This window comes from Anaerocolumna sp. AGMB13020 (assembly GCF_033100115.1).
Lineage (GTDB): Bacteria > Bacillota > Clostridia > Lachnospirales > Lachnospiraceae > Anaerocolumna.
In genome coordinates, this window is the sequence record NZ_CP136910.1 from 3785001 (window position 1) to 3842671 (window position 57671).

Sequence of the window (57671 nt, forward strand, 5' to 3'; positions counted from 1 at the left end):
TGGACCGCAACAAGTGAGATGAAAGGTAGCAGAATGGTTTTGGGAAAGCCAGCCAAAGAGAGTGAAAGCCTCGTATGCGAAACCGGAAGTCAGCGAGCGGGATCCGAAGTACCACGAGACACGAGAAACCTTGTGGGAATTAGGGGGGACCACCCCCCAAGGCTAAATACTACTTAGTGACCGATAGTGCATAGTACTGTGAAGGAAAGGTGAAAAGAACCCCGGGAGGGGAGTGAAAGAGAACCTGAAACCCTGTGTTTACAAGCTGTGGAACACCTATTTACAGGTGAACCGCGTACTTTTTGTAGAACGGTCCGGCGAGTTACGTCGATTGGCAAGGTTAAGAACTAAAGGTTCGGAGCCGAAGGGAAACCAAGTCTGAATAGGGCGAATATAGTCAATCGGAGTAGACCCGAAACCGGGTGATCTACCCATGTCCAGGTTGAAGCTGCCGTAAAAGGCGGTGGAGGACCGAACACACATCCGTTGAAAAGGGTGGTGATGAGGTGTGGGTAGGGGAGAAATTCCAATCGAACCCGGAGATAGCTGGTTCTCCTCGAAATAGCTTTAGGGCTAGCCTTGGTTTAGTCTAATGGAGGTAGAGCACTGAATATCCTAGGGGGCGTCAAAGCTTACCGAAGATTATCAAACTCCGAATGCCATATAGATGATGACCAGGAGTCAGACTACACGAGATAAGTTGGGTAGTCAAAAGGGAAAAAGCCCAGACCACCAGCTAAGGTCCCAAAGTGCGTGTTAAGTGGAAAAGGATGTGGGATTTCGAAAACAACTAGGATGTTGGCTTAGAAGCAGCCACACATTAAAAGAGTGCGTAATAGCTCACTAGTCGAGAGGTCCTGCGCCGAAAATGTCCGGGGCTAAAACACGACACCGAAGCTGTGGATAGTAGTGAATACTACTGTGGTAGAGGAGCATTCTTAATACCGACGAAGCGATACCGTAAGGAGTCGTGGAGGGATAAGAAGAGAGAATGCCGGAATGAGTAGCGAGATGAAAGTGAGAATCTTTCAGGCCGAATATCTAAGGTTTCCAGAGTAAAGCTGATCTGCTCTGGGTAAGTCGGGACCTAAGGCGAGGTCGAAAGACGTAGTCGATGGACAACAGGTTGAAATTCCTGTACCTTATAAAAACAGAACTGTGGGGACGCAGAGACAAAGTCAGAGCCGGGTGAGGAATACCCGGTACAAGCGAGGTACCAGTGGAGCAGGAAAATCCGTTTCACAATGGGAAGACGTGATGTGGACCGAAATATAAGTAGGGAAGCTGATGGAGGCACTGCCAAGAAAAGCCGCTATTGTTTTTTATAAGCCCGTACCGTAAACCGACACAGGTGGATGAGGAGAGAATCCTAAGGCCGACGGGAGAAGCATTGTTAAGGAACTCGGCAAAATGACCCCGTAACTTCGGGAGAAGGGGTGCCTGTAGAAATACAGGCCGCAGAGAATTGGCCCAAGCAACTGTTTAGCAAAAACACAGGTCTATGCAAAACCGTAAGGTGAAGTATATGGGCTGACGCCTGCCCGGTGCTGGAAGGTTAAGGGGAGATGTTAGGAGCAATCCGAAGCGTTGAACTTAAGCCCCAGTAAACGGCGGCCGTAACTATAACGGTCCTAAGGTAGCGAAATTCCTTGTCGGGTAAGTTCCGACCCGCACGAAAGGCGTAATGATTTGGGCACTGTCTCGACAATGCACCCGGTGAAATTGAAATACCAGTGAAGATGCTGGTTACCTGCGCCAGGACGGAAAGACCCCATGGAGCTTTACTCTAGCTTGATACTGGGATTCGGTATTGCATGCACAGGATAGGTGGGAGGCTATGAAGCGGTGACTCCGGTTGCCGCAGAGCCGTTGTTGGGATACCACCCTTGCAGTACTGGGTTTCTAACATGTGCCCGTGATCCGGGCAGTGGACAATGTCAGGTGGGGAGTTTGACTGGGGCGGTCGCCTCCGAAAGGGTATCGGAGGCGCTCAAAGGTCCTCTCAGGATGGACGGAAACCATCCGCAGAGTGCAAAGGCATAAGAGGGCTTGACTGCGACACCGACGGGTGGAGCAGGTACGAAAGTAGGACTTAGTGATCCGGTGGTATAAAGTGGGATTGCCATCGCTCAACGGATAAAAGCTACCCTGGGGATAACAGGCTTATCACTCCCAAGAGTTCACATCGACGGAGTGGTTTGGCACCTCGATGTCGGCTCATCGCATCCTGGGGCTGTATTAGGTCCCAAGGGTTGGGCTGTTCGCCCATTAAAGCGGTACGCGAGCTGGGTTCAGAACGTCGTGAGACAGTTCGGTCCCTATCCGGCGCGGGCGTAGGATATTTGAGAGGAGCTGACCTTAGTACGAGAGGACCGGGTTGGACTGACCTCTGGTGTATCGGTTGCACTGCCAAGTGCATGGCCGAGTAGCCAAGTCGGGACGGGATAAACGCTGAAGGCATCTAAGCGTGAAGCCCCCCTTAAGATAAGATATCCCATGCGAATGCAGTAAGACCCCTGAAAGACGATCAGGTGGATAGGTTAGAGGTGGAAGTGCAGTAATGCATGCAGCTGACTAATACTAATAGGTCGAGGGCTTGACCTAAAGATTAGATGAAATCAAAAAAGTGTGTAGTTTTGAAGATACAAATCGAATGAAAGACTGTGAAGGCCTTATAAATAGAAGAACGACTTGTGGTTTAATGTTTTATAAACACACAAGTCGTTTTTATTTGCTCAGGATTATGTTTCTGTTATAAATATTTCTTAAAGTAAAAATTAAAAAATGATTAGTTTAAATATAAGATATATAAAATGTATGGAAAAAACAGTTGATTAACGTTCTTATAAATAAAGTAAAGATAAGAATTGAGTTAGCCACTTATGTAATAAAAAGTTGAGGATTTTTATTTATTTATCCACAAAAATATTGAAATAAAATACATTGATCCACAATCTGAGATGTTATATAAACAAGTATAATCGGCAGGACTGTAAAAATAAATAATAAGTACGTACATTTAACAAGAATATCGATGACTCTTAAAAATTTATTCATAGTAATTCATTGAGGTAGATTTATTCGTAAAATTCATTAAATTGATTTCATTAACTTGAACTCAATAAAGTGAATTCAATAAAGTAAATTCAATAAAGTAAATTCAATAAAGTAAATTCATTAACGTGAAGTCATGAAAGTAAATTTATTAAAGTGAACACATGAAAGTGAATTCATTATAATAAATTTATGAAGCAATATAGTATCAGTTGAATATATGAAAATTAGTGATAATAATCCAAGCCAGATTTAAAATTACAAAGTATGTGACGTTTCATCTGCTCTTATGAATAAGCTTTTTAATATGAATAAGATCCTCTTTATCGCATTCAGCTTTAGCATACCTTGCTTTCTCATAATAGTAAGCGATGGTTTCAGCATTACTTTTTTTGCTATCCTCCTCTAAATTCTTTTGTTTAAGAATATATTCTGCTAATTCCAAAGGAGTTGCTGAAACAACAGGCATAGAGGATTCTTTATTATTTGATACAACAGCTCTGCAAAAAGCTTTTCTTATTTTATCACTATAAGTCTGATTCCCAAGAAGGAAAAAACTCTTTTTACGGGCATGAAAACCATTTCCTTTAAGCTTTTCTTTTTTATCAAAAGGGGATATGAATTCCGTATTATCCCGTAAGAGATCCCTTTTACCCCGATAGAAAGCCTGATATAGCCTGTATACAGCATAAGACAGAAGCGCTAGTAAAGCGGCTATGGTTACGAAAGCGAGAAGTACTGTGAGTATTTTTTGTATATATTCCATCAGTGGTGACACCGCTGCAGGAGGTTCCTTAAACTCGTAATTCTCTAACGCAAAGTCTGGTTTCTCCTCATTTTGTGGTAACATATTATTATCAGAATTGCCAATAAAGGAAAATATCCATCGAAGGAAGGAGAGAACCCCATTTTTAAGAAGAGAAATGACATTTCCCAGAGGCAGGCTGGTAAAGCTTATCATAGAGATTATCACAACACCTAGAAAGAATAGGATAAAGGTATGATTGGCTGCTTTAATCTGGCGAAAAGGTACATTACTTGTTTCCTGCTGCAGGTTGAAGTATTGCTCAAAATTAATCAGATAACTGTTTATAAAATAAAGAACAATAAAGAACAATGTCATTTGAAATAAAAAAGTATTTAAATAGATAAGCTCTAACTGTGTGTTTATGATGATTAATGAAAGAAATACAAGTAGTAGTGAGGGACTACTATTTTTTCTGCGCAAATTTTCTTCTTTTAATCTTTGAACCAATCCAAATATAGTTACAAATAGTATATAAACTGAAAATAATATTTTGGTAAGCAGTGATGGGCTAACCCAAAACACTGTCGCTATAAGAGTAAGATGTATAAGGAGGAAGGACCAAATATGCTTTAGTCTATTTCTTATGATATAGGACAATAATAGCCCGGTAAATGGGATTAAGGCTAATATCCAAAGGTTTGACATTTGGAAAAAAAGTAATATCGTACCCATAATGGCATAAACAGCCATAAAAGACATCATATGGTTAAAAATGTCAATTACAACGTGATATATTCGATTATTCATCTGCTGCTCCATTCTACAGTATGTCTATGGTTCTATAAATATAGTATACAAAACAATAGCTATGTAAATTAATAGACGGTAAAGAAATAAAAGTATTGCAGTAGCGTGTATAGTTTAAAAGTATGAGTAGCTTATGAGCAAAATTAAAATAAAAATTAACATAGTTTTAAAGGTAATTACAATCTACACAGTTTAAATTTGGGACCAGATGATGGTATTGGCTTTTAGTTCATCAAAGATTATAGCAGTAATATCATTATTTTTAGGAAAAATCCAATGAAAATCAATTTTTGCGGCGGCCATTCTACATAATAAGGATTGGTAATCTTCTTTCTGATATGTTGAAATAAAGATAGCGTAATCATTTGTTCCGGTAAGACATTCGTTTTCCATATAATCTACAAAAGGAAAGGATTTTTTATTTGTATCCAGCAGGCTCAGCACCTTATTAATCGCATCCATGTGATGTATTCCTGAGCCCGGTTTTATGATTTCACAAGCTTCACCTCTTATAGTAAGACAATTGGTATGAAAGGAAACAGGGATACCCTGAGCCAGAAATCTCATGGAAAGACTCGCGGCCAGAGAGATGCTTTCTTCTTCCAGGCCTTCTTGTCTTAAGGTGGTTCCCTGTTCCAGATTCAACAATATCTTTACCTGAAAGGAAGAGGTGTAGTTATATGCATTTACCTGTAAATCACCAGTCTTTGAGGAAGCCTTCCAGTTGATGGATTTTAGTGCATCATAAGGCTGATATTCTCGGATACCTCTGAATTCAAAAGGGTCCTCATTGGTAAAACGTTTTGTTAATACCATTCCAAGCAGATTCTTAAACAAAGCATCCAGGTCTGGTACATCAAGAAGTTTTGGATATACATACAGGGAGATATTCTGGGACCAGTTCTTTACCATTTCAGTGGATATGAATAAATTAGAGCAAATAACATCCGCGCGATCAACAATGAAGTAACCGCGGTGCTTAACCTGAAAGGGTAGCTGCCTGGTCAGTCTTTGATACATCATAAGGGAGAGGATATCACTTCGGTAATAGTTATCAGTAATATTAGCATTTTCCAAATCTGGAAAGGCAAAGTACCTGGAGGTCCTAAATTTGACCTTTAGCAAAGGAAGAGGCAAAAGCTTGCGATTCGTTATAGTTTCTACCAGTGTAAGCTCTTCGCCGACTACAACCGTGTCCTTTGATAAGTGAAGCTCTACAGAAAGATTTTTATCCCAGAATTTACGGTAAAGGTATTTCTGGAGTATATAGATGAGATAAGCAGCTATAGCGGCGGCAACCAGCTCCATAACATTACCTCCCTTTAAAATCTTCCGTAGGAACAGGAACAGTATCTATAATACCTGTCAGCAGTTCTCTGGCGGCCTCAATTCTTTGGAAGGAAGTCTTTAATACCAGACGATGTGAGAGGACAAAAGGAGCAAGATACTGTATATATTCAGGAATGGCATAATCGAATCCCTTTAGAGCACTATAAGCCTGTATGGCTCTTAAGAAGGAAAGACTGCCTCTGGGGCTTACCCCTAGTGCAATGTCTTTATGATTTCTGGTTCGTTGAACCAGGTCAATTATATATTCCATTAAAGACGGGTGAACGTAAACCTTTTTGATTTCTTCCTGTAAGGAAAGCAGTTCTTCTTTTGTACATACGGGTAAGAGATTCTCGAGAGGAGAAGCATTCATAAAGCGGTTCAGTAATGCTATTTCCTCGGTCAGGGTTGGAAAACCCATGGAAAGTTGCATAAGAAAACGATCTAACTGAGCTTCCGGTAACGGAAAGGTACCTGCAGTTTCAACTGGATTCTGAGTGGCAATTACCAGGAAGGGTTTCTGCAAGAGATGGGTAACACCATCAAGGGTAATCTGCCTTTCCTCCATACACTCTAATAAGCTGGACTGTGTTCTGGGGGTGGCTCTGTTGATTTCATCTGCCAGCAGGATATTCGTTAATACTGGTCCTTCTCTGAACACAAAATCACCTTGCTTTTGATTGTAATAGTTGATACCTGTAATGTCTGATGGAAGAAGATCCGGTGTAAACTGAATTCTTTTGAAATCTGCTTTAAGAGATTTTGCCAGAGATTTGGCTAATACTGTCTTACCTGTACCGGGAACGTCCTCCAGCAATACATGTCCGTTGGCCAGGAGAGCCGTTAGAATCAGATCAATAACATTACTTTTACCGACAATCACTTTCTCAATATTTACTTTTATAGAATTAACTTTCTGTTGTAATTCTGACATTTTATAACCCCTTTTACATAAAATAATCATTGGTCTGGTTAGATTTAATTTATATATTACGTTCGTTTTATTGAGTTCAGATATAAAAAAGCCAATACAGAAAAATGGATATAGAAAGCTTTATATATGTAAACAACGAAAGACGATTTATTTAATAGTAACATAATGGAAATAAAATTCCAATCCTAATAATGAGCTTTTGTTTTCGATCTTCCTATGATATAATTGCAGTCAAGCTCACATATATAAAAATCGAGGAATTTTTATAACTGGTGAGAGAAAGGGTGATATTATGATATGTAAATCCTGTGGCAGAACGATAGATAATGAGAATTCAAATTTTTGCTTTTACTGCGGAACTTCTCTAAAAGAAGGGAGAGCAGATGATTTTGTATCAGGTCCTGTAACAGGGAGCCAGGAATATGATAAGAGCATAATGAACAGCACAGCTAAAGCGGAAGCAAAAGATGGAGAGAAGCCTTTGTCTATGCCCAATTGGCTTGGATCAATGTTGCTTCCATTTATTCCGATTATCGGAATAGTAGCATACATAATTATGCTGGTATATTGGGGGTTTGGCGGTAAAGCTCCTGAAAGTAAAAAGAACTGGGCACGGGCGAGTTTAATTGTATTTGCTGTTTCTCTTATATTGTTAGTATTTTATTTTAGCGCAGGGCTGCAGCAGTTAGAGGCATCAGGATTTGATGTCAACAGCTATATGCAGCAGTTTTTAGTAAATCCCTAAGTATGGCTCTGTCTGCCTTGTTTTTTTGCCTAGGTAATAAAAGATAAAGGAATATTAGAGGTTAAATTTAAAGGTATAGTTCTAGTGGGATATCGAAGGGTTTTAAATAATAAATTCTTTTGGGAAGCTCCATTGTAAAGTATTTTAAATAATTTATATCCCCTGTTTCTGTTTGTAAATCTGGTAATAATAAAACCGCTCAACGGCTATCTCTTCACTGACTGATACCCCAGGTATTTCAGGATATTTTACAGAAGTCCATTGAGCGGTTCTTGGAGTTATAGTTCTGTGTTCTTGTATTAATTTCCTAAGATATCATCAATCTTCTTCAATTCTTCATCTGTAAAAGAAAGATTCTTTAATGTACCTACATTTTCTACAATCTGAGATGCTTTGCTGGCTCCGATTAAAGCAGTAGTAATCTTACCTCTTCTGAGTACCCAGGCAAGAGCCATCTGGGCCATACTCTGTCCGCGCTCTTTTGCTATAAGATCCAGTTGCCTTACCTTATTAATCTTATCTTCTGTCACAGAATCTTCCTTTAGGAAAGGACTATTGGGGTCAGCTGCTCTGGAATCCTTTGGGATACTGCCAAGATATTTGTTGGTAAGAAGACCTTGTGCTAAGGGACAGAAAGCAATGCTTCCTACACCGTGCTCATCAAGTACCGGTGATAAATCCTCTTCAACCCAGCGATTGAACATACTGTAATTGGGCTGATGAATCAGAAGAGGGGTTCCAAGCTCTTTTAAGATCCTGACAGCTTTGTCTGTCTGCTCACCATTATAATTGGATACACCCACATAGAGGGCTTTGCCGGAACGTACAATATGGTCAAGTGCCATCATTGTCTCCTCAAGTGGAGTGTTGGGATCCGGTCTATGGTGGTAGAATATATCTACATAGTCCACTCCCAGTCTTTTAAGGCTCTGGTCAAGGCTGGAGATGAGATATTTTCTGCTGCCCCAGTCACCATAAGGACCCGGCCACATATAATAACCGGCTTTGGAGGAGATTAAGATTTCATCACGATAAGGCTTTAATTCATTTTTTAGAATCTTTCCGAAGTTTTCTTCCGCAGAACCTGGAACCGGACCATAATTATTTGCAAGGTCAAAATGAGTAATACCATTATCAAAAGCAGTTGTTACCAGGCTGACCATATTATCGTATACGTTAACGGAACCAAAATTATGCCATAATCCAAGGGAAAAGGCAGGAAGTTTAAGACCGCTGTTACCGCAGCGATTGTATACCATGGTCTCATAACGTTTTTCATTTGCTTGATACATATTCTATACACCTCGATTCTTAAGTTTAAAGGAGTTTAATCTAAATAAAAGGACACTCTCTTTTATAGAATCATATAACGGAAGCTTATGTATTTCAAGGTATTATATTATACTTAATTTATCAGTAGTATGATATTTTACATTGTTTATGGCTTGGAACTCCTGGCATATGTGAAGCAGCGTTACAGGATTGAGTAACAGGCAGATGAAAACACTAGCGTTATAAGCCTCTCGGATAAGAACCTATTCTTAGAAAGACATGGAAGAATTGTAATAAACAGTACGAAAAAGCCAGGAATCGTATTGACAGGGGCAGAATCATGTTTTATATTTAACATTACAATGTGCCTTTTATGGGCGGATATTGTCAGGTATCGATTATCAGACGAAGAATAAGTCAAAATACGTATAAACGGACAACCGTTTAAAAGGTAAGGAAAAGGAAGGAAACTATATGAATAAAGTAAGAACCAGATTTGCACCCAGCCCCACCGGAAGAATGCACGTGGGAAATTTAAGAACGGCCCTTTACGAGTATCTTATTGCCAAACATGAAGGAGGCGATTTTCTTCTTCGTATTGAAGATACAGATCAGGAGCGTTTTGTAGAAGGTGCAACGGAGATTATATATAATACTTTAAATAAAACAGGCCTCATACATGATGAAGGACCGGATAAGGATGGCGGCTGCGGTCCTTATGTACAGAGTGAGAGACAAGCCAGCGGAATCTATTTAAAATATGCAAAAGAGTTAATTGATAAAGGGGAGGCTTATTACTGCTTTTGTACCAAAGAGCGCTTAAGTACCTTGAAAAGTGTGGTTTCCGAGACAGAGGATAAAGAAATCATCAAATATGACAAACATTGCTTACACCTAAGCAAAGAAGAGATAGAAGCCAACCTGTCAGCAGGTATACCTTATGTTATTCGTCAGAACACGCCTGTGGAGGGAACAACTTCATTTACTGATGCAATTTACGGTGAGATTACTGTTGAGAATGCAGAGCTGGATGATATGATCCTTATGAAATCAGATGGTTACCCTACTTATAACTTTGCTAATGTAATCGATGATCACCTGATGAACATTACACATGTAGTAAGAGGAAATGAATATCTGTCTTCAACACCGAAATACACAAGACTCTACAATGCATTTGGCTGGGAAGAGCCGGTATATGTTCATTGCCCTCTGATTACAAATGAGGAGCATAAAAAGCTCTCCAAGAGAAGCGGACATTCTTCATTTGAAGATTTATTAGAGCAGGGTTTTGTAACGGAAGCAATTGTTAACTTTATAGCACTTCTTGGATGGAGCTCTGGTACCAATGAGGAGCTATTTACTTTAGATGAACTGATCAAGGAATTTGATTATACGCATATCAACAAGTCACCCGCTGTATTTGACATGGGCAAATTAAGATGGATGAATGGTGAGTATATTAAAAAGATGGAGATTGAGAAATATTACGAGCTTATTCTTCCGCATATCAGGGAAGTCGTGAAAAAGGATTATGACCTGAAGAAGATTGCCGAATTGGTTAAGACACGTATCGAGACACTTCTGGATGCAAAGGATATGATTGATTTCTTTGATGAGCTTCCGGATTATGACGTAGCTATGTATACCCATAAGAAGATGAAGACGGATACAGAAATCGCGCTGAATGTTTTAACAGAGCAGCTGCCGCTTTTAGAGGCGCTGGAGGAGTTCAAGATCGAAACCATTGAGAAGACGATTATGGCTTATATTGCAGAAAAAGGCATTAAGAACGGAACGGGTCTATGGCCTCTTCGTACTGCAGTATCCGGCAAGCAGTCTACGCCGGGAGGTGCCTACGAGATTGCTGAAATCCTTGGTAAAGAGGAGAGCTTAAGAAGAATCCGTATCGGTATTGAGAAATTAAGACAGGGTTAAGCCTATGGAAATAAATCAGTCGCAGCTTGCGGCAATCAGACACTATACCGGGCCCATGATGGTACTTGCAGGGCCCGGTTCCGGTAAAACACTGGTAATAACCAGAAGGGTACAGGAGCTAATTGAGCATTATGGAGTGAATCCGGCCAATATTCTGGTTATTACCTTTACAAAAGCAGCAGCAGAGGAAATGAAGGAAAGGTTCTTTAAACTCACCGGGCATAAGACGCCGGGTATATCTTTTGGAACCTTCCACTCTGTATTCTTTACCATACTTAAGTATGCCTACGGCTATAATGCCTCTAATATTATCAGAGAGGAACAGCGCTATGGCTTTATAAAGGAAATCATACATAACATGTCTCTTGAGGCACCGGATGAGAAGGAATTCTCAGAAGAGATCCTCTCAGAAATCAGCCTGGTGAAAGGTGAGAGGCTGAATCTGGAACATTATTATTCTGTAAACTGTTCTGAAGATAATTTTAAGAAGATCTACCAGGCATATGAGAGTAAACTGGCAGCTTCCAATCTCATAGATTTCGATGATATGCTGGTGTTATGTTTAGAGCTATTAACGCAGAGACCGGACATTCTAACATTGTGGCAGAATAAATACCAATATATCTTAATTGATGAATTCCAGGACATTAATAAAGTTCAATACGATGTAATCAGACTTCTGGCGGGGCAATTAAGCAATTTATTTATCGTTGGGGATGATGACCAGGCTATCTATCGTTTCCGTGGTGCAAAACCCGAGATAATGCTTAACTTTGAAAAAGATTACCCTGCTTGCCGGAGAATAGAGTTAAGATATAATTACCGCTGCGGCAGTAAGATTGTTCAATGTGCCTCGGCACTGATAAAGAATAATAACAAAAGGTATGAGAAGGAAATCAAATCCGCTACGGGAAAAGGCGGAGAGGTGGCTATCCGCTCCTTTGAGAACTTAAAAACGCAGAATCTTTCAGTGGTAGGGGAAATCTTGAAATACAATCAAGAGGGTATTCCCTATTCTCAGATTGCCGTATTGTTCCGAACGAATATTCAACCAAGGGCCCTGGTTGAGAAAATGATGGAATACAATATCCCTTTTCACATGAGGGACAGAATACCAAATCTTTATGAACACTGGATAGCTCAGGATATTATCGCTTATATCAAGTTGGCAGCAGGAGAACTGGAGCGAAGGCATTTTTTGCAGATTGCAAACAGGCCGAACCGTTATATAAGCAGAGAATGTATGAAGGAGCAGCAGATAGATTTCCTGATGCTTCGTAAGTTCTACGGGGATAAAGACTGGATGTTAGACCGTATCGATAAGCTTGAGTATGATTTGAATCTGATCCGGAATATGAATCCTTATGGAGCAGTTACTTATATCAGACGGGGTGTGGGGTATGAGGAATTCACTGCTGATTATGCCAGGCTAAGAAATCTTAAGTCCGAAGAATTAATTGAAATATTAGATGAATTGGCAGAGAGTGCAAAGAATTATGATACCTTTGACAGCTGGTTTCATCATATGGAAGAGTATAAAGAAGAACTTAAGGTAAAAGCCAGGGAAGCCAGAGAAAATAATACCGATATGGTAACACTTGCAACCATGCATAGTTCCAAGGGGCTTGAATATAAAGTAGTATTTATCATAGATGCCAATGAAAGCATTACACCCTACCGTAAAGCAGTATTAGAAGCAGACATGGAAGAGGAGAGAAGACTTTTTTATGTGGCGGCTACCAGAGCAATGGATTATCTTCATATATATTCCTCTAAAGAAAGATATAACAAGGAACTCACGATATCCAGATTTGTAGGTGAAATGCTCCTTGACCGTGATACGCTTACGCCAGGAACCCTCGTTGAGCATAAAACCTATGGTAAAGGTCAGATTACAGCCAGAGATGCCGGAAAGATCAGCATACACTTTGAAGAAAAAGCGGTTACCAAAACCATGAATTTGGATTACTGTATACAAAACAGATTATTATCCATACGTTCAGATTTGGAGAAAGCTTAAGTAAGAAATATGAAATGCAGCTTTATAAAGAATGCCTTACTGTCTCTGGTTAAGGGGAAACCTCAATTTGGGTTAATGCGGTAGTGTTCAGGTAACTAAAGCATATTTGCTGCTGAAGCAGCTCTTTCTCACGCTGTCTTACATCAATGTAAATTGCAGGTATTGGTATTAATTGTATTTGCTCAAGTAGTATCAGAACTAAAAAAGCCGCTGCAGGATTGCTTATTCCTGTAGCGGCTGTAATTTACTCTTCTTCGTCCTCTTCATCATCGAACATTTCGTCGAATTCTTCGCTGTCCATTAACTCATCAAAGGCTTCTGAAACAGCTTCGAACTCTTCATCATTTTCAATGTTGATAAGTTCTATCTCATCGTTATCATGCTCAATGAACTGATACAGGAAGATCTCGCCTTCTTCTTCATCATCATTGTCAGCAGGTACAAGTGCGATATAATCCTTTTCTCCAACAGGGAATATACAAAGAACTTCACATTCTAATTCACTGCCGTCATCAAGTGTTAAAGTTACATTCATATGCTCATGCTCATGGTCATGATCATGTCCGCAGCCGCAATCATGGCCGTGTACGTGTTCGCTCATTTAAAATACCTCTCTTTCGATATGCCAGTTCTATTATGGCATAAAATATTAATACAAGATCTTAGCCTTAATTCAGGGTGTGGAAAATGCTCCGCGTTTATTCACATCTGGCTCCTTTGCATTACACTTTGACTTTAACAGATAACCTGTTAAATTGCAAGGTAAAGTTCAGTAAAAATATAGATATATTTTTCTTAAAAGATATTGACAATATATTAAAATAGAATAAAATAGACAATAGATTTGGCTGGAGTAAACTACCCGCAAACAGGCTTGCAATAAGGGCGTTTGCGGTTTTTGGGTGAGGGAGAGGAGAGAGTTCTAAAGTGACCAATGCTAAGGGCAGCAGCAGACCGTCAGATAATCAAAATAATAACAGGTACGATCAGAAGATCACAGGCAGGGATACAAGTACTAATAGAGGTGCCGACAAAAGAAATCAACGAAGTTTTTCAGGAAACGGCACCAGTGAGCGCAGACCTATGAATTCAAACTGGAACAGCAATGGGGCAAAGGAACAGAGAGCTCCGGGTACAGGATATCAGGGAAACCGGAATAATAATACCACAAAATCTTTCGGGAATTCAAATCGTGAGAATACGACAGGCAGAACCTCAGATGCGCCCAGGAATACGAACCAGTCCAGAAGTTCCGATAATTCCTTTAGAGGAAAAGATGACGGAAAATTCAATAATGCCAAAAGAACTTACAGACCCTACAGCAGAGAAAATTCTCGTCCTGGGTACGGTTTTAACAAGGACGAGGAGGAAGAAAATGAGAAAAGGTTTGGGAAGACTAAACACCAACGCGGAGATGTAAAAGGAAGGGATTCTCAAAACAAAGAGAAAGAACCTCAGCCGGATAAGCTAGAGACTTCCAAACGCCTTGAAAAGGAAAAAAAGGTCCTGGAGAGAAAGAATCAGGAAATGGAGAATGAAAAACAGAATAAACCCTCCATGAAAAAAAGAAGAACCGGTAATATAAATTGGACAAAAGGCTATACAACAGGTCTTTACGGAGATGATGATGAAGAGGACTATACAGAATACTTCTAATTCGCGAGGCCGCCAGAGATACAATATCTCTGTCAACTGATAGCCCAAATGAATAAACCTACCTTAAAAAGCATCTTTGCAGATTTATTTAAGAAGATGCTTTTCGTATTTTATAGTTTAAACTTTAACTGTCAGGTGTGGATTGAGAGGTATAAATGAGTAATACGGTAGAAACCATTAAAATATCAGTCAGAAACCTTGTGGAATTTATTATGCGTTCAGGGGATCTGGATAACCGGACCGGCGGAAGAAAAGAAGCAGAAGCCATGCAGGAGGGAAGCAGGATTCACCGGAAAATACAAAAACAGATGGGAAGCAACTATACTGCAGAAGTACCCCTTAGTATAACTCTTGATATAAGCCTGGAAGAAATCTCTTTCCAGCTTGTTGTCGAAGGGCGGGCAGACGGTATTCTAAAAGAAGAGTCTGAAATCGTAATAGATGAGATAAAAGGGATGTATATAGACTTAAGCTATCTGGAAGAGCCGATATCCGTTCATCGGGCACAGGCTATGTGTTATGCCTATATCTATGCTCAGCAGAACAGTTTGGAGAGCATCGGCATATGCATGACTTACTGTAATCTGGATACCGAGGAGAAGAAATACTTTAAAGAGACCATTGTTTTTACAGAATTAAGTGCCTGGTTCGAGAAACTCACAGGTGAATACATTAAATGGGCTTATTGGCAGATTAAGTGGAATCATAAAAGAAATGACAGCATCAAGGAATTGGAGTTTCCATTTACTTATAGAGATGGACAAAAGAAGTTGGTATCAGACGTATATGTGACCCTCCTTCGAAGTAAGAGACTCTTTATAGAAGCACCTACCGGTGTGGGTAAGACCATATCTACTGTATTTCCTGCCATAAAAGCAATGGGAGAGGGGTTGGGGCAGAAGCTGTTTTATCTGACGGCGAAGACCATAACCAGAACCGTTGCAGAAGAGACGAAACAGCTGTTGACAGAGAAGGGGCTCTTATTAAAGGCTGTCACCATAACTGCCAAGGATAAGATCTGTATATTTGATAAAGCAGACTGTAATCCGGTTAGTTGTCCCAGAGCCAAAGGACATTTCGACAGAGTAAATGACGCAGTTTATGATATGCTGGTCTCTGAGGATGATATATCAAGGGAAAAGCTGCTTCATTATGCCGAAAAGCATCAGGTATGCCCTTTTGAAATGAGTTTAGATACAACCACCTGGTCAGATATGATTATCTGTGATTATAATTATGTATTTGATCCCAATGTATATCTGAAACGCTTTTTTCAGAACGATAAAAAGAATGATTATATCATTCTCATAGATGAAGCCCATAACCTGGTGGACAGAGCCAGAGAAATGTATAGCGCCCAGCTTTACAAAGAAGAATTTCTTCAGGTTAAAAGACTTATAAAAGGAAAAGATAAGGCACTGGAAAAGGCACTTGATACCTGCAACAGTGATTTATTGAAGCTTAAGCGGGAATGCGATGATTTGAAAGAATGGGAAAACATATCTGATTTTGTAATACATCTGATGCATCTTATGAGCAAATATGAGGACTTTCTTGCAGAACATAAAGAATTTGACGGAAAGGAGGAAGTGCTCCTGACTTATATGAACATCCGTCATTTCATAAATATATATGATGTCTATAATGAAAAGTATATTACTTATACCGATTATAATGAGCAGGGGGACTTTCGCATAAAGCTGTTATGTCTGGATCCTTCCGACAATCTAAGTGTAAGGCTTGACAAAGTAAGAAGTGCAGTGTTTTTTTCTGCTACTTTTCTTCCTATCAGGTATTATAAAGAACAGCTGGGCGGAAGGGAAGAGGATTATGCCGTATACGCGCCGTCACCTTTTCAGATGGAGAACCGGCTGGTTGCTGTGGGAATGGATGTCAGTACAAAATATACAAGACGAAATGAAAAGGAATATCTTAAGATAATTCAATATATCAAAGACTTTACGGATAGCAGGCAGGGGAATTATATGGTCTTTTTCCCGTCTTATCAGATGCTGTTTCAGGTGGAGGAGCTTTCCAAAGGTATTCTTGATAATGTAATAGTACAAGGAACCTCTATGACAGAAGAAGAAAAGGAAACCTTCTTAAATGATTTTAGTCTGAATCCGGACATTTCCAGAATCGCCTTTTGTGTTATGGGAGGTGTATTCAGTGAAGGGATCGATCTGAAGCATGACCGTTTAATCGGTGCGGTGATTGTAGGCGCGGGACTTCCCATGGTAAGCGGTGAGAAGGAGCTGTTCCGAAAATATTACCAGGAGACGAAAAACAGCGGATTTGAATATGCATATCTGTATCAGGGAATGAATAAAGTGCTTCAGTCTGCAGGCAGGGTCATCAGAACCACGGAGGATAAGGGAGCAATCCTGTTATTGGAGGAACGTTTTCTGGACAACCGTTATCAGGAATTGTTTCCAAGAGAATGGTTCCCTTATCAGGTGGTTAAAAAAGATGAAATCAAAGAGGTTATGTTGAAATTCTGGCAAAGCCATGGATTATAAAATTGAATGATCAGAAACGCAGAGAGCTGCTATAGGAACGTCGGCGGTGGTTCTCCAGAAAAATTTCCCCTTTATGATCGTCATAGATTCTGTTAAGCAGATGATAGCAAAGCCCTCCTGCTAAACCTCCCAGCAGTCCATACAATACATCCTCAAGATCCCCTTTTCCAAGCAGCAGTACACGCTGAAGAATTTCTGCCGCTACAGGAAATAATAACAGTAAGGCAAAACGGACAAGCCTGGTGTTTCGTCTTGCTGTCAGAACAATAAAAAACCCATAAGGAAGATATACCAGGATTTTGTCTGCCAGGAAGGAGAAAATCTGGGAAAGGGTAAGTTCCTTGTCCAAAAAATCAGTAATAAACCCCGCAAGAGTGAGGAAGGGCACAAAATTTACGGCTTTTAAGTCAGACTGGTAACTGCTGTCAGTATTGTTAAGGAAAAGCCAGAAGCAAAGAAAAACGGAATATAAAAGAAGGAATACAATACTGCTTCCAATAAAGTAGCCTCTAAAGTTGGTAAAGCGGGTACTTTCATCCATTAAATTTCGAAAGATACAATAAAGGACGCATATTCCCCAATGAATGGCAGGAAAGAGGAACAGCAGGGGGGAAAAGGTAATAAAGTCGGAACCATTACCTGTATGAAGAAGAAATAAAACAATTCCCCAAATCAATACATGGAGGAGCTGATAGCTAAAACACGCCTCAAATTGATAGCTAAGTGATAAAACCACATGGGTGATGATTAGAGCCATCAAACCGGTAATAATAAAGGTAGCAGGTGAGTGTTTGAAAAAGTAATAAGCTGCAAATTCAAGAACAATGGTAAGTATACTGAATAGAATAACGGCGGTAGTGGTATGTGATGTACTTTTAGGCATATCAGGCACCTTCTTTCTGCTTTCGTATGTTTATAAGAACCTATTGTTATATAAGTTGATCTTAATAGCCCTTACATTAAGATAACCTTGATAATTTGAAATCTTTCAGGGGCTTATTAAGTTCAATTGATATATTACTGTAAAAGTTGCAATTCATTATGTTGACATATTATTTTATATTCCTTCATATCGCCGGGGCATTCCCCGTCTACATGAATTACCTCTGGGCGTGACAGCCTGACTGCTAACTCCCGGCAATGAAAGGTTTCAACACCTTTAAAGCGGGTATGTTTACCAAATAACAGGGTGGGCAGCAGGAAGAATATTAGCAGCTTTGAGAGGCCGTGGACCATGCAAATAGAGAGTAGTCCGTCATTAGGGTCTGCGTCCGGGGCCATTTTCATACCTCCGCCCTCATATTTTTGAATCATAGTGGTAATCAGCAGTATCCGGTGATATTCGGTAAAAGCTCCTCCATCGGCAGAGACCTCTCCGTTCATAAAAGGTTTTGCAAATATCTGTTTTATTGCTAACAGTATGTATGTTAACTTCCCAAGTTTTAAATGATTCAGAAAAGTTTTTAAGGAACTTTTTAAGGCTTCCTGGCACACGGATGCATCATAACCGGCACCTGAACTTATCAAAAATCTGGTCTCTTTCTTATCCGAACCTGTTATGACTCCGACATCCATAAGACGTACCTGTCTGCACTGAAGGATGTTATTAAGATTGAGGAGCGGATCCTTTGATAAGCCTAAACTTCTGCCCAGGTCATTGCTGGAACCGGCTGGGATATAGCCTATATTCACTTTATCCAAGTCAGGTATGCCGTTAATTACTTCATTTATAGTACCGTCGCCTCCGACGATTATAAGTTTGACAGGTTCTGTGCTGGCTTGACATATTTGTTCGGCCAATTGGCGGCCATGGCCGAAATGTGTTGTTAAATAACTTTTATAAGGAACGGATTGTCTGTCCAGCTCTCCTTTTATCCGATGCCAGGTATGTATCCCTTTACCGGTACATGAGCTTGGATTGATAATGATATGATACATGGCGTCCTCTTTCTATTTTATAAGCTGATAATTCGTATTTTCTTCAACGTATAAAAAAAGCAGACCACATTGAAGCTTATATTATAGTTTGCAAAGAAAATAAGTCAACTTATATTACCTTTAAATCTATGTAAATTCTAACTAAGATTAATTGCAAAGTCAACTAGATTAACAGAACTTATACAGAGATTCCTGTTATTGTTATAATCCCGTAAAATGCTAAAAAAAGATTATTACAGATGCCACTCAAAACATATGACAAATGTAACTTGAGTGTTCCTGGGTTTTTCAGTATGATAATACCATAGATGTTGCACAGAAAAGTTGCACGATGCAGCAAAAGCTGCAGAATGAATGAAGGAGGATTTGATTATGAAGATAACACCATCGAATTTTATATGGGGGCTTATTTTTATTATACTTGGAGTTGGTTTTGGTGGAGATGCAATGGGATTATGGGATTTTAACCTGTTCTTTTCAGGCTGGTGGACATTGTTTATTATTATCCCTTGTGCCGTAAGTATCTTTCAGAACGGTATCGGAACCGGAAATGCAGTAGGGCTTATAATCGGTTTGCTGCTCTTACTGGGACAGCAGGATATCCTGGATTTTGATGTAGTTGGAAAACTAATCGTACCTATTGTTTTTGTATTAATCGGACTTAGTATTATTTTTAAGAATACATTACGCGGTAAAAGAGATGAATTCCGAAATGTAAAGTTTCAGGGAGGCTCTAATCAGCATTCTGCCATATTTGCTGGAAATGAGTATCACGTGCGTGGTGAGAAATTTATGGGAACCAGTATCAATGCCATATTTGGCGGAGTAGAGCTGGACTTAAGAGATGCTATCATTGAAGAGGATATCGTAATAAACGCAACAACTGCTTTTGGTGGAATTGATATAACAGTACCTTCCAATGTAAATGTTAAGGTATCTAACGTTCCGATCTTTGGAGGAGTGAGCAACAAAGCGAGTAAAACCTTTAATGAGTCACAGCCGACGATCTATATTAACTCTACCTGTATGTTTGGAGGGATTGACATTAAATGAGTGAATTACAAAAAATAATTAAATATGCTGCAATGGCATTTGCCATATTCCTGGCGGTCATGATCATAACCGGTATAGTAAGCGGCTTACTGGCTCTGACCGGCGTGATTGGTGCAGTCACAGACAGGAACAGTAAAGTTGAAATGTCCAATGGAGAAACTGCTGACTTTGATAAAGAATTTGAAAGTGTCAAAAACCTTTACATTGAAAATGGAGTAGGAGAACTCTCCATCGTAAAAGGTACTGATAGTAATATCCGTGTGACTGCCGTAGACGTTGCCAGTGATTTTGAAGCAAAGATCGTATCCGGTAACGAACTGAAAATCAGTACAAAATCAGATTTCTGGAACATTTTTAACTGGGGTGTTAAATCCCATAAAAAGACCCGAATCACAGTGTATCTTCCGGAAGGCTATGAAGGCAGAAATGTTAAAATCGATGCCGGTGCCGGAAATATCAAGATTGAAGAATTAAACTGTGAAGAACTTGATATAGATGCCGGAGTGGGAAATATAAGAGGCTATAACATATACGCCAAGGATTTGCAGGTAAATGGTGGTGTTGGTGAGATTAATTTAACGGATGTAACGGCAGAGGGTACAGACATAGATGCCGGAGTCGGAAATATTGATATTGAAGGAACCTTATCCGGTAAAAACATTGTCAATGCAGGGGTTGGAGAGATCGATCTTAGTCTGACCGGTTCTACCGATGATTACAATATAAAGGTAAACCCTGGTATTGGTAGTATTTATATCGACGGAAACAAATATGGTGAGTTGTCTTGGAACAATGCAACAGCAGACAATTCCCTGGATATTGACGGCGGTGTAGGCAATATCAAGATAGATTTCAAAAAATAAGCTAAGAATCAAAGGATATAAAAAATAAGAAGATGCATACCAGCTGAAGGAAAGGTTGGTATGCATCTTTTCGTTAGGAAAAGAATATAAAATAAATCATTAATAATCAGATTGTACCAGGGAAAAAAAGAGAAACCAAATAATTTAAGCAGAAAGGAACACTGAGAAAAGAATACAGAAAGGTAATTATGGCAATAAATATAACAATAATCTGTTATACATGACAACATTGAGAAAATATGGTATACTATCCAATAGTTGCAGTCATGAATAATGGTAAGAAAAGGAGGTACATTATGGCAAGAAACATAAAAAGCAGCAAAGAGTTAGGCAACCTTAACGAATACGAGCTCCTTTCAGAAGAAGAGCTTAAGGATATAAACAGCTTTGGCGTGCTTCTGAAACATAAGAAGACAGGAGCAAGAGTAGCAGTTGTCTCCAATGATGATAACAATAAAGTATTTTCAGTAGGATTTCGTACACCGCCCGTTGACAGTACGGGGGTAGCACATATCATCGAACATTCTGTATTATGCGGCTCCAGGGATTTCCCGGCGAAAGATCCTTTTATCGAACTGGCAAAGGGGTCCTTAAATACCTTTTTAAATGCAATGACTTATCCGGATAAGACCATATATCCTGTAGCCAGTTGTAATGAGCAGGATTTTCAGAATCTCATGCACGTTTATATGGATGCGGTTTTTTATCCTAATATATACAAGAAACAGGAAATCTTCCGACAGGAAGGCTGGCATTATGAGCTGGAGAAGGAAGATGGTGAATTAATATATAACGGTGTTGTTTACAACGAGATGAAAGGTGCATTCTCTTCTCCTGAACAGCTCTTATTCCGTACCATTCAGAACTCCTTATTCCCGGATACTGCTTATGGTGTGGAGTCTGGCGGTGATCCTGAATATATCCCGGACTTGACCTATGAAAATTTTTTAGATTTTCATAAAAAATACTACCATCCCTCCAACAGCTATATTTATCTGTATGGAGATATGGATATAAATGAGAAGCTGACCTGGCTTCATGAGAAATATTTAAAGGATTTTGATTACCTCTTTGTAGATTCTGAGATTAGATTCCAGGAACCATTTGCAGAAAGAAGAGAGTTAATCAGCTATTATCCTTTAAGTGAGCAGGAAGATGCAGCAGCAAATACCTATTTCAGCTATAATTTATCCATCGGCACCAACCTGGACAGAGAATTGTGTATGGCTTTCCAGGTGTTGGAATATGTCTTATTATCAGCACCCGGCGCTCCCTTAAAGCAAGCGCTCTTAGATGCCGGTATCGGTAAAGATATTATCAGCAGTTTTGACAGTGATACGTATCAGCCCATCTTCTCTGTGGTTTCCAAAAATGCGGAAATGGATCAGCGAGAGGAATTCTTAAAGGTCATAAAGACTACCTTAGAAAGCCTTGTAAAGAAAGGGCTGGATGAAAAATCACTGAAAGCAGCCATTAATTATTATGAATTCAAATACAGAGAAGCCGATTTCGGACAGTTCCCGAAGGGATTAATGTATGGCATCCAGATGTTGAGCAGCTGGCTCTACGACGATGGCAAGCCTTTCCTTAAACTGAACTCCAATGTCATATTTGAAAACCTGAAGAGCAAAATCAATACAGATTACTATGTAAGGCTCATTGAGAACTATCTGTTAGGTAATCCTCATGTGACTCTTGTAACTTTACTTCCCAAACAGGGACTTACTTCTAAAAAGGAAGTACAGTTAAAAGAAAAATTACAGGCCTATAAAGAGAGTCTGACAAAAGAAGAAATCACCAGACTCATTGAAGATACCATAAACCTGAAGAAATATCAGGATACCCCTTCCACCAAAGAAGAGCTTGAAAGTATTCCGCTGTTAAGCGTAGAGGACATTGATAAGAAAGCACAGCCTTTCTATAACGAGGAGAAGGATGTGGATGGAATTACCATCGTACATCATGATGTCTTTACAAATGGTATTGCTTATATGAGGCTTATCTTCGATCTGGAAGAGATTCCGAAAGAGCTGACACCTTATATCGGACTTCTTTCCTCCGTATTAGGTCTTGTAGATACAGAGCATTACAGTTACCTGGAATTGTCCAATGAAATCAATATTCATACCGGCGGTATCAGCTGTGATTTGAGCTGTTATGGACGAAAGGGAAGCACAAGTGAGTATCTGCCGGCGCTGATACTGGATGTTAAGGCGCTGTATGAAGAAATGGATGATGCCTTCGATTTATTAAAGGAAATCATAAGCTTTACGAAATTCGATGACAAGAAGCGGATTCAGGAGATTATTTCGGAGATAAAATCAAGACTCCTTATGCATATAACTTCAGCCGGACATTCGGCGGCCGTAGACAGGGCTATGTCCTACTTCTCAGAATCCTCAAGATTCAGCGAAGAGACAAAAGGTATTTCCTTCTATAAATTTATTGAGGGTCTGGATACAGGCTTTAAAGAGAAGGCTGATGAGGTAATCAGTAAATTAAAGCTCTTAATGTGCTATATCTTCCGCAAGGAAAATCTGATTATCAGCTTTACCTCTGGTGAAGACGGCCTTGATACCTTAAAAGGTAAACTTCTGCCTTTTGTAGAGCAGCTGAAGGAGGAACCGGTTGAAAAGCTTGCAGAGCATTTTGAGCTGAGAAAAGCAAATGAAGGCTTTAAGACCTCCGGCCAGGTTCAGTATGTAGCCCGTACCGGAAATTTCTTTCAAAGCGGTTATGAATACACCGGTGCATTAGATGTCTTAAAGGTCATAATGAGTTATGAGTATCTCTGGAACAACATCCGTGTAAAAGGCGGAGCCTACGGCTGTATGTGCGGCTTCTCCAGTATCAGCGGTAACGGTTATTTTACATCCTACAGAGACCCTAACTTAAAGGAAACCAATGAAGTATACGACAGAGCGGTAGACTATATTAAGAACTTTACGGTTGACGACAGAGATATGACGAAATATATCATCGGAACTATCAGTAACATCGATACGCCGCGTACCCCTCGTATGAAGGGTGATGTTTCCATGGGAGCATTCTTGACAGGAGTAACAGAAGCAGATGTACAAAAACAGAGAGATCAGATTCTAGGTGCGACCAAAGAAGATATCCGTAAATTATCAGACATCGTGCAGGCTATACTGGAATGCGGCAATCTTTGTGTTATTGGCAGTGAGAATAAGATCGAACAGAACAAAGACTTGTTCCTGGAAGTAAAGAATCTATCGAAATAATATGTATGAAAGACAGCATTCGGTTGATATTTAAGTTGTATTTGCAGCCATATCTTCAAGATAAGAATACCTGGATATGGGAACCCAAATTACAGCTTGTACAGACAGAAACCGGATGCCTGTCTGTTATAAAATGAGAATAACTATCCATTTACATCACAAGGATAAAAGAAAGAGTGAAGAAGAATAAATGAAAAAGCAGGAATACAAATCAGGGTTTGTTACTCTTATCGGGCGGCCCAATGTTGGGAAATCAACTCTCATGAACCATTTGATCGGGCAGAAGATAGCAATAACCTCGGATAAACCCCAGACAACCAGAAACCGTATACAGACAGTATACACACAGGAGGACGGACAGATCATTTTCCTGGATACTCCAGGTATTCATAAAGCCAAGAACAAGCTGGGGGAATATATGGTATCCATCGCTGAACGTACCATGAAAGAAGTGGATGTGATACTCTGGCTGGTAGAACCCTCAACTTTTATCGGTGCAGGTGAAAGGCACATCGCAGAGCAGCTTACGAAAATAAAGACCCCTGTAATTCTTGTCATAAACAAAGTTGATACTGTAAAAAAAGAAGAAATCTTAAAATTCATCGATACCTATAAGGATCTCTATCCCTTTGCTGATATCGTACCGGTTTCCGCTCTTAAAGGGGAAAATACGAAAGAACTCTTAAAGACAATCTTCTCTTACCTTCCCCAAGGCCCCATGTATTACGATGAAGATACCATAACCGACCAGCCGGAGAAGCAGATTACGGCTGAACTTATCAGAGAAAAAGCACTAAGACTCTTAAGCGATGAGATTCCTCATGGAATTGCAGTCGCAATAGACAGCATGAAGGAGCGTAAGGATGGCAGCATGATTGATATTGATGCCACCATAGTCTGTGAAAGAGACAGTCATAAAGGTATTATAATCGGCAAAAAGGGTGAGAAATTAAAACAAATCGGAACCCAGGCAAGAAGAGAAATTGAAAATCTTCTGGATATGCAGGTAAACTTAAAATTATGGGTCAAGGTTAAAAAAGACTGGCGAGACAGTGATTTTCTTATAAAGAATTACGGCTACGACAAAAAAGACATTCAGATATAAATATTTGGATAGTATTCCCGGTTTAAAACAGGTAAGTTCAGGGTATCCTTTTAATGTAACATAAAACCTGTTTTAGAAGGGGGAAACAAGATGGGAAACAAAGATTGCTGGGACAAATTTGCAAGAAGCGGTAACATATATGACTATTTGAGTTACATTGCTTGTACCGTAGAAAGAGATATGGACAAGATGAGCGGTGACAAGAAAGAGGGTGGCAGCCCAGATGATAACTACGGCTGTGACAGGGATGGTACTTTCAGCCATGCCCGTGGGTGAGTATGACAAAAGACTAGTTATACTTACGAAGGAAAAAGGGAAAATTACAGCATTTGCTAAAGGCGCTCGAAAACCCGGTAGTGCCTTTTTGGCATGCAGCAATCCCTTTTCTTTTGGGACTTTTGAGCTTTATGAAGGCAGAAGTGCCTATACAATTATGTCTGTTAATATAACAAATTATTTTGAAGAATTAAGACCGGATGTAGAAGGTGCCTGTTACGGCATGTATTTTTGTGAACTGTCAGATTACTATGTTCATGAATACGAAGACGGAACAGAAAGCTTAAAGCTTTTATATCAGTCATTAAAGGCATTGAGCCTTTCAGGTATTGGAAAATTACTGGTCCGAAGAATTTTTGAGCTTCGGATGTTTCAGATAAATGGAGTGGCACCGCAGGTATTTGCCTGTGTAAAGTGCGGAAGAAATGAAAATCTGACCAGATACAGCAGCAGCCTTTCAGGCGTATTATGCGGCAGCTGCCCTTCCGGAGAAAGTAGTACCCTAAGGATTTCAGAAACTGCCCTTTACACCATGCAATACATACTTAGTGCCCAGTTAACAAAGCTCTATACTTTTACGGTATCAGAGGAAGTACTTTCAGAAATAGAAATTTTTGTGGATATACATGCCAAAGGACAAATCGACCGAGAATTGAAATCTCTCAAGATACTGAAAATGATGCTGTCCTGATAATTTTAAGTTGAAATTAGAAGTTTTTAAGGTTACAATGGAAAAGACTTTATTAAAATCCATACGGAGGAAGATTATGCAGAAATTGGTTTTGAGTGTAACCCTCGTATTGTGCCTCATTATGCTGGCAGGATGCAGCAAAAATGATGAAATCGATTCGAAGAAAACAAGTAATAATACATTTTTGTTAAAGGAAGACGGAAGTATTGAGGCAGCCACCATAGAAGACTTTGACAAGACTTATTATGACAGTGCCGAGCTTGACGCCTATGTAACGGAAAAAATAAATAAGTATAATACAGATAAAGGTAGCGAAGCTATCACCAAAAAGAGCTTGGAAATAAACGAGGGAAAAGCGTTATTGATCCTAACTTATGCAAGCTTAGAGGATTATAACAGTTTTCATAAAAAAGATACCGTATTGCTGTCAGCAGCCCAGGCAAAGAGCGGAAGTGTCGAATTGCCTCAGAGCTTTACAGCAGTCAAAAAGGGGAAGACCACAGCGACAGCAGCAGCACTGGAAAACAACAAATATAAGGTGCTGATCGTAAAAGAGAAGCTTGACGTATTACTGCAGGGTACTATAAAATACTATACTGGCGGTACCTTAAAGGACAAGCATGAAATCCAGACATCTGATGAGGAATCAACTGTCATCATATTCAAACCATAAAACAGCAGTCCTGTTTATGTTTATACAATGTTATATTAAGCCCAAGAAGGCAGAGGGAGATTTAAGATGGAAAAGACAATGGAGAAAATAGTAGCCTTGGCAAAGGCAAGAGGATTTGTATATCCCGGTTCTGAGATTTACGGAGGTCTTGCGAACACTTGGGATTACGGAAACCTGGGTGTGGAGCTTAAGAATAATGTCAAGAAAGCCTGGTGGTCAAAGTTCATACAGCAGAATCCTTATAATGTAGGTGTTGACTGCGCCATCCTGATGAATCCCCAGACCTGGGTGGCTTCCGGACATTTGGGCGGTTTCTCTGATCCCCTGATGGACTGTAAGGAATGCCACGAAAGATTCCGTGCAGATAAGCTCATAGAAGATTATGCGGCAGAGAAAGAGATTACCTTTGAGAATGCTGTAGATGCCTGGTCACAGGAAGAAATGAAATCCTACATCGATGAACATAGTATAAATTGCCCTACATGCGGCAAACATAACTTTACTGACATCCGCCAGTTCAACCTTATGTTTAAGACCTTCCAGGGAGTAACAGAGGACGCTAAGAATGTCGTATACTTAAGACCTGAAACAGCACAGGGAATTTTCGTAAACTTTAAGAATGTACAGAGAACCTCCAGAAAGAAGATTCCATTTGGTATCGGCCAGGTAGGTAAATCCTTCCGTAATGAGATTACTCCCGGAAACTTTACTTTCCGTACCAGGGAATTTGAGCAGATGGAGCTGGAATTTTTCTGTGAGCCGGATACAGACCTTGAATGGTTTGCCTACTGGAAACAGTTCTGTATCGACTGGTTACTGACGCTTGGTATGAAGAAGGAAGAAATGCGTATAAGAGATCATGAAGCAGCAGAGCTTTCTTTCTACAGTAAGGCAACTACGGATATCGAATTCCTTTTCCCGTTTGGCTGGGGAGAATTATGGGGTATCGCAGACAGAACAGATTATGACTTAACCCAGCATCAGAATGTTTCCAAAGAAGATATGGGATATTTTGATGATGAGAAAAAGATCAAATACATCCCTTATGTTATAGAACCTTCCTTGGGTGCAGACAGAGTAACCCTTGCTTTCCTCTGCGGTGCCTACGATGAAGAAGACTTAGGCGACGGAGATATCCGTACCGTGCTTCATTTCCATCCTGCACTTGCACCGGTTAAGATTGGTGTATTACCTCTTTCCAAGAAGCTTTCCGAAGGAGCTGAGAAGATCTTTACAAATTTAAGTAAGATTTACAACTGTGAGTTCGATGACAGAGGAAATATCGGTAAGAGATACAGAAGACAGGATGAGATTGGAACACCTTTCTGCATCACGTATGACTTTGAGTCAGAAAATGATGGAGCTGTAACTGTTCGTGACAGAGATTCCATGGAACAGGAAAGAATCCGTATCGAAGACTTAAAGGCATATTTTGAAAAGAAATTTGAATTCTAAAAATTAGTGTAAAGAAAGACGTTACTCTTTTTCAATGGAAAGCATCACAGGTAGCCTGTGATTTGTGTGTTTGTTATTTTTGGTAGTTTGTCGGAATATAATGGAAAACTATTTATTAATATTGATGGCAGCCTAGGTTTTTATATTTTTTTAACAATATTTATAAAGATTATATTGTTAAATATAATTTTTATCATATTTTAAAGGAAAAAGCTCTTTCCTTATTTAGCAATCTTATGTTATAATGTTAAACGGTGACTAGAAAGTCAAATTATTGAAATTGAATTAGGAGGTTATTACCAAAATGGCAAAATGGGTATATTTGTTCAAAGAAGGTAAAGCGGATATGAAGAATCTGCTTGGTGGTAAAGGTGCTAACTTAGCCGAAATGACCAATTTAGGTCTTCCCATCCCTCAGGGCTTTATTGTAACAACAGAAGCTTGTACCGACTATTATAAGAGCGGTAAGAAAATAACTGATGAAATCAAAGGACAGATCTTTGATTCACTTAAGATTTTAGAAGCAGAGCAGGGAAAGAAATTCGGAGATACTGAGAATCCTTTATTAGTTTCAGTACGTTCCGGTGCCAGAGCTTCCATGCCTGGTATGATGGATACAATCCTTAACTTAGGTTTAACAGATGCAGCGGTAGAAGGTTTCGCAGCAAAAACTGGTAACCCTAGATTTGCTTATGACTCATACAGAAGATTTATCCAGATGTTCTCTGATGTAGTTATGGAAATCAGCAAAGCAAAATTCGAAAGAGTTTTAGATGAAATCAAAGAGAAGAAAGGTGTTCATTATGACACTGATCTTACTGCTGAAGATTTAAAAGAAGTTATCACTGCATTTAAAGCATTATATAAAGCAGAAAAAGGTACAGATTTCCCTCAGAATCCCGCTGATCAGTTAATCGAAGCTGTAACAGCTGTATTCCGTTCATGGGACAACCCTCGTGCTATCTACTATAGAAGAATGAATGATATCCCTGGAGATTGGGGTACAGCCGTTAACGTTCAGGCCATGGTATTTGGTAATATGGGCGAGACATCCGGTACAGGTGTTGCTTTCACACGTAACCCTTCCACTGGTGAAGCTAAGATCTACGGTGAGTACTTAATCAACGCTCAGGGTGAAGACGTAGTTGCTGGTATCAGAACTCCTCTGCCTATCACAAGACTGGAAGAGGATATGCCAGAAGTATTTACAGAGTTCATGAGAATTGCTAACCTGCTTGAGAACCACTACAAAGATATGCAGGATATGGAGTTCACAATCGAAGATAAGACATTATACTTCTTACAGACACGTAACGGTAAGAGAACAGCTCCTGCTGCTCTTCAGATCGCTTGCGATTTAGTAGATGAAGGAAAGATCACAAAGGAGCAGGCTATCGCAAGAATCGAAGCAAAATCCTTAGATCAGTTATTACATCCCGGATTTGATGTTGCTGCATTAAAGGCAGCTAAACCTGTTGGAAAAGCTCTTCCTGCTTCTCCTGGTGCTGCTGCTGGTAAAGTATACTTTACTGCTGATGATGCAAAGAAGAACCATGAAAAAGGTGAAAGAGTTATCCTTGTTCGTCTTGAGACATCACCTGAAGATATCGAAGGTATGCATGCAGCTGAAGGTATCTTAACTGTACGTGGTGGTATGACATCTCACGCAGCCGTAGTTGCTCGTGGTATGGGAACTGCTTGCGTTTCTGGTTGTGGTGAAATCGTAATTGATGAAGAAGCTAAGTACTTTACAATTGCTGGACAGACAGTAAAAGAGGGAGATTACATCTCACTTGACGGTTCAACCGGTAATATCTACATCGGAGATATCCCTACAGTAGAAGCTGCTATCAGTGGTAACTTCGACAGAATCATGACATGGGCTGATGAAATCAGAACATTAAAAGTTAGAACAAATGCAGACACACCTGCTGATGCAGCTAACGCTGTTAAGTTTGGTGCTGAAGGTATCGGTCTTTGCCGTACAGAGCATATGTTCTTTGAAGGTGAAAGAATCCACAAGATTAGAAAGATGATCCTTTCTAAGACTGTTGAAGCAAGAGAAGAAGCTCTTAACCAGTTAATACCTTTCCAGAAAGGTGATTTCAAGGGCTTATATGAAGTTATGGAAGGAAGACCTGTTACTATCCGTTTCTTAGATCCTCCGTTACATGAGTTCGTACCTACAGAAGAAGATGATATCGTTGCATTAGCAAAAGATATGGGACTTTCTGTTGAAGAAGTTAAAGCTACTTGTGATTCCTTACACGAGTTCAACCCTATGATGGGACACAGAGGTTGCCGTCTTGCCGTAACATATCCTGAGATTGCTAAGATGCAGACAAGAGCAGTTATGGAAGCAGCTATCGAAGTTAAGAACGAAAAAGGATTTGATATCATTCCTGAAATCATGATTCCTTTAGTAGGCGAGAAGAGAGAGTTAAAATTCGTTAAAGATATCGTAGTTGAGACTGCTGAAGCTGTTAAGGCTGAAAAAGGCTCTGACATCGAATACCACATCGGTACAATGATCGAGATTCCTCGCGCAGCATTACTTGCTAACGAGATCGCTGAAGAAGCTGAGTTCTTCTCCTTCGGTACGAACGATTTAACACAGATGACTTTCGGATTCTCTCGTGATGATGCTGGTAAGTTCTTAGATTCTTACTACACCAACAAGATTTTCGAATCTGATCCTTTCGCAAGACTTGATCAGGAAGGTGTTGGCCAGTTAGTTAAAATGGCATCCGAAAAAGGTCGTGCTACAAGACCTAACATCAAGCTTGGTATCTGTGGAGAGCACGGTGGAGATCCTTCAACAGTTGAATTCTGCCACAATGTAGGACTTAACTATGTATCCTGCTCACCTTTCCGTGTGCCTATTGCAAGACTTGCAGCAGCACAGGCAGTATTAAACGCTAAAAAATAATAAATCTTTGATGTTAAGCGGTCTGGCTTAAGACGGACAGAACTTAATGAGTAAAGATTAATAGAGCACCCTATCATGTTAAAGTGGTAGGGTGCTTTTTGCTAGTGTCTTTGATTCGATATGATTTTATTAATACTTGTGGTATTATATGATAAAGTACTAATGGAAAGGATTAACATTAATAATATGTCTAATACCGTTCGCTATTTATGGTAAAGACTTTTTTGATATTTTTACCTATACTTTCTGTGTAGAAAAGGAAAAAGAGAGGTAATATAGAAATGGACTTAGTAAAAATCGGTAGATTTATTTCTGAACTCCGTCGTGAGAATAAAATTACACAGGAGGAATTGGGAGAAAAAATTGGTGTGACTAATAAAACGATATCACGTTGGGAAAATGGGAATTATTTACCTAGCGTTGAAATGCTTCAACTCTTAAGTAATGAATTTTCAGTTAGTATTAATGAATTGCTTTGCGGAGAGAGACTCAATGATAACAGTTTTCGCCAAAGAGCAGATGATACTATTGTTAATGTTTTGAAAAGCAGTACATTTTCCTTGAAAGAACGATGTGATTTTTGGAAAAAGAAGTGGATGAAGGAACACAAGAGCTTGATAATACTATTTGCATTCATGTTTCTGACTTTATGGGGTTTAGGAGTATATATTAATAAACCAATATTATCAGGATTATCTATTGTTGTTGCATTTGTCGTTTACCTTAAGACAAGAAATCAAATGATGGCCTATATAGAAAATCATGCTTATGATGGCCATGGTCAATAATTTTGTTTACTCTTTTGGTGATTACGAGTGTGTTTGGCTTAAGGCAAACAGAATGTAGAGAGGTTAAGAAAATGGAACTTAGAAGTCAAAGCGAGCTTATTTTAAACTTGGATAGGTTACATACTACTGAATTAGGTGTCATGAGAATTACGAGAAATCTATCTTTAGAGGTCGAGGATGTAGTAACTTGGTGCAGAGAGAAGATATAAAGTGTTGATGCTTCTATAATTAGAAAACGAAAGAACTGGTATATAAATATTGATAATTGTGAAATAACGGTAAATGCATATAGTTATACTATAATTACAGCGCATAAGGCTCACATGTAATCAATGGAATTACTGGCTGATATATTCTCTTGCAGGGAACGAATAGCTAATATAACTTTTGCAAGTCATGTGAAGATATAAAATCTTTCTTTTTGTATACTAAATATGAAAGGAGGCGATACGACTTGTATGAATGGATATATGCAATTCAAAAAATGATTGATTGGATTGATGATAATGCGATAAATAATCCTTCACTTAGTGAGATTTCTAGGCAAATAGGATATTCACCTTTCTATTGTTCAACACAATTTCATCGGATTGCAGGAATGACATTAAAAAGTTATATGGCAAAACGGCGTTTATGTAAAGCCACACTTGCTATACGAGATTCTTGTGATGGAATCACTGATATTGCATTAGATTATGGATTCTCATCACAAACAGCTCTGACGAGAGCGTTTAAGGATGCATACGGATGTACACCGGCTGCCTACCGAAAAAATCCTATTCCAATTCCGATATCTATGAAAAAAATCGTGATTACCCCTTCTTATTATATTGAAAAAGGAGATTTGACAATGGAGAATTTGGTTTTACCTTCCTATCGAATTGAGTATATTCCTGCTCATAAATATCTAGGAGTGTATAAGCGGTCAACTACGAAAAATGGTGCGATATGGCCAGGACATGATTGTGATCTATTAACAGGAATTGTATCGAGTATTAGTGATACATATACACATCCAGTAGTAACCGGACATACAGCAGGTTGGATATGGAGCAATCGTGAAAGAAATTACTTTTATGGCCTTGGAGTAAATGTTGATTATAATGGAGATATACCTGAAGGTTTCGAGTTACGAGGTGAATTTCCTGGAAGTTATTATATTGTATTCAGTCATCCGCCATTTAACTATTTATCTGCGAATGAAGAAGTTATGAGAAGGGTTGAGAAGCTTGCATGGAGTTTTGACCCAGAGGTTTTAGGCTATGAATGGAATGAGGAGGTATGTCAAGATTATCAGCGCCATTATCCGGAAGGGTTGGGATATCAAATTTTAAGACCGGTAAAGAAGATTTAATACATATAAGATAATGATACTAGAACATTAGTTTATATGTAATATCTGGGTATATGAGCTGTTATTCATATGTATTAAAACGGGTACTTTCGATGAGGTCTGTTCAAGGCTGCTTCAACAACCCTAGGGCTTATGCCTGAAACTGCTGAAAATAAGAAGTACCATACGGATACGAATAAAGTGAAGGGTTGGTAAGATATAGTCTTAGTTATTACTTTTTATAATAGTCTGTTCAGAACGGGAAGCGAAGCTATTCGCTTCTCGTTTTTGGCGTTGGCATTTAAATATATCTTCCTAGAATTCTTATATTTCAAGAAGCGATTCGATAGATTATAGAGATTAGCTATAATCCTCTAAATTGTGTTGGAGTAACCATCTCATATTTTTTGAAGATAGCACAAAAGTAACTACAATCGCTAAATCCTACCTTATGTGCGATATCGTTAACCGACATTGTATAATCAGATAACATTTTTTTGGCATTTTGTATCCTTTTCATTGTAATATATTGAAAGGGTCTAAGTCCCAGATGTTTTTTGAATAACTTACATAAATACTGAGGAGTTATATTCGCAAGATCAGAAAGCTCCTCCAAGGTCATATCCTGATTATAATGTTCATCAATATAAAGCCTGATTAAATTAATGATACGATTTCCTTCTGAGGATTCATCTTCCTGTTTCGCATGTATCATAGTATACAAATCTACAAGTAGCTCATATAAAACGCTAGAAGCAATAAATTTTCCGGAAATATTATCTGATTTTAAGGACACATATATTTTTTTAAAGGAAGCTTCCATTTTATCAATATTACTAATATTACCAAGTGCCCCAACCTGGTTACTGTCAAATTTAAGCTCAGTTAAAATATCATCAATTTGATCTCCGGAAAAGGAAATCCATCTAACCTCCCATTTATCTGAATTTCCATAATATTCATGAGGGGAATTCGCCATTAAATAAAAGAATGACCCTTTTTTAATGATATAGGTCTTATCATTGACCCTTAAGGTGCCTTCCCCGCTTTTACAAATAAAAATCTGATGAAGGGGATATCCATCTTTTCTTTGCATGTGTGGTTGATTATCCTCATAACCTATGCCCATAACTATAATTGGAAGGCGGCTGATAGGAGGATTGATGGGATAAATAATTTTGCTCATCTTGGTCACCTGTTGTTTCATATACTTATATAGAATAATATCATTTTATTGACGGTCTTACAATATGCAATATATAATATTATTGTAAATATTAATATTGTTATATATCGAGGGAGATGTATTAAAAGGAGAACCAAAATGAAGCAAAATAATATATATCATGAAGCACCGGACAAATTACATATAAACACAGAACCTAACAGAAATTATTATATACCCTTTCCGAAAGCTTCCAATCCATTTGAGGAGAGAGAGAGCTCAGATTATTTTCACCTTTTAAATGGAACCTGGAATTTTAGGTATTATAATAGTTTTCTGGATGTGGAAGAGGATTTTTTGGATAAAGGATTTACTGAAACTATTCCGGTTCCAGCAAACTGGCAATTATATGGCTATGACAAACCAATGTATTTGAATGTAAGATATCCAATTCCATATAATCCACCTTATGTTCCGGATGAAAACCCGGTTGGGCTATACCAAAGAGAGTTCCAGGTGGATTTATCCGATGGTTTAGAAAGATTTTTGAATTTTGAAGGAGTTGACAGCTGCTTTTATCTATATATCAATAAAAAATTCGCTGGCTACAGTCAGGTTACACATATGACCAGTGAATTCAATATCACAGAATATCTAATCAATGGTGAGAACAGTATTACAGTTATGGTTCTTAAGTGGTGCGATGGAACTTATCTGGAGTGTCAGGATAAGTGGAGATTTACAGGAATAATACGCGATGTTTATCTGTTATCCAGGCCTAAGAACAGGGTATGTAAATATACCGTAACCAGCGACTACAATAAGAACATTGACAGTGTTAATATTGATGTATTGGTACAAACCAATACTGAGGTTTGTGTTAAACTGTTTGATGCAGAGGATAACCTGCTTTTTGAAGCACCGCTGATTGATAATAAAGCGAAAATCGAGGTAAAATCACCAATCCTTTGGAACGCGGAAAACCCATATTTATATAAATTAATATTGTACACAGATCAGGAGGCTATCGGTGAGAAAATAGGCATCCGCAATATAAAAATCGAGAATGGATGTGTACTGATAAATGAGGCAGCAGTCAAATTCAAAGGGGTTAACCGTCATGACAGTAATCCTAAAACAGGGGCATGTGTTACAAAAAAGGATATGATAGAAGATTTACTATTAATGAAGCAACATAATATAAATGCTATAAGAACCTCCCATTACCCCAATGCTCCAATATTCCTCCAGCTATGTGATGAAATGGGATTTTATGTGATAGACGAAGCTGATATTGAAGCACATGGCAGTGTGGAAGCATCTCATACCACGGATAATAATGGGGATTATTCTGGTATTGCATTGTTGGCTAATATAAAAGAGTATGAGGCTGCAATTCTGGACAGAATTGATTTGATGATTTCAAGAGATATTAATCGGTCATCTGTTATATTCTGGTCTATGGGAAATGAAAGCGGATATAGCAAAGCCTTTGAAAGGGCAGCCAGATATATAAAGTCAGTTGATAATACAAGACTTGTTCATTATCAGAGCATACATGAATTAGAAGGAGTAGAAAAAGCCTTAGACAATGAGGATACCCTGGATGTTGTCTCATCAATGTATTCATCACCGGAATGGATAGAAAAACAGTTTTTACCCAACAAGATGGAGAAAAGACCTTTTGTACTCTGTGAGTATTGCCATGCAATGGGAAACAGTCCGGGGGATTTAGAAGAGTATTGGAACGTATTCTATAAATATGATAGATTATGCGGAGGTTTTGTCTGGGAATGGTGCGATCATGGGGTGGATCTGGGAGTAGCTGAGACTGGTAAAACCATGTATGCTTACGGCGGAGACCATAAGGAGCCATTGCATGATGGGAATTTCTGCATTGATGGCTTGGTTTATCCGGACAGAACTCCTCATACAGGCTTAAAAGAAGTTAAAAATGTATATCAGCCAATTCGTATCAATCCAATTTATATGAATAGAGGCGTATACGAATTTGTTAATACCTATGACTTTACTGAATTATCTGAGAAACTTATATGCAGATACGAAGTAACAGAAAAAGGAAGCTTAGTCCTCACAGAAGAAATGGATATAAAGTTACCTGCAAAATCGAAAAAATTAATAACAATACCTAAACTGGCAGGATTATCAGGTGAGAGCTTGTATATTAGGTTTATTTTTACGCAGAAGAAGGATACCAAGTGGGCTAAAAGTGGATCAGAAATTGGTTTTGTACAATTTGCTATTTGTGAAAAAGCCAGAAACTTTAGCCCTACTGCCTCAAAGCAACAAATTGACTTTAAGGAAAATGAACGTTTTATTGAGATACTAGGTGATAATTTTACATATTGTTTTGATAAGCGTAAGGGATTATTTGATAAGATGGAATTCAATGAAATAAAATTGCTTGAAAAACCAATAGAATTCAATGCATTTCGTGCACCAACAGATAATGATTGTGCTGTTAAAGGTGATTGGCTCAAATTCCATTTAAATGAACTGATTACGAAGGTATACGCAACCACGGTATCAAAAACGGAGGATTCCATAGTAATTTCCAATCATTTAGCTTTGGGCTGGTATGCTTATCATAATACCTTTGAATTATTCAACAAAGTATATGTATACAAGAGTGGTCAGGTTAAAATTAACAGTAAGGTAATAGTAGCAGATAAACGTCCTTATTTACCTCGCTTTGGACTTAGGCTGTTTATGGATAATAATTTTTCAGAAGTTGAGTATTATGGATATGGACCTTATGAAAGCTACAGTGACAAACACAGAGCCTCCTATAAAGGAATCTTTGCAGATAAAATAGACGAAATGCATGAGGATTATATAAAACCTCAGGAGAACTCCTCTCATTTCGGTTGCGAATACGTTAAGCTTGGAAATGGATTTTTAAGCCTTAAAATAGAATCAGAAGAAGATTTTTCGTTTAATGCCTCTGAGTATTCACAAGAGGAATTGTCAGAAAAAAAACATAATTATGAACTGAAAAAGAGTGGCTATTCCATTCTTTGCGTTGACTATAAGCAATCAGGAATTGGTTCTACAAGCTGCGGTCCTCAGCTCTTGGAGAAATATCAATTGAATGAAAAAGAATTTGAATTTAACGTTTTTATCACACCGGAAATGTCCTAATTAGGAGTATTACTTTTTCCGAAAGGAGAAAGTAGAAGCAACTTAGATGGAATCAAGAGGAATCGTTAAGTCAGCTACCTGTCATAAAAAAGAATTCCATACCAATCTATAATAGATTGATACGGAATTCTTTTTATTTGGGTGAAAGGAATTGAAAAAAATATAGGGGGTATACTTTCTCAATGCTGCTTTAGTGGATGTTAGCTTGGAGAGCGGTATCAGCCTCATACTTCTTAAATACTCTTTGCAAAATATAAGAATTGCAAGATATAATAAAACAGAAACCGACAAATAACATAAAAATCTGACTGGGTGGAAAGTAATATAGTGTAGCAAGTACCAATATATGGATAACAACTAGCATAAGGGTATCAACTGGGTTCGTCAGAGCTATATAAAAAGCATTTTTAATTGTCTGCAAAAAAGCATTCTTAAATCTGGCCATTAACGGAAAAACATAGATAAAGGTACAGGCAACAGCCAGCAGCATGATATAGACAAGCACGGTAATAATATTAGCAAGGATACCTTCCATCGCATTCCAAAACCCAACATTGAATAAAAGTAATAAAACGATTATCCCGAAAGAAAGGAAGGTCAGAAATGACTGTAAAAACATCTCTTTAAAATGCTGAAAGTACTTTCGCATCAGATATCCGTATTCCCCTCTGGTTTCTCTCATTATGACTTGATAAAGTGCAGCAAGTGCCGGGCCAATTGTGACAATAGGTATACAACAAATAATAAAAACAATGTTTAAAGCGATATACTGCGCGGTTGTTGTTAAAAAGTCCATTAGAGGACTGCTCAAGTTAAATTTCATCTAATTTCCTCTCAGATAAGTTAATTACGATAAGCGAATAAATATTATGGTAGTTTTCAAAATAGTGTTTAATAATACATAAATTTTATGTTAAACAGATACATAAAACTACTCTAAAAAATAGAGATGGATTACATTAATTTATAGATATTACACAAAAATTAGCCATTATCACAAATAATTATGTGAATTAACATAGGATTTCTGATGTATTAACCTTAGGTTTTTTCTTATAAAATAATGAGAGCAAGAGAGAACCGATTTTGAAAGGGGCAGGACCTAAGATGGCTATAAAAATGAAACAGAACAATGTAGCGGCAAATAAAAATACATATAAGAAAAGAAAAAATAATATAGAAGGCAAGAAGATGTTCTTGCTTATACTTCCTTTTCTTATCTTGTGTTTTATGTTTTCGTATTACCCGTTGCATGGATGGATATATGCGTTCTATGATTATAGAGCTCCACTCAAGTTATCACAGACAGAATTTGTTGGTTTTAAGTGGTTTAAGGCATTATATAGTAATCCAACACAGGTAAAACAGATTCTTATTGTACTAAAAAATACATTTGCAATGAGCTTTTTGGGACTGGCAACTTCCTTCCTTCCAGTTCTGTTTGCAGTATTTTTAAGTGAAATTAAATGTAAGCGGTTTAAAAATGTGGTACAGACCTTAACGACTCTGCCCAATTTCATCAGCTGGACTCTGGTTTATTCGGTAGCCTTTAGTTTGTTTTCCTCAACAGGAATGGTAAACAGTGTATTGCAAAAGTTTGATCTTATCAATGCGCCGCTTAAGTTTTTGGACAGCAATGAGCATGTCTGGCTTATGATGATCTTATGGAGTATATGGAAAGGCTTGGGCTGGGGGGCTATTATATATCTGGCTGCGATTGCCGGTATTGACCAGGAAATGTTCGAGGCAGCCAGAGTAGATGGGGCTGGCAGATACCACATTATTAAAAATATCACGATTCCTTCCTTAATGCCTACCTATTTGGTTATGTTAATGTTTACCGTATCCAGCTTTTTATCAAACGGTATGGACCAATATTATGTTTTTCAGAATGCATTCAACAAACAGCATATTCAGGTACTTGACTTATATGTCTATAACATTGGTATGACAGGTAAAAGTTTATCATTGGCAACAGCAATTGGTATCCTCAAAAGCTTGGTAAGTCTGACATTGTTATTCTTTGTTAACTTTGTATCGAAAAAGACCAGAGGCGAAAGCATTATATAGAGAGGGGTACATGATGAAAAATAATAAAAAGCTTGGGGCTAAAAGAAAACGAACGACAGGTGATGTTCTGTTTAACACCTTTAATTATACTTTTTTTGCTTTGTTCACAATTATATGTTTTTATCCATTTTACTATTTGATCATAAATTCAATCAGTTCCAATGAGCTTAGTGCCAATGGCTATATCAATCTTATACCAAAGCAGCTGCATATTCAGAATTATATTGATGTCTTTCAATTAAGCGGCTTAGCAAATGCGGCATTTATCTCCGTAGCCCGAACTGTAATCGGTACAGCATGTACGGTTATGTCATCCGCTTTTTTAGGATTTATGTTTAGTCAGCAGAAATTGTGGTGCAGAAGATTGTGGTACAGAGCAGTAGTAATTACCATGTATTTCAGTGCAGGTTTAATTCCGATGTTTATGACGATGAAATCCTTAGGTCTTAACAATAGCTTCTGGGTATATATAATCCCTGCGATTGTACAGCCCTTTAACATCATCATGGTAAAAACCTATGTGGAATCTATCCCGGCATCACTTCAGGAAGCCGCAGAGGTAGACGGTGCAGGGGTGTTAACTAGATTCTTTAAAATAATACTTCCCACCAGTACACCAATACTAGCCACAATAGCGATATGGTCAGCAGTAGGTCAGTGGAATTCCTTCCAGGACACCCTGATATATATAACGGATCAGAAACTTTATTCCTTACAGTATCTGCTATATTCTTATATCAATCAGGCAAGTTCTTTGGCATTATTGGTGAAGGCATCCGGTAATTTATCAGCTGTTTCCAGTCTTGTCACCATGCAGACACCGACATCGATACGAATGACAATCTCCGTAATCGTTGTATTACCGATATTATTCATTTACCCGATGTTCCAGAAATATTTCGTAAAAGGTATTATGATTGGAGCAGTGAAAGGTTAAAGGGAAATTTTTTATTCAATAATTTAAATAAAAAATTTAAAAAGGAGAAGAGGAGGATTTACAATGAAAAAAAGCAGATTTACAAAAAGCGTGTTAAGTGCAGCATTATGCTTAACGATGCTGTCATCGATGTTAACAGGATGCAGCAAAGGCAACAACGATAATAAGACAGAAACACCAGGGGGAACAGAAACTGAGAGCGCTTATAAAGACTTCATTACCGTTGATGTTTTCGACAGTCAGGCAAATTTTCAGGGAACTCAATCAGGCTGGTTCGCAAAAATAGTAAAAGACAAGTTTAATATGGAACTCAATATTATCGCACCAAATGTTGCAGGTGGTGGTGATACTCTTTACCAGACACGTTCCGCTAATGGTAATTTAGGAGATCTAATTCTTACCAATGCAAATCAGAGCAGATTAAAAGATTTGGTAAGCGCAGATTTAGTACTTGATTTAACCGATTATATCGGGAATGAAAAGAATCTCCAGGAACGTATGGATGCTATCGAGAATACCAGTAAACTTGCAGAGAAAGATGGTCTTTGGGCAGTGCCCAGCCAGACCTCATTGTTATCACCAACAGAGCCAACAGAGGCAACTGATCCGACTTGTGCACCCAGTGTTCGTTGGGATTTATACGGTCAGGTTGGTTATCCTGCCATTAACACTTTAGAAGACTTATTACCAGTTCTTAAACAGATGCAGGAAAAAGCAGGGAAAAGTGACTCAGGTAAGAATGTTTATGCATTTTCCTTATTTCAGGACTGGGATGGAGATATCATGCAGAATGCCGGATCCTTTACCGCCGTATATGGCTATAACACACAGGGCTTTGCATTATATGATGTAGCCGGTAATGATATACAAAGCATGATTGATAGCAACTCACAGTATGTAAGAGCTTTGAAGTTCCTGTATGATGCCAACCAGATGGGATTAGTCGACCCTGAATCAACAACCCAGAACTTTGATTCCGTATCGGCTAAATTTACCGATGGTGCAGTACTTTATTCCTTATGGCCTTGGTTAGGCAACGGTACGTATAATACGGCAGATAACCTGGCTGCTGGTAAGGGTTTTGCTGATGTTACGATACAGGATGGTAAATATCTAAGCTTTGGAAACACACCATTAGGTGATAACTCCTTTGCAATTATGATTGGCAGCAAGGCAAAAGATCCTCAGAGATTAGCAGATTTTATTGACTGGTTATATTCCCCCGAAGGTGTTATGATGTCTGCCACCCAGACCGGTGGTAAATGTGGACCCGAAGGCTTGACTTGGGAAATGAAGGACGGAAAACCTGTATTCACAGAGTTTGGTAAAAAAGCATTCATAGAAATGGATCAGAAATTAGAAGTACCCGAGGAATGGGGTGGCGGTACCTGGAAAGACGGTATCTCAGCATTGAACTACAATGCCGTTGGTATTACGGAAATTAATAAAGAAACCGGTATAAATTACAACTATCAAAGATGGGAAGAATATGCTGATTTAACGGCAACTACTCTTTCAAAGGATTGGTCAGCACACAATGAGAATTATGCAACAGGCATAGAATACTACAAAGACAAGAACATGATTGCAGTAAATCCTGGTATACCTTTCTCTGGAGCTGACTACACAACAGATATCAGCGCAATTAAGGAACAATGCAAGCAAATTATCGTTCAGTATTCCTGGCAGATGGTATTTGCAAAGAATCAGGCTGAATTTGACAGCCTGTTAAAAGAGATGCAGGATACTGCACTGGGCTTAGGCTATGATCAGGTATATGCAGTTGACAAAAAAACTTGTGAAGACAGATACGCAGTAAATAAAGAGTTTTTAGCGAATAACCAATAATCGCACTTAATGCATGAATAAAAAAGGGCTGTTTCAAAACGAAGTAATACTTTCGTTTTGAGACAGCTTCCTTTTTCATATATTTACTATAGAATATCAAATAGTTTCTTTTCTAAATTCAACAGGGCTTATTCCTTTTAATTTTTTGAATTTATAGTGAAAGTAATTCACATTACTATATCCAACCTTGGTTGCAATCTCATACACCTTCAGATGCGTATCTTCCAATAGTTCCACAGAATGTTTGATTCTCACTTCATCCAGATAAGAATTAAAGCTCTGGTTCATCTTCTGGCTAAATAATTTACCCAAATAGGAACTGTTGTATCCAAATAAGGAGGCGATTGTTTCTAACTTCAATGGAGCGGAATAATTATGCTCAATATAATATAGAATATCATTAAAAATACTTTCATTTGAGCTGTTGCCAATGGCTCGGATAATCATTTCAAACTGTTCTGTAAAATACTGAATAATTTCGTACAAATAATACTTGTTTTCAATAATCTCAATAATAACAGAATTGTGTGCAAAAGGAATATCGACATGACTGTATTTATGCATTATGGTTTGTTTCGTTTGAAGAAAAATATCAGCCAGAAAGTGTTTGATGGTTATTACATCATCACCACTTTGGTATAGTAAGCCTTTTAGTTCCTGTAGTATTTCGGATAACATACGTTTGTTTATAGCCTGAATATAATTTACAATTTTATTGCTATAAGACTTTGATTTTTCATCACTTATGATGGATTGGTAGGAAGATATCTCAGGTAACACTTCATAGGATAAAACGTGCTGATTTTCAAAACAGAAAAATCGTCTGCTCATCAGCCGTCTGCAGTCCTCATAGGATAAATGTATATCAAAAAGGCCAGATACTGTTCTTCCATGTGTAAGAAAGATGGAATCAAGAGGAGAACCTTTCTGAGTACCATTTTCATAATGGTGCAGGCAGGTATTGAATTTGTTCAGAGCATGATTTCCTTTCAGCAGTATAATTTCCTGGTGATCCAGAGAGATATGCTCAAAGGAATTGTTTCCCTGGTTCGATACCTTAAGCAAATCTGCAAAACTGTAGGTTGTGAAAAAAGGTGTATAGCCTTCGTAAATTACAACCTGATAAATAGGAGCATATAATCCCATTTCTAAATAATTAATGGAACTATTCGGTTCGGTTCCCAGCATCAGGTCTTTCAGAACCGTTGACTTCGCTTTTATCAGATATTGATTCAGGGATTTTTCCTTTTCTCTGTTTTTTAATATCTTTTCTTTCACTGTTATTACTGCTTTTTCCAGAGCCTCCTCATCAATTGGTTTCGTCAGATAAAAGGAAACACCATAATGTAAGGCTGTTTGAGCGTATTTAAAATCAGAATAGCCACTTAATATAATAAAATCACCTTGAAATCCAGAGCTGCGTACCTGCTCAATTAACTCCGTTCCATCCATACCGGGCATTCGGATATCCAGCAGAACAAGATTTGGGTTATATTTTTTTATCTTTTCGATTGCTTCCTCCCCCGAAGCTGCGTCTCCACAGATGCAAAAACCGAGAGCATACCAATCAATAACATACTTGAGACCTTCTCTAACAATGGCCTCATCATCAACAATCAATACATCAAGCAATGTATATTCCATATGCCTATTCCTCCTTGATTACAATAGCAGGTATAATCAGGGTTACTGTTGTGCCCTCATTAAGCTGACTTGTAAAGGTGATACCGTATTCTGCTCCATAGAGAAGTTTAATCCTTTGATTGATGTTATACAGGCCAATACTTGAGGCAGAATCAAGGGAGGCAGAATTAATCCGGTTAGTTAGTTCCTTTAAGTCATCAGCATTCATACCCTTTCCGTTATCGGATATTTTTATGAAAAGCAGGTTATCTGCAGTTTTCGATATATTAATAATAATCTGGCCGTTGAGCAGGTTTCGTTCCAGACCATGTATAACGGCATTTTCAACGACCGGCTGTAATAAAAGAGGTAAAATCTTGTAATCATTTAAATCCATATCCTCAGAATATTGAATTGTATAATTTACTCTGTCACCGAAGCGTATCTTTTGTATCGATAAATATACCTCTACATACTCCAGTTCTTTTGCAAGGGTAGTTGAGTCGGTTCCGGTATTCTCCAAGACATAATGCATGGACTTGCCCAGAAGTTTTATGGAATTTATTACGTCCTTATTACCGGTAGACAATGCCTGCATACGTATTGTTTCCAAGGTATTATATAAAAAATGCGGATTGATCTGGCTTGCAAGCATCTTAAATTCCATTTGCTGTTGTTTATTTATAAGCTGCTGCTCTACAATCTGAGACTGATAAAATTTTGCTTCTTTTTCAGAAATCTTTTGAACCGTTGCTTTCAGGTCTTTGAAGATCTCAGCCAGTTCATCATCACCCTTAAATAATTTCATAATAAGATAATCACCCTGGCTAACCTGATGCATGGCATTTTTTAAGGTCTGTAAACGAGAATTAAAATAGGAAGAAAACAAAATTGTCAAAATAATTGGAAATAAGGTTGCTGTAATGAGTATAACGATATAAATCAAAGTAATCCTGTTGAGCCTGGAATATGCGTTTGGGTCCGAAACACAGATGTAAAACTTATTATAGGTTTTGTAAGGAAGGAAGGTAACGATGTTGGCAAGCTGCTTTTTAGAGTCTATCATAATAGGGCCTGTGTATTTATAATAACTGTTATCAAGTTCTGATGGAAAGGGAATCAGCTTTTGGAGCCATCTTTTCTCAGAAGCGTAGAAGGTAGGTTCATTATCCACAGAAGCCATAACCGTATATTCACTACTAAGTAATCGGTTTTTTAAGTAATTTGCATCAATACTTAATACCAGATAAGCAGAGTACTTGGTAGAATTAATACCTATACGCCTGATAATCGAAAGCTCATAAACCTTATTATGCCAACTGTCTTCGCCTGTGAGGCATTGCCAGCTGTTTACGGCATTTCCAACTATTTGCTTCCTCCATGGTAAGCTGCTGTAATCATCCACGGTAGTAATGTGTGAATCGCTGGGAATATTGGGGTTGTTGGTGTAAATCATTATAGAAGCGATGGCAGCGGTGGTAGAGTGCATCGTTGATAATGCATTTGAGGCTAGTTTATAGTATTGATGCTCTTCACTTGAAATACGATAATCAGAGCCTAAAAGTATCCGCAGGTAATTACTATTGATTAAATTATCACAGGAGGTATATAAAGAAGTAGTAATATCAAAAAGTGTTGAATTGATTCTTAATGCGGCTGCATTTACCTGAGATTTATATTGTTCTGACATTTGCATTCTTGCCTGCATAATCGAAAATAAGCCTACAAAAAACAATGGAATAAAGGTAGAGAGCATACAGATGAATATTATCTGCTGTCTAACCTTGGGCTTAGAAAAATGCATTACCGGTTTTTTCATTTACGTACACCTTTCTATAGGTTCTGAAACTGACAGATTGTCTACCTATTGTCATAAAGATTAGTTTATAATAAACATATTTGAAAAAATACAATAAAAATTCTAGGTTTTACATACGAAAATTTAAGACTTTAGGCTTTGTTCTTATATTATCTCATTTAACCCTTAGCTACTCTGTCAATGGATAAATAGAAAGGATATTCATTGATGAATTTTCTGTGTTTTTTATATATTTCAATACTAAATATACTATAATAACCTCAGTAATAAAATACAAAGGAGAAAAACAGTATGAGCATCTCAATAAATTCCTCTACTGCAAGTACAAATAATGCAGGCACCCAGTACGAGAACAAAATAAATCAATTAGAGATCCAGATGCAGACCTATGAAGCACAATTACAGACAGAAAGTGATTTGAAGAAACAGACAGAGCTAAAAGAAAAAATACAAAACTTACAGAATCAAATTAAGAATTTACAAGCCAAAGCAGCAAAGGCTGATAGTACTAGCAGCAATACTGCATCAGCAGATACAAAAGAAACAGAAGACAATAACGCTATGAATTCTGTTGCGACGGTAGAAATCAGCAAGCAAGGCAGAGCATTGGCTGATGCGATGAAGGAATCAAAAGAAGAAAATGTTTAGTACATAAAAAGGTATAAGATTTCTACATAAAGCGAAAAGGATATGAAAGCCTCCCCATGTAAATAAGCCGAGAATTGTGTATAACCTATTTAGATGATATAATGGAAGAAACAGAAGTATATTAAGTAATATTTATAAGGCAGGGGTGGTAATGGTGATAAACTTTATGATTAAGAAATATCAGTTGGTCTAAATCGAAAGGTGGAAATACAAGGTTTCGTAAAGGTACAGCTTAATTAACAGTCTTCTTTAAGGATTTAATAGAATAAAGGAGAATGACAATGAAGTATGTAAAAGCTAACAGTATTTTACCGGAATATTTAGTATCAAAGTTACAAGAATACACGGATGGTTGTTATTTGTATATTCCTCGAAAGCAGGAGGAAACCCGAAGATGGGGTGAAGAATGTGGAAGTAGAGGGAAAGTGTCTCTGAGAAATGAATATATTTACACTGAATTTTGCAATGGAATGAAAGTAACTGAGCTATCAAAACTTTATTTTCTATCTGAAAGAACAATTCAAAATATTATATCCAATCAGAAGTGCAAGCATAAGAAATAGTAATACTATTGCAAAATGAATGCAAAGTGTAAAGAAGCCTCCTGGCGTTCCTGTAATACACTGCCTGAAAAACATGTTACCTGTTATGTATGCTAAAAACGAACTATTTATTCGATTATAGCATACAAAGCCGGTTTGGTGTCTTGCAGCCGGTGTCTTAAGGAAAGCCAGGAGGCTTTTTGCTGTAAAATCGTTTATAATACAACACCACTTTCATTTCTTTGATTCTGTTTTAGGTTTGAGTTTGCTGTACAGGTGCGAAGGTGTTAGAGTTATGTTATGTTAGCTTTTAATTTGGAGGTTCGAATGATTGAGATACGGGACAGAAATATATTTTTGGCTGAATTGCTTTCAGGTGAAACAAGTAGTATTTATTTTAGCTGTGTTCTAGAAGATAGTATGGTAGGACGGGTATGGGTTAATAACCTTGAAAGACCGTCGTTTGCAGTTGTTTGGAATGAGTATCAGAAAGGATTTCAATTAATGGGAAAGGCTCTGGAAAAATCTGAGTATAGTTCTCTGCGCAATTTTTTTGTATCTGAGATTTTTCAATTTTTGAAGGATAGAGAGTTAAACTATTTTGAATGCGGAGCAGATAATGATGAATTAGCCAATATGATTTTTGAGATTTTTGAAGACCGGAATATTGATTCAGAGCAGCAGAAGGTTTTTACTTTGAATCAAAACCCAATGGAGAGCATTAAAAGAGTAAGTAATCTATATGAAATTTTTGCAATAGATAGCAATTTTTTTGATAGAAGATTTGATAATATGGAGTATGTTACAGAAGAGATAAGGGATACCTGGAGAACAAGGGAGGCTTATTTAAATAATAGCTATGGTTATGCAGCTGTCATTGACAGTCACATTGTTAGTCGGGCATTGGTTACCTGCAGCTATAAGAAGCATGACAACATTGGTGTTGATACCATACCTGAACATAGAAAAAAAGGAATTTCTACAATGCTGGTTTATAAGACATTACATGAGGCTGGTAAAAGAGAAAGAGACTGTGTATGGGACTGTACAGAGGATAATATAGCCTCAGAAAAAACTGCGCTTAAAGTGGGATTCCAACTGGAAAGAACCTATACAATCTGCTGGTTTACGATATAACAGCATAGCTACCAGGTGTTTTCCAAGCCTTCTAAGCTAAAGGATTTTAAAGCCTCAATCACGTAAGCAAGTCAATAATTGTGAATAGGTGGAGGGGAGAATCCTCTGGGAGGAAATATAGCAGGGGGATTAAATCTGGAAAAAAGCAGGTGTGTAAGAATTCGTTACACACCTGCTACATCTACGCCTTATTCGATAAATGGTGTATATTGTGGATGTTCGTGTAAATATTTGCTCTTAATCTCTGCAGCTTTGCTCTCACTAATCGGCTCTGCATTTTTGATGTCAGGCTCCTGCTCGGTTGTATGAAACCAGGGATGTTCTTCATCTCTCCGGCTGTAATATAGAACAGATTCCACCATGGACAGTTCGGTTCCGCTGTACGTATAGTAGCTGTATGTGGACTCGAAGGCACTGCTTGAGCTCTCATTTGCAATATAACCATTTTCACAGAAATAGTACCGATTACGTTCCCATCCATCCAGTACATGAAACACGTTTCCATTTACCAGCGTATAGATATCATATATGAGACCATCCCAATCGCCGTTATCCCAGCCATCTGTATTTGCACCAAATATAAGCTCATCTACACCATTGCCATCAATGTCTTTTATCAGATAACCAAGTGTTTCGTAGTCCCATCGCTGATAAAATACACTGCTAAATGGTTCCTCGTCTGGATAGTTTCCATCAAAATTTTCGAGCACATCTCTTGCCTCAGCAATCAGTTCATTGTATCCCGAATAATCTGTTTCTTTCGATTGTGTCTCAATTGTAGTAAAATCCTTGAATTGCAAAGTATCATAATTCAAGGGCGCTGTTTCTACGTGCAAGTCATTCTCGCCCGCGATCTGGTATTCAAGCGTGACCAATCCGGTGTTTGTATCATAAACAGCAGAGGCAGGATGCGCTAAGTGTTTGTCTGCTGGTATGTTTAGTATTGCATCTTTCGCACTGGCTACTTGAGGAAGGTCGTCTTTCATTCTGTAAATCAGAGCATCGGTTACCCCGTCAGCGTTATAAGTGACATTGCAGATTAGCTCTGCCTGGCCGTCGCCATTCAAATCCGCAGCAACGTCGATCACATCCCCGCCAAAGCTCTGTGCAAAGCATACCGCAGAATTGCCCTGTACCGCATAATACCAACAAATTCGGCCAGAACCGGATAGACTTTCCAAAGAAAAACCGCTCAGCTCCGGGATGGCGTCGAAGGAACGCAGAGAATACCGTGTATCGGAATCAGAAGGCGCACTGCCGAGTACCATAACGGCTCCGTCTCGCCTCAGGAGAATTTCTACCTTATCACCTTGATTACGCAGGCCGACTTCATAGTCCTCCTGTTGTATCAGCCAGACTTCGCCGTTGGCAGGGAATGTGCTTTCTGGAATGTCCTCAACCACCAGTGCATTGCCCGTGTAGCGTACCCGGCAACTATACTCCGTTTCTTCTTCACCCAGCCGGAAAGTCAAGGCCAGGTATGGGCCTTCCGCATCTTGGGAAACAGAATCTTCTGACTGGATGTGGCTCCAGCCTAAAAAGGTATTGTACAAAAGTGCTGTCACATCAACTTCATAGAGCCCGCTGTCACGCTGAAAATAGAAGTATGGACGAAGCTCATTTATGTACGAAAAGTAAAGCAGCTCCAAGCTTCCGTCTCCGTTCAGATCCAGAACAGTGTGATTGTTTGTACAGCTGGCTAGCAGTTCTATGTCTCCGCTCTCATTAAAAAAATAGTAATCATAGACGCGATAGGATGCACCAAGGAGTAAACTCATGATGAAGCCGTCACGACCAAACAGGTTCTGGAATGGTTCGATGGAAAATCCGCTTTGATACCCCCACGACTCCTGCGCGTCATAAGCCTGAAGGAATCGGTAAACGCTCCCATCGTCTTTCATCCAAGCACCCCAGATATCTCCACTGTATGCCCTGTAGAACAGCATTTTAACGCCGCCAGATTCCGCCTCGGCCAGAATCTCTGCAATGTCCGATTCGTCCACGGTGGACTCCTGCTGTATCCCATGAGGGCCGTAAAATGAAACATCATCCAATGGAATGGTATAGGCGTTGCCGTCAGACGTTGAATGATCTGTGAAGTCGGTGGAGGAGGGGGCGTCTTCCATATAAGTGCTGCTGGTATCAGCACCTTTAGCTCCGGTGAAAGTACCACCCACCGCCACGACCACCACGAGTATCACAGCGACAAGAGTATAAAGCGCAGTCTTTGGTTTTTTCGCTATAAGTATGATGCGCTCCTGAATGCCTTTCTTACTGCCGGTCATGGTGGTTGCCGTAATCAGAAATGTGTGAACGCTGCGCTTTTTACAAGTCAGCCCGACAAGTGAACGGCCATAGTCGCCGCGGGACTCCTCACCAATCCGCTTGATTGTACCTTCATCGCAAGCAAGCTCAGCGTCTCGCATGGAAAGTGAAGCGGCAATCCACACAAGCGGGTTATACCAATGCAGCAGCAGACACACGCCGCGGAGGATTGCCCAGATATGGTCCCGGTGGCGATAATGGGTAGCTTCGTGTTCCAGTACATGGCGTAAAGTTTGTTCGTCCTCCTTCACCTCTTGTGTGACATAAATAGCGGGATGAAATAAGCCATATAGGCAGGGAGTTTCCAACATACCTGAAGTATAGACCGGCAAGGAATATCCATAGATATCCGTCATGCATCTGTCATTTCTCAACCGGATAGAGAAGCGGAGGTTCGTAATAAGCAGGAACAAGCCTAAAATGGCAAGGCCGATGAGCCAAATTACCAGCGCAACAAAGCTCCAATCGGGGACATGGTCAGACACAACGGTAGCGTATGATTCAACATTTGTACCCACATCGATGTTTTTCGGCGTGACGGGGGAAGATATTTCCGGCAATATTCCCTCCACCAAAGGGGTATACGCTTCTGCTGGTATATCCGTAGACAATGCCGTTTCAGGAAGAACACCTGGTACTGCGTTCATCACGCTGACAGAGCTGGCGCCAAAGCTCACTGGTATTAGCAATCTGATTAATACCAGTGCCCAGAGGGCGTATTGCAGACGCAGACTTATCTTACCGCGCAGGATAAAGCGTAAGGCGGCTACCACTGTGATAAGGACAGAGGATGATATTATCCATTCAGCCATATTATTCCTCCTCCTTGTCCTTTGACGCCTGATTCGCATCCACCTGACGCAGAATTTCATACAGTTCGTCTAGCTCTTTCCTTGACAGCTCCTGCTTTTTAGTAATTGCACTCATCATCATACTGACACTGCCCTTACAGGCGCGGCTGAGAAACGCCTCTGTTTCTTGCATCAGAGCGTCCTCTCGGGCGATTAGTGGCGCATATGTATGAATACCACGGCTCTTATCACAATAAACTGCGCCCTTTTTAACAGCACGGTGCAGCAATGTCAGTGTAGTCGTCCGTGACCAGCCGGTAAGATTTCTGAAATGGTCCGAGACCTCACGACCTGTACACGAGGTATTATCCCATAAATACTCCATGAGATTCCATTCAGCTGTTGTAAGGCTAATATAGTTCTGATCCACTATCTTATTCTCCAATCTGACTACGTTCGTAGACAATATTATTGTATATCTACTGTCTACACTTGTCAACAAAATAGGGGGAAATTATTATTTATTATGATTTATGCAGGCGAACATAGCCGATCAAGAAACACTGTACGAGGGTATATCACATTATAGTAGCCGAAATCTGTCAAATTGAATACCATATTTTCCTAATCCTTCTTGGTTTCTCACCATTGGATAATGTAAATTTTATTGACTTGTTGAATATATTATTTTATCTGTTCCTAATACTGCTTTACCAAAAAATATAAAATGGAAGAATTAAATGATAATAATGGTAAATAATGTATGTGAGGAAGTTTAAATAAAGGAGAAAATAATATGGCACTAAGCAACTTAATGATAGACTTTATGAAAAAGTTTGATGAAAAGCCCTTTCTAATAGAGTTAAAGGGGAAAGAACATCTGATTGGAGAAGGAGAGCCATTGTTTAAAGTTAAATTTAACAAGGAGATCCCGATTACTGATTTGATGACTAGTACATCCATTGCGTTGGGTGAAGCTTATATGAGAGGTGACCTGGAGATCGAAGGTGATTTATATCATGCACTGAATTGCTTTCTGGGTCAGATGGGTAAATTTCATACTGACAAAAAAGCTTTAAAAAAGTTGATCTTTACCTCCAGCTCCAAAAAGAATCAAAAGCAGGAAGTATCTTCTCACTATGATATAGGAAATGACTTTTATAAGCTCTGGCTGGATGAATCCTTAAGCTATTCCTGCGCCTATTTTACGAAAGATACTGATACATTATACGATGCACAGAACAATAAGATTGACAGGATACTTAAGAAGCTCTATTTACAACCAGGTATGGAACTTCTTGATATTGGCTGTGGCTGGGGAAGTTTACTTATCCGGGCAGTGAAGGAGTATGGAGTAACTGGTAAAGGTATCACTCTCAGTAAAGAACAGTATAATAGCTTCAAAAACAGAATTGAAGAAGAAGGCTTAAGCGATAAGTTAACCGTAGAGATATTAGACTATAGAGATTTGCCAAAGAAAGGCTGGACCTTTGACAGAGCTGTCAGTGTTGGAATGATAGAGCATGTAGGCAGAGATAATTATAACCAATTTATCTCCTGTGCAGACTCTGTTTTAAAGCCTCATGGTTTATTCTTATTGCATTACATCAGTGCTCTGAGGGAATACCCGGGTGATGCCTGGATCAAGAAATATATTTTTCCCGGTGGTATGGTCCCAAGTCTCCGAGAAATCATTCATCTGTGTGCTGACTATAATTTTTATGCTTTGGATGTCGAAAGTCTGCGAAGACATTATAATAGAACGCTTCTATGCTGGGATAAGAACTTTAATGAACACAGGACCAAGATTGAGGAAATGATGGGACTTGAGTTCACAAGAATGTGGGATTTGTATCTTTGTGCCTGTGCCGCAACCTTTAATAATGGTATTATCGATTTGCACCAAATTCTTATCAGCAAAGGAATCAATAACGATTTACCAATGACCAGATGGTATTAAATTGCTTAAACCTGCATGAGAGCATTTTAATAGAAGAAAATTGTTCGTACTATCTGCTTGATTTCCATTCATTTTGTTAATAACTTGTCATTTTAACTGGCTGGGGGTATAAGGACATCTATACAGAACTTATACCCCCAGTCAGTTAGAAAACGGAAAGAAAGACCGATCTTTAATAGTGTATCTGGGCTTTCTATAACCTTACATATAATGGTTGATTAATGGTTGATTGATATTTTTATATATAGTACAATGGAGAGAAAGATATTTTATTGATTAAATCATAACAAATGCGAAAGTTATAGAAAGGAAATAGTATGAAAAAGAAAGTAATTGCATTAACAATGGTGTTGTTGGCTCTGGTATCCTGTCTGTTGAGTAACAGTGGTATGAAAATAAATGCGGCAGCGAAAGAGGAAAAGACGATTGCACTTGAGAAGCCATCTTTCAGCTATTACATCTCTGATAAAGCGGCAACGAAAAAGAATAAGGCTGTCAAATTAAATATGAAAACCAGCAAAGCTAATAATATTTCCGATGATGAAAAATGGATTGAAGAGAATAAGCTGACTTTGAATACATATGAGGTACCTAATTATTATGGCAACAACGCAACCGGTAATCTGCCAGAAGAACTGGATACTGTGTGGAATGACCTGTTCATAACCTCTGCATTCTATGATGCTACTTACATTTATTGTACCTACGGGGCTGATTATTCAGAAGGTTATGTTCTGAACATTTATAATGCAAAAACAATGGAATTAAAATATTCGCTGGACTTCTCTGCTTATCGGTATTCACCTCAATATATTAAAGCGGATTATGATTTTATCCAGCAGCGTATAAACTGGGCAACGATAAAGGACGGTGTACTTTATGTTTCCCATAGTCATAGTACCTATGCTAAAAGCTCTAAGAATATGAATGGCTATATTACAGCCATAAAGCTGTCTGACAAGAGTGTGCTTTGGAGAACAAAAGCTTTGGTCAGCAACGCAAATAATTTTCTTATGGTAGGTAATGTGCTCATAACCGGATATGGATTTACCGACGAGCCGGATTATCTGTACCAGATAGACAGTAACACAGGTAAAGTCCTAAACAAACAGTTGCTGAAATCAGCCGCCTCTTATTTGATAAAAAAAGGGAAGTATATATATGTCCATACTTATAATACGGACTATAAATTCGAGATTGTACAATAGTTTATTATTCTATAGGTGCAAAGAGATAAGAACTAATTACTGTAAGAAGAGCATTTCTGTTGCTTGGAAAAAATAACACAGGATGAAATAATCATGGGGATAAGTAAATATAGAAAAAACAAAAAACATAAAATAATTTTTCTTCTTGCTTTTATAATTGTTGCAGGGGGGATATGGCAGATTATAATGGAGAGATATGAAGCGGATCGATATCTGCCAACTGGTAAAATAATTACAGTCAATTCCCATAAGATGCATACGTATAGCCTTGGTAACGGAAAGGATACGCTTGTCTTTATCGCTGGCTCAGGCACCACAAGCGCTTATACAGACTTTTACTATATGCAGCAGGAACTGTCTGCTTATGCTAAAACCTTCAGTTATGATCATGCCGGCCTGGGGTGGAGTGAGGGAACAGATATTCCCAGAACCATTGATAACGTGACAGCTGAGCTTCATGAGTTATTAAGAGAAACGGGACACGCTGCACCCTATGTTTTAGTAGCCCATTCTCTGGGATCCTTAGAGGCTATCAGGTACGCCCAGAGATATCAGGGAGAGGTTAAGGGAATCATATTTTTGGACGGAGGGAGTCCAGAGTATTATGCAGATTATCCTGAATGGAATTCCATGTTGCTTAACCGAACCAGCGCAGTTCTTAGATTAACAGGTATAAATCGGCTGCTTGGAAACTTTGGTTTAATGCTTCCATTTGTAGGCGAGGATACCAGGAATCATCTGCTGCCAGAGGATATTAAGAAAATAGATGCTGCTATGTATTATAATAAACTAGGTAGCAGTGAGAATCTTAAGGGATTGGGATTGATTAATGAAAATGCAAAAACGGTTATTCGTCATGGCTATCTGGAGGATATCCCTTTATTGGCTCTGTCAGCAAAAAATGATGATAAGTGGACAAAGGCACAGGAAGAATTATTAAACTGGTCTGATAGAAGCAGTGGTATGGTAATGAAGGAAAGTAAGCATTATCTCCATTGGACGAATAAAAACAGTGTTATTGCAACGATATCAGAGTTCATAAATACATATGGTGATTAAGAAGATATTATAGAAGCCAGAAAAACCCCTAATAGTTGAATTAGTGGAGGAGAGTGACTCAGCAAAAATATATTGGCTATCATTTCTAGCTAATAAGCAGATATAGTATTATTAATTATCCTTTGGGTAAAAAAATACACTGTTTCATCATCATGATTTAGAGATTAAACAGTGTAACATTAGGTGGTATTTAAATTTAGATTATATCTTTATTTTTATTCTCATAGATATTGATTTAAGGAGGAAGTTCAATTCCCTCTCTTGCTTTAGTATTGTGAAAGCATGCAAATTAATTTTTCGTTATATGATTTTTCTGGATAATATATGCCAGATATCATCACCAATAAAACCACATTTTCTATATATCATTTCAGGTTTGGTTATATTATTAACCATACCTGAAACTGTTACAAAATCAGCTCTTCCCTGCATACGTTGTAAACTGTCGTTTAAAATTGCTGAAGCAATGCCCATACCTCTGTATTCCGGTAAAACTTGCATCCATTCAATAATAGCCTCTTTAGCAACATTATCATAATCAACTACAATTGCTCCAATCATTATGCTACCTTTATAAACTGATGTCCATAGATCAGGTGCATAAACTTCTGTACTAGTCCATCCCTTAACTTGTTCAATATCTACTTTTATTCCAAGGTGTGTATAAGAGTTATTAATTAATTCTACTAATTGTGAAGTCTGCGATTCTGTTATTGTAGTAATGCAAAATTCAGAAGGTAATACTGATTTATCGACTTTCTTTAAATTGTGTTTAATTCGAAAATATTCTGTATCATTGTACTCACATAGAATATCTTCAGAAAAGTCATTATTATGTATTATTTTCATATGTTCTGGTATATTAGTTTTTTGTGCTTTCCCAAATGGTATAGATAAAAGACCACAAGGATTCTCTAAATATTCCTGTAATATCATATTTCTTATTCCTTCCATTTTATATACCGTTTGTTATTTCTAAACAATTACAGATAAATATATGGGAATATTATACAATATAATTGCTCTAAATCATAAATGCATATAGTTTTTATCATAACTCATTTTCCAAAAAATTTAAAAGAACTGTTTGCTTCTCAACTCATATCCCCAGATGGAGGGTCTTACAGCCCCTTCCCCAAGGAGGATATGGGGGTTTTGCTGTTCTTCATAACGTCTCATAAACATATTGCTGCCAACGCAATACAGTTCAATGTGGATGTTCTGATTCACCCGGACTAAATATAACTTACCGTTTTTTATCTCAATATGTATCTTACCCGGCAGATACGTTCCTGAATACTTCTCAAGTTCATCTAAAGAAACAAAAAATTCATCGGGCTTATTGGAAATCTGAGGTGATTCACCAAACATAATTGACGAAAGTGAATTACCAAAACGATATTGATCTAAGGATTCTGTATTAGAGAGAATGATGATACAGATATCCTGCTCGAAGAAATATTGAGTATAAGCAGAAATGCCTGGATTATCACCGCCATGGCAGTATTTGATTTTACCCTCCTCCTTATATCGCTCCAAGCCATAACAATAATGATTCATATTTTCCTTAAAATATAGGTCATAGGACTGCTCCGATAATAGTTTCCGGTTTTTAAGGCACTCATACCATTTTTGAATATCATCACAATTCGTTACTAACGCTCCTGCACCTATATGAAACAGATTATTTGAATATGGAACTCTAACAAGTTTTCCATAATCACGCGTATAATTGTTTGCCTTGTTTTTTATTATGTTCTGACCATTGTCATATTCCGAGTTTTTCATTCCTAAAGGAATAAAAATATTTGCAGTTAAAAATTCGTTGAAGGTTTGTCCCGAAATATTTTCTATAATCCAGGCGAGTAAATTATAATTTGAATTATTATAGTTAAAGACTGTTCCTGGATCATTTGTCAGTTCTTTGTTGATCCAGTCCGTAAAGAAAGTGCTTTTATTATAGGGAGCCCTGTCTTTTCCTATATAGAAGTCATCTTCAAAATTGT

General features: G+C 38.4%; 41 protein-coding genes, 1 rRNA gene and 1 pseudogene (2 of these 43 cut by a window edge). 28 read left to right on the forward strand and 15 right to left on the reverse strand.

The genetic code is table 11. The features are described 5' to 3' along the window. Positions 1-2604 (forward strand): 23S ribosomal RNA (locus R2R35_RS15695); it begins 297 nt to the left of the window's first position. Positions 2605-3331: 727 nt separating this feature from the next. Here R2R35_RS15695 and R2R35_RS15700 read toward each other — a convergent pair. The 3 genes from R2R35_RS15700 to R2R35_RS15710 form a co-directional block, all read right to left on the reverse strand. Beyond that, positions 3332-4282: a hypothetical protein gene (locus tag R2R35_RS15700; protein WP_317730772.1), complete on the reverse strand. Its 951-nt coding sequence runs from the start codon at positions 4280-4282 to the stop codon at positions 3332-3334. Between the two features lie 519 nt (positions 4283-4801). Continuing rightward, complete coding sequence (locus R2R35_RS15705) at positions 4802-5917, reverse strand: DUF58 domain-containing protein (RefSeq protein WP_317730773.1); 1116 nt, start codon at positions 5915-5917, stop codon at positions 4802-4804. A gap of 4 nt (positions 5918-5921) precedes the next feature. After that, positions 5922-6872: an AAA family ATPase gene (locus R2R35_RS15710; RefSeq protein WP_317730774.1), complete on the reverse strand. Its 951-nt coding sequence runs from the start codon at positions 6870-6872 to the stop codon at positions 5922-5924. 292 nt (positions 6873-7164) lie between these two features. Here R2R35_RS15710 and R2R35_RS15715 point away from each other — a divergent pair, with 292 nt between their 5' ends. Then, positions 7165-7617 carry a zinc ribbon domain-containing protein gene (locus tag R2R35_RS15715; RefSeq protein WP_317730775.1) on the forward strand — a complete coding sequence of 151 codons (453 nt, stop codon included), beginning with the start codon at positions 7165-7167 and terminating at the stop codon, positions 7615-7617. 299 nt (positions 7618-7916) lie between these two features. On the opposite strand, the gene mgrA is transcribed toward R2R35_RS15715, so the two are convergent. After that, entirely contained in the window at positions 7917-8909 is a 993-nt protein-coding gene (mgrA, locus tag R2R35_RS15720; protein WP_317730776.1) for an L-glyceraldehyde 3-phosphate reductase, read from the reverse strand. 454 nt (positions 8910-9363) lie between these two features. On the opposite strand from mgrA, the gene gltX reads away from it, so the two are divergent. Continuing rightward, the gene (gltX, locus tag R2R35_RS15725) at positions 9364-10827 is read left to right on the forward strand and encodes a glutamate--tRNA ligase (RefSeq protein ID WP_317730777.1); all 1464 of its coding nucleotides are present in this window, start codon (positions 9364-9366) and stop codon (positions 10825-10827) included. Positions 10828-10831: 4 nt separating this feature from the next. Continuing rightward, a complete protein-coding gene (locus tag R2R35_RS15730; RefSeq protein WP_317730778.1) occupies positions 10832-12847 on the forward strand; it encodes an ATP-dependent helicase in 2016 nt (671 codons plus the stop codon). 244 nt (positions 12848-13091) lie between these two features. Here R2R35_RS15730 and R2R35_RS15735 read toward each other — a convergent pair whose 3' ends face one another. Beyond that, positions 13092-13448 (reverse strand): DUF1292 domain-containing protein, encoded by a 357-nt coding sequence (locus R2R35_RS15735; protein WP_317730779.1) that lies wholly within the window; start codon positions 13446-13448, stop codon positions 13092-13094. A gap of 326 nt (positions 13449-13774) precedes the next feature. On the opposite strand from R2R35_RS15735, the gene R2R35_RS15740 reads away from it, so the two are divergent. Continuing rightward, entirely contained in the window at positions 13775-14503 is a 729-nt protein-coding gene (locus R2R35_RS15740; RefSeq protein ID WP_317730780.1) for a hypothetical protein, read from the forward strand. A gap of 155 nt (positions 14504-14658) precedes the next feature. Further along, positions 14659-17022, forward strand: a complete 2364-nt coding sequence (locus tag R2R35_RS15745; RefSeq protein ID WP_317730781.1) for an ATP-dependent DNA helicase — start codon at positions 14659-14661, stop codon at positions 17020-17022. Between the two features lie 10 nt (positions 17023-17032). Here R2R35_RS15745 and R2R35_RS15750 read toward each other — a convergent pair whose 3' ends face one another. Next, positions 17033-17905: a VanZ family protein gene (locus R2R35_RS15750; RefSeq protein WP_317730782.1), complete on the reverse strand. Its 873-nt coding sequence runs from the start codon at positions 17903-17905 to the stop codon at positions 17033-17035. A 134-nt stretch (positions 17906-18039) separates the two neighbouring features. After that, entirely contained in the window at positions 18040-18960 is a 921-nt protein-coding gene (locus tag R2R35_RS15755) for a diacylglycerol/lipid kinase family protein (protein WP_317730784.1), read from the reverse strand. Between the two features lie 372 nt (positions 18961-19332). On the opposite strand from R2R35_RS15755, the gene R2R35_RS15760 reads away from it, so the two are divergent. The 12 genes and pseudogenes from R2R35_RS15760 (at position 19333) to R2R35_RS15815 (ending at position 33392) form a co-directional block, all read left to right on the forward strand. Beyond that, positions 19333-20013, forward strand: coding sequence for a LiaF transmembrane domain-containing protein (locus tag R2R35_RS15760; RefSeq protein WP_317730785.1), 681 nt, complete (start codon positions 19333-19335; stop codon positions 20011-20013). After that, a complete protein-coding gene (locus tag R2R35_RS15765; RefSeq protein WP_317730786.1) occupies positions 20010-20876 on the forward strand; it encodes a DUF4097 family beta strand repeat-containing protein in 867 nt (288 codons plus the stop codon). The genes R2R35_RS15760 and R2R35_RS15765 overlap by 4 nt, the downstream gene beginning before the upstream one ends. A gap of 296 nt (positions 20877-21172) precedes the next feature. Next, positions 21173-24121, forward strand: a complete 2949-nt coding sequence (locus tag R2R35_RS15770) for an insulinase family protein (RefSeq protein ID WP_317730787.1) — start codon at positions 21173-21175, stop codon at positions 24119-24121. 190 nt (positions 24122-24311) lie between these two features. Then, positions 24312-25226 (forward strand): GTPase Era, encoded by a 915-nt coding sequence (era, locus tag R2R35_RS15775; RefSeq protein WP_317730788.1) that lies wholly within the window; start codon positions 24312-24314, stop codon positions 25224-25226. A 90-nt stretch (positions 25227-25316) separates the two neighbouring features. Next, entirely contained in the window at positions 25317-25502 is a 186-nt protein-coding gene (locus tag R2R35_RS15780) for a hypothetical protein (protein WP_317730789.1), read from the forward strand. Beyond that, entirely contained in the window at positions 25450-26193 is a 744-nt protein-coding gene (recO, locus tag R2R35_RS15785; protein ID WP_317730790.1) for a DNA repair protein RecO, read from the forward strand. Before R2R35_RS15780 ends, recO begins: the two co-directional genes overlap by 53 nt. Before the next feature lie 76 nt (positions 26194-26269). Continuing rightward, on the forward strand, positions 26270-26866 hold the full coding sequence (locus R2R35_RS15790; RefSeq protein ID WP_317730791.1) for a hypothetical protein: 597 nt from the start codon (positions 26270-26272) through the stop codon (positions 26864-26866). Between the two features lie 66 nt (positions 26867-26932). Beyond that, positions 26933-28321, forward strand: a complete 1389-nt coding sequence (locus R2R35_RS15795; protein ID WP_317730792.1) for a glycine--tRNA ligase — start codon at positions 26933-26935, stop codon at positions 28319-28321. Positions 28322-28625: 304 nt separating this feature from the next. Beyond that, a complete protein-coding gene (gene ppdK / locus R2R35_RS15800) occupies positions 28626-31250 on the forward strand; it encodes a pyruvate, phosphate dikinase (RefSeq protein ID WP_317730793.1) in 2625 nt (874 codons plus the stop codon). Positions 31251-31531: 281 nt separating this feature from the next. Beyond that, on the forward strand, positions 31532-32038 hold the full coding sequence (locus tag R2R35_RS15805) for a helix-turn-helix domain-containing protein (protein WP_317730794.1): 507 nt from the start codon (positions 31532-31534) through the stop codon (positions 32036-32038). A gap of 71 nt (positions 32039-32109) precedes the next feature. Then, a pseudogene (locus R2R35_RS15810) lies at positions 32110-32367 on the forward strand (DUF3781 domain-containing protein). A 125-nt stretch (positions 32368-32492) separates the two neighbouring features. After that, positions 32493-33392 (forward strand): helix-turn-helix transcriptional regulator, encoded by a 900-nt coding sequence (locus tag R2R35_RS15815; RefSeq protein ID WP_317730795.1) that lies wholly within the window; start codon positions 32493-32495, stop codon positions 33390-33392. Between the two features lie 343 nt (positions 33393-33735). On the opposite strand, the gene R2R35_RS15820 is transcribed toward R2R35_RS15815, so the two are convergent. After that, positions 33736-34557: an AraC family transcriptional regulator gene (locus R2R35_RS15820; protein ID WP_317730796.1), complete on the reverse strand. Its 822-nt coding sequence runs from the start codon at positions 34555-34557 to the stop codon at positions 33736-33738. A gap of 138 nt (positions 34558-34695) precedes the next feature. Here R2R35_RS15820 and R2R35_RS15825 point away from each other — a divergent pair, with 138 nt between their 5' ends. Next, on the forward strand, positions 34696-37698 hold the full coding sequence (locus R2R35_RS15825) for a glycoside hydrolase family 2 TIM barrel-domain containing protein (protein WP_317730797.1): 3003 nt from the start codon (positions 34696-34698) through the stop codon (positions 37696-37698). Positions 37699-37888: 190 nt separating this feature from the next. Here the strand turns inward: R2R35_RS15825 and R2R35_RS15830 are convergent, their stop codons facing one another. Then, a complete protein-coding gene (locus R2R35_RS15830) occupies positions 37889-38521 on the reverse strand; it encodes a YesL family protein (protein WP_317730798.1) in 633 nt (210 codons plus the stop codon). Positions 38522-38805: 284 nt separating this feature from the next. On the opposite strand from R2R35_RS15830, the gene R2R35_RS15835 reads away from it, so the two are divergent. The 3 genes from R2R35_RS15835 to R2R35_RS15845 all read left to right on the forward strand — a co-directional run bounded on the left by R2R35_RS15835 (position 38806) and on the right by R2R35_RS15845 (position 42553). After that, on the forward strand, positions 38806-39768 hold the full coding sequence (locus R2R35_RS15835; protein ID WP_331670147.1) for an ABC transporter permease subunit: 963 nt from the start codon (positions 38806-38808) through the stop codon (positions 39766-39768). 13 nt (positions 39769-39781) lie between these two features. Then, entirely contained in the window at positions 39782-40705 is a 924-nt protein-coding gene (locus R2R35_RS15840; RefSeq protein WP_442872295.1) for a carbohydrate ABC transporter permease, read from the forward strand. Positions 40706-40768: 63 nt separating this feature from the next. Further along, positions 40769-42553, forward strand: coding sequence for an extracellular solute-binding protein (locus R2R35_RS15845; RefSeq protein WP_317730802.1), 1785 nt, complete (start codon positions 40769-40771; stop codon positions 42551-42553). Between the two features lie 96 nt (positions 42554-42649). Here R2R35_RS15845 and R2R35_RS15850 read toward each other — a convergent pair whose 3' ends face one another. Together R2R35_RS15850 and R2R35_RS15855 are read right to left on the reverse strand one after the other, a co-directional pair. Next, the gene (locus R2R35_RS15850; protein WP_317730803.1) at positions 42650-44197 is read right to left on the reverse strand and encodes a response regulator; all 1548 of its coding nucleotides are present in this window, start codon (positions 44195-44197) and stop codon (positions 42650-42652) included. Between the two features lie 4 nt (positions 44198-44201). Continuing rightward, the gene (locus R2R35_RS15855) at positions 44202-45995 is read right to left on the reverse strand and encodes a sensor histidine kinase (protein WP_317730804.1); all 1794 of its coding nucleotides are present in this window, start codon (positions 45993-45995) and stop codon (positions 44202-44204) included. Between the two features lie 291 nt (positions 45996-46286). Here R2R35_RS15855 and R2R35_RS15860 point away from each other — a divergent pair, with 291 nt between their 5' ends. The 3 genes from R2R35_RS15860 to R2R35_RS15870 all read left to right on the forward strand — a co-directional run bounded on the left by R2R35_RS15860 (position 46287) and on the right by R2R35_RS15870 (position 48322). After that, entirely contained in the window at positions 46287-46643 is a 357-nt protein-coding gene (locus tag R2R35_RS15860; RefSeq protein WP_317730805.1) for a FlxA-like family protein, read from the forward strand. Positions 46644-46924: 281 nt separating this feature from the next. Further along, on the forward strand, positions 46925-47206 hold the full coding sequence (locus R2R35_RS15865; protein ID WP_317730806.1) for a CD3324 family protein: 282 nt from the start codon (positions 46925-46927) through the stop codon (positions 47204-47206). A gap of 306 nt (positions 47207-47512) precedes the next feature. Beyond that, a complete protein-coding gene (locus R2R35_RS15870) occupies positions 47513-48322 on the forward strand; it encodes a GNAT family N-acetyltransferase (RefSeq protein ID WP_317730807.1) in 810 nt (269 codons plus the stop codon). A gap of 188 nt (positions 48323-48510) precedes the next feature. Here the strand turns inward: R2R35_RS15870 and R2R35_RS15875 are convergent, their stop codons facing one another. Next, positions 48511-51459, reverse strand: coding sequence for a M56 family metallopeptidase (locus R2R35_RS15875; RefSeq protein WP_317730808.1), 2949 nt, complete (start codon positions 51457-51459; stop codon positions 48511-48513). A gap of 1 nt (position 51460) precedes the next feature. Then, a complete protein-coding gene (locus R2R35_RS15880) occupies positions 51461-51904 on the reverse strand; it encodes a BlaI/MecI/CopY family transcriptional regulator (RefSeq protein ID WP_317730809.1) in 444 nt (147 codons plus the stop codon). A gap of 330 nt (positions 51905-52234) precedes the next feature. Here R2R35_RS15880 and R2R35_RS15885 point away from each other — a divergent pair, with 330 nt between their 5' ends. The 3 genes from R2R35_RS15885 to R2R35_RS15895 all read left to right on the forward strand — a co-directional run bounded on the left by R2R35_RS15885 (position 52235) and on the right by R2R35_RS15895 (position 55665). Continuing rightward, positions 52235-53398: a cyclopropane-fatty-acyl-phospholipid synthase family protein gene (locus R2R35_RS15885; protein WP_317730810.1), complete on the forward strand. Its 1164-nt coding sequence runs from the start codon at positions 52235-52237 to the stop codon at positions 53396-53398. A 317-nt stretch (positions 53399-53715) separates the two neighbouring features. Further along, a complete protein-coding gene (locus R2R35_RS15890; RefSeq protein ID WP_317730811.1) occupies positions 53716-54606 on the forward strand; it encodes a hypothetical protein in 891 nt (296 codons plus the stop codon). 93 nt (positions 54607-54699) lie between these two features. After that, the gene (locus tag R2R35_RS15895; RefSeq protein ID WP_317730812.1) at positions 54700-55665 is read left to right on the forward strand and encodes an alpha/beta fold hydrolase; all 966 of its coding nucleotides are present in this window, start codon (positions 54700-54702) and stop codon (positions 55663-55665) included. 300 nt (positions 55666-55965) lie between these two features. Here the strand turns inward: R2R35_RS15895 and R2R35_RS15900 are convergent, their stop codons facing one another. Both R2R35_RS15900 and R2R35_RS15905 read right to left on the reverse strand, forming a co-directional pair. Further along, entirely contained in the window at positions 55966-56601 is a 636-nt protein-coding gene (locus tag R2R35_RS15900) for a GNAT family N-acetyltransferase (RefSeq protein ID WP_317730813.1), read from the reverse strand. Between the two features lie 138 nt (positions 56602-56739). After that, a protein-coding gene (locus tag R2R35_RS15905) for a serine hydrolase domain-containing protein (RefSeq protein ID WP_317730815.1) crosses the window boundary here: on the reverse strand, positions 56740-57671 show its 3' portion. It continues 340 nt past the right edge of the window; the window shows 932 of its 1272 coding nt (coding positions 341-1272); the start codon falls outside the window, past its right edge — the gene reads right to left on this strand; its stop codon occupies positions 56740-56742.

What these genes read in the sequence shown, in the direction of transcription:
- R2R35_RS15715 (WP_317730775.1), top strand. Translation starts at nt 7,165, where the DNA reads ATGATATGTAAATCCTGTGGCAGAACGATAGATAATGAGAATTCAAAT.
- R2R35_RS15840 (WP_442872295.1), top strand. Translation starts at nt 39,782, where the DNA reads ATGAAAAATAATAAAAAGCTTGGGGCTAAAAGAAAACGAACGACAGGT.
- R2R35_RS15835 (WP_331670147.1), top strand. Translation starts at nt 38,806, where the DNA reads ATGGCTATAAAAATGAAACAGAACAATGTAGCGGCAAATAAAAATACA.
- gltX (WP_317730777.1), top strand. Translation starts at nt 9,364, where the DNA reads ATGAATAAAGTAAGAACCAGATTTGCACCCAGCCCCACCGGAAGAATG.
- R2R35_RS15755 (WP_317730784.1), bottom strand. Translation starts at nt 18,960, where the DNA reads ATGTATCATATCATTATCAATCCAAGCTCATGTACCGGTAAAGGGATA.
- R2R35_RS15830 (WP_317730798.1), bottom strand. Translation starts at nt 38,521, where the DNA reads ATGAAATTTAACTTGAGCAGTCCTCTAATGGACTTTTTAACAACAACC.
- R2R35_RS15780 (WP_317730789.1), top strand. Translation starts at nt 25,317, where the DNA reads ATGGGAAACAAAGATTGCTGGGACAAATTTGCAAGAAGCGGTAACATA.
- R2R35_RS15770 (WP_317730787.1), top strand. Translation starts at nt 21,173, where the DNA reads ATGGCAAGAAACATAAAAAGCAGCAAAGAGTTAGGCAACCTTAACGAA.
- R2R35_RS15865 (WP_317730806.1), top strand. Translation starts at nt 46,925, where the DNA reads ATGAAGTATGTAAAAGCTAACAGTATTTTACCGGAATATTTAGTATCA.
- R2R35_RS15860 (WP_317730805.1), top strand. Translation starts at nt 46,287, where the DNA reads ATGAGCATCTCAATAAATTCCTCTACTGCAAGTACAAATAATGCAGGC.
- R2R35_RS15900 (WP_317730813.1), bottom strand. Translation starts at nt 56,601, where the DNA reads ATGATATTACAGGAATATTTAGAGAATCCTTGTGGTCTTTTATCTATA.
- R2R35_RS15795 (WP_317730792.1), top strand. Translation starts at nt 26,933, where the DNA reads ATGGAAAAGACAATGGAGAAAATAGTAGCCTTGGCAAAGGCAAGAGGA.
- R2R35_RS15885 (WP_317730810.1), top strand. Translation starts at nt 52,235, where the DNA reads ATGGCACTAAGCAACTTAATGATAGACTTTATGAAAAAGTTTGATGAA.
- R2R35_RS15820 (WP_317730796.1), bottom strand. Translation starts at nt 34,557, where the DNA reads ATGAGCAAAATTATTTATCCCATCAATCCTCCTATCAGCCGCCTTCCA.
- R2R35_RS15895 (WP_317730812.1), top strand. Translation starts at nt 54,700, where the DNA reads ATGGGGATAAGTAAATATAGAAAAAACAAAAAACATAAAATAATTTTT.
- R2R35_RS15845 (WP_317730802.1), top strand. Translation starts at nt 40,769, where the DNA reads ATGAAAAAAAGCAGATTTACAAAAAGCGTGTTAAGTGCAGCATTATGC.
- R2R35_RS15765 (WP_317730786.1), top strand. Translation starts at nt 20,010, where the DNA reads ATGAGTGAATTACAAAAAATAATTAAATATGCTGCAATGGCATTTGCC.
- R2R35_RS15730 (WP_317730778.1), top strand. Translation starts at nt 10,832, where the DNA reads ATGGAAATAAATCAGTCGCAGCTTGCGGCAATCAGACACTATACCGGG.
- ppdK (WP_317730793.1), top strand. Translation starts at nt 28,626, where the DNA reads ATGGCAAAATGGGTATATTTGTTCAAAGAAGGTAAAGCGGATATGAAG.
- R2R35_RS15850 (WP_317730803.1), bottom strand. Translation starts at nt 44,197, where the DNA reads ATGGAATATACATTGCTTGATGTATTGATTGTTGATGATGAGGCCATT.
- R2R35_RS15745 (WP_317730781.1), top strand. Translation starts at nt 14,659, where the DNA reads ATGAGTAATACGGTAGAAACCATTAAAATATCAGTCAGAAACCTTGTG.
- R2R35_RS15890 (WP_317730811.1), top strand. Translation starts at nt 53,716, where the DNA reads ATGAAAAAGAAAGTAATTGCATTAACAATGGTGTTGTTGGCTCTGGTA.
- mgrA (WP_317730776.1), bottom strand. Translation starts at nt 8,909, where the DNA reads ATGTATCAAGCAAATGAAAAACGTTATGAGACCATGGTATACAATCGC.
- R2R35_RS15750 (WP_317730782.1), bottom strand. Translation starts at nt 17,905, where the DNA reads ATGCCTAAAAGTACATCACATACCACTACCGCCGTTATTCTATTCAGT.
- R2R35_RS15805 (WP_317730794.1), top strand. Translation starts at nt 31,532, where the DNA reads ATGGACTTAGTAAAAATCGGTAGATTTATTTCTGAACTCCGTCGTGAG.
- recO (WP_317730790.1), top strand. Translation starts at nt 25,450, where the DNA reads ATGATAACTACGGCTGTGACAGGGATGGTACTTTCAGCCATGCCCGTG.
- era (WP_317730788.1), top strand. Translation starts at nt 24,312, where the DNA reads ATGAAAAAGCAGGAATACAAATCAGGGTTTGTTACTCTTATCGGGCGG.
- R2R35_RS15825 (WP_317730797.1), top strand. Translation starts at nt 34,696, where the DNA reads ATGAAGCAAAATAATATATATCATGAAGCACCGGACAAATTACATATA.
- R2R35_RS15710 (WP_317730774.1), bottom strand. Translation starts at nt 6,872, where the DNA reads ATGTCAGAATTACAACAGAAAGTTAATTCTATAAAAGTAAATATTGAG.
- R2R35_RS15875 (WP_317730808.1), bottom strand. Translation starts at nt 51,459, where the DNA reads ATGGCTGAATGGATAATATCATCCTCTGTCCTTATCACAGTGGTAGCC.
- R2R35_RS15790 (WP_317730791.1), top strand. Translation starts at nt 26,270, where the DNA reads ATGCAGAAATTGGTTTTGAGTGTAACCCTCGTATTGTGCCTCATTATG.
- R2R35_RS15760 (WP_317730785.1), top strand. Translation starts at nt 19,333, where the DNA reads ATGAAGATAACACCATCGAATTTTATATGGGGGCTTATTTTTATTATA.
- R2R35_RS15870 (WP_317730807.1), top strand. Translation starts at nt 47,513, where the DNA reads ATGATTGAGATACGGGACAGAAATATATTTTTGGCTGAATTGCTTTCA.
- R2R35_RS15735 (WP_317730779.1), bottom strand. Translation starts at nt 13,448, where the DNA reads ATGAGCGAACACGTACACGGCCATGATTGCGGCTGCGGACATGATCAT.
- R2R35_RS15705 (WP_317730773.1), bottom strand. Translation starts at nt 5,917, where the DNA reads ATGGAGCTGGTTGCCGCCGCTATAGCTGCTTATCTCATCTATATACTC.
- R2R35_RS15855 (WP_317730804.1), bottom strand. Translation starts at nt 45,995, where the DNA reads ATGAAAAAACCGGTAATGCATTTTTCTAAGCCCAAGGTTAGACAGCAG.